Annotated in this window: 47 protein-coding genes and 1 tRNA gene (1 of these 48 running past the window's edge); 18 read left to right on the top strand and 30 right to left on the bottom strand. The window is 62.9% G+C overall.

Going from position 1 to position 57,671, the window contains the following annotated elements; all coding sequences use genetic code 11:
- A protein-coding gene (locus tag BSE24067_RS20350; RefSeq protein WP_151064097.1) for a LysR family transcriptional regulator crosses the window boundary here: on the bottom strand, nucleotides 1–12 show its 5' end (the start). Its footprint begins 1,038 nt before the window's first position; 12 of the gene's 1,050 nt are visible here — the first part of the coding sequence; it begins with the start codon at nucleotides 10–12; its stop codon lies off the left edge, out of view.
- Between the two features lie 425 nt (nucleotides 13–437).
- Between BSE24067_RS20350 and BSE24067_RS20345 the strand changes: the two genes are divergently transcribed.
- Nucleotides 438–1,451, top strand: a complete 1,014-nt coding sequence (locus tag BSE24067_RS20345) for a D-2-hydroxyacid dehydrogenase family protein (protein WP_151064098.1) — start codon at nucleotides 438–440, stop codon at nucleotides 1,449–1,451.
- A 60-nt stretch (nucleotides 1,452–1,511) separates the two neighbouring features.
- On the opposite strand, the gene BSE24067_RS20340 is transcribed toward BSE24067_RS20345, so the two are convergent.
- Nucleotides 1,512–2,378 carry a patatin-like phospholipase family protein gene (locus BSE24067_RS20340; RefSeq protein ID WP_151064100.1) on the bottom strand — a complete coding sequence of 289 codons (867 nt, stop codon included), beginning with the start codon at nucleotides 2,376–2,378 and terminating at the stop codon, nucleotides 1,512–1,514.
- 8 nt (nucleotides 2,379–2,386) lie between these two features.
- Nucleotides 2,387–2,791 (bottom strand): PaaI family thioesterase, encoded by a 405-nt coding sequence (locus BSE24067_RS20335; RefSeq protein WP_059534903.1) that lies wholly within the window; start codon nucleotides 2,789–2,791, stop codon nucleotides 2,387–2,389.
- Between the two features lie 200 nt (nucleotides 2,792–2,991).
- Between BSE24067_RS20335 and BSE24067_RS20330 the strand changes: the two genes are divergently transcribed.
- Nucleotides 2,992–3,067 (top strand) — tRNA-Lys (locus BSE24067_RS20330).
- Nucleotides 3,068–3,255: 188 nt separating this feature from the next.
- On the top strand, nucleotides 3,256–4,305 hold the full coding sequence (locus BSE24067_RS20325) for a DUF3592 domain-containing protein (RefSeq protein WP_151064101.1): 1,050 nt from the start codon (nucleotides 3,256–3,258) through the stop codon (nucleotides 4,303–4,305).
- A gap of 24 nt (nucleotides 4,306–4,329) precedes the next feature.
- On the opposite strand, the gene BSE24067_RS20320 is transcribed toward BSE24067_RS20325, so the two are convergent.
- Nucleotides 4,330–4,944: a CGNR zinc finger domain-containing protein gene (locus tag BSE24067_RS20320; protein WP_151064103.1), complete on the bottom strand. Its 615-nt coding sequence runs from the start codon at nucleotides 4,942–4,944 to the stop codon at nucleotides 4,330–4,332.
- An 81-nt stretch (nucleotides 4,945–5,025) separates the two neighbouring features.
- Between BSE24067_RS20320 and BSE24067_RS20315 the strand changes: the two genes are divergently transcribed.
- The gene (locus BSE24067_RS20315; RefSeq protein WP_151064105.1) at nucleotides 5,026–5,841 is read left to right on the top strand and encodes an alpha/beta fold hydrolase; all 816 of its coding nucleotides are present in this window, start codon (nucleotides 5,026–5,028) and stop codon (nucleotides 5,839–5,841) included.
- A 34-nt stretch (nucleotides 5,842–5,875) separates the two neighbouring features.
- On the opposite strand, the gene BSE24067_RS20310 is transcribed toward BSE24067_RS20315, so the two are convergent.
- The 5 genes from BSE24067_RS20310 to phnA all read right to left on the bottom strand — a co-directional run bounded on the left by BSE24067_RS20310 (nucleotide 5,876) and on the right by phnA (nucleotide 11,030).
- The gene (locus tag BSE24067_RS20310; protein ID WP_151064106.1) at nucleotides 5,876–6,634 is read right to left on the bottom strand and encodes an amino acid ABC transporter ATP-binding protein; all 759 of its coding nucleotides are present in this window, start codon (nucleotides 6,632–6,634) and stop codon (nucleotides 5,876–5,878) included.
- Nucleotides 6,631–7,311 carry an amino acid ABC transporter permease gene (locus BSE24067_RS20305; RefSeq protein WP_151064108.1) on the bottom strand — a complete coding sequence of 227 codons (681 nt, stop codon included), beginning with the start codon at nucleotides 7,309–7,311 and terminating at the stop codon, nucleotides 6,631–6,633. The genes BSE24067_RS20310 and BSE24067_RS20305 overlap by 4 nt, the downstream gene beginning before the upstream one ends.
- Before the next feature lie 14 nt (nucleotides 7,312–7,325).
- Complete coding sequence (locus tag BSE24067_RS20300) at nucleotides 7,326–8,108, bottom strand: amino acid ABC transporter substrate-binding protein (protein WP_151064110.1); 783 nt, start codon at nucleotides 8,106–8,108, stop codon at nucleotides 7,326–7,328.
- A 201-nt stretch (nucleotides 8,109–8,309) separates the two neighbouring features.
- Complete coding sequence (phnY, locus tag BSE24067_RS20295) at nucleotides 8,310–9,764, bottom strand: phosphonoacetaldehyde dehydrogenase (protein ID WP_151064112.1); 1,455 nt, start codon at nucleotides 9,762–9,764, stop codon at nucleotides 8,310–8,312.
- A 27-nt stretch (nucleotides 9,765–9,791) separates the two neighbouring features.
- Nucleotides 9,792–11,030 (bottom strand): phosphonoacetate hydrolase, encoded by a 1,239-nt coding sequence (phnA, locus tag BSE24067_RS20290; protein ID WP_151064114.1) that lies wholly within the window; start codon nucleotides 11,028–11,030, stop codon nucleotides 9,792–9,794.
- A 111-nt stretch (nucleotides 11,031–11,141) separates the two neighbouring features.
- Here phnA and BSE24067_RS20285 point away from each other — a divergent pair, with 111 nt between their 5' ends.
- On the top strand, nucleotides 11,142–11,417 hold the full coding sequence (locus BSE24067_RS20285; protein ID WP_244130576.1) for a hypothetical protein: 276 nt from the start codon (nucleotides 11,142–11,144) through the stop codon (nucleotides 11,415–11,417).
- Nucleotides 11,418–11,557: 140 nt separating this feature from the next.
- Nucleotides 11,558–12,946 carry an FAD-dependent oxidoreductase gene (locus BSE24067_RS20280; RefSeq protein ID WP_151064116.1) on the top strand — a complete coding sequence of 463 codons (1,389 nt, stop codon included), beginning with the start codon at nucleotides 11,558–11,560 and terminating at the stop codon, nucleotides 12,944–12,946.
- A gap of 432 nt (nucleotides 12,947–13,378) precedes the next feature.
- Here the strand turns inward: BSE24067_RS20280 and BSE24067_RS20275 are convergent, their stop codons facing one another.
- A complete protein-coding gene (locus BSE24067_RS20275) occupies nucleotides 13,379–14,104 on the bottom strand; it encodes a phosphonate utilization associated transcriptional regulator (RefSeq protein ID WP_151064117.1) in 726 nt (241 codons plus the stop codon).
- Between the two features lie 256 nt (nucleotides 14,105–14,360).
- The gene (locus BSE24067_RS20270; RefSeq protein WP_151064119.1) at nucleotides 14,361–16,001 is read right to left on the bottom strand and encodes an L-lactate permease; all 1,641 of its coding nucleotides are present in this window, start codon (nucleotides 15,999–16,001) and stop codon (nucleotides 14,361–14,363) included.
- Between the two features lie 378 nt (nucleotides 16,002–16,379).
- Here BSE24067_RS20270 and BSE24067_RS20265 point away from each other — a divergent pair, with 378 nt between their 5' ends.
- A complete protein-coding gene (locus BSE24067_RS20265) occupies nucleotides 16,380–16,691 on the top strand; it encodes a DUF4148 domain-containing protein (protein ID WP_151064121.1) in 312 nt (103 codons plus the stop codon).
- Nucleotides 16,692–16,751: 60 nt separating this feature from the next.
- Here the strand turns inward: BSE24067_RS20265 and gshA are convergent, their stop codons facing one another.
- The 3 genes from gshA to ada form a co-directional block, all read right to left on the bottom strand.
- Nucleotides 16,752–18,365, bottom strand: a complete 1,614-nt coding sequence (gshA, locus tag BSE24067_RS20260; RefSeq protein ID WP_170297447.1) for a glutamate--cysteine ligase — start codon at nucleotides 18,363–18,365, stop codon at nucleotides 16,752–16,754.
- A gap of 455 nt (nucleotides 18,366–18,820) precedes the next feature.
- Nucleotides 18,821–19,795: a DNA-3-methyladenine glycosylase family protein gene (locus tag BSE24067_RS20255; RefSeq protein WP_151064126.1), complete on the bottom strand. Its 975-nt coding sequence runs from the start codon at nucleotides 19,793–19,795 to the stop codon at nucleotides 18,821–18,823.
- On the bottom strand, nucleotides 19,792–20,883 hold the full coding sequence (gene ada, locus BSE24067_RS20250; protein ID WP_151064127.1) for a bifunctional DNA-binding transcriptional regulator/O6-methylguanine-DNA methyltransferase Ada: 1,092 nt from the start codon (nucleotides 20,881–20,883) through the stop codon (nucleotides 19,792–19,794). The genes BSE24067_RS20255 and ada overlap by 4 nt, the downstream gene beginning before the upstream one ends.
- Nucleotides 20,884–21,310: 427 nt before the next feature.
- Here ada and BSE24067_RS20245 point away from each other — a divergent pair, with 427 nt between their 5' ends.
- A complete protein-coding gene (locus tag BSE24067_RS20245; RefSeq protein WP_151064130.1) occupies nucleotides 21,311–21,724 on the top strand; it encodes a VOC family protein in 414 nt (137 codons plus the stop codon).
- 10 nt (nucleotides 21,725–21,734) lie between these two features.
- Here the strand turns inward: BSE24067_RS20245 and BSE24067_RS20240 are convergent, their stop codons facing one another.
- The 3 genes from BSE24067_RS20240 to speG form a co-directional block, all read right to left on the bottom strand.
- Nucleotides 21,735–22,289 carry a YaeQ family protein gene (locus BSE24067_RS20240; protein ID WP_040142584.1) on the bottom strand — a complete coding sequence of 185 codons (555 nt, stop codon included), beginning with the start codon at nucleotides 22,287–22,289 and terminating at the stop codon, nucleotides 21,735–21,737.
- A gap of 169 nt (nucleotides 22,290–22,458) precedes the next feature.
- The gene (sap1, locus tag BSE24067_RS20235) at nucleotides 22,459–22,806 is read right to left on the bottom strand and encodes a surface attachment protein Sap1 (protein WP_006489950.1); all 348 of its coding nucleotides are present in this window, start codon (nucleotides 22,804–22,806) and stop codon (nucleotides 22,459–22,461) included.
- A 500-nt stretch (nucleotides 22,807–23,306) separates the two neighbouring features.
- Nucleotides 23,307–23,849 carry a spermidine N1-acetyltransferase gene (gene speG, locus BSE24067_RS20230; RefSeq protein ID WP_151064132.1) on the bottom strand — a complete coding sequence of 181 codons (543 nt, stop codon included), beginning with the start codon at nucleotides 23,847–23,849 and terminating at the stop codon, nucleotides 23,307–23,309.
- Nucleotides 23,850–23,977: 128 nt separating this feature from the next.
- On the opposite strand from speG, the gene BSE24067_RS20225 reads away from it, so the two are divergent.
- The 4 genes from BSE24067_RS20225 (at nucleotide 23,978) to BSE24067_RS32820 (ending at nucleotide 26,257) form a co-directional block, all read left to right on the top strand.
- Complete coding sequence (locus BSE24067_RS20225; protein ID WP_006489933.1) at nucleotides 23,978–24,148, top strand: hypothetical protein; 171 nt, start codon at nucleotides 23,978–23,980, stop codon at nucleotides 24,146–24,148.
- Between the two features lie 116 nt (nucleotides 24,149–24,264).
- On the top strand, nucleotides 24,265–24,513 hold the full coding sequence (locus BSE24067_RS20220; RefSeq protein WP_151064134.1) for a DUF2795 domain-containing protein: 249 nt from the start codon (nucleotides 24,265–24,267) through the stop codon (nucleotides 24,511–24,513).
- A gap of 112 nt (nucleotides 24,514–24,625) precedes the next feature.
- Complete coding sequence (locus BSE24067_RS20215; protein ID WP_151064136.1) at nucleotides 24,626–25,984, top strand: GGDEF domain-containing protein; 1,359 nt, start codon at nucleotides 24,626–24,628, stop codon at nucleotides 25,982–25,984.
- Between the two features lie 150 nt (nucleotides 25,985–26,134).
- Nucleotides 26,135–26,257 carry a hypothetical protein gene (locus tag BSE24067_RS32820; RefSeq protein ID WP_279612193.1) on the top strand — a complete coding sequence of 41 codons (123 nt, stop codon included), beginning with the start codon at nucleotides 26,135–26,137 and terminating at the stop codon, nucleotides 26,255–26,257.
- Between the two features lie 55 nt (nucleotides 26,258–26,312).
- On the opposite strand, the gene BSE24067_RS20210 is transcribed toward BSE24067_RS32820, so the two are convergent.
- Together BSE24067_RS20210 and mnmE are read right to left on the bottom strand one after the other, a co-directional pair.
- Nucleotides 26,313–29,126: a DUF5010 domain-containing protein gene (locus BSE24067_RS20210; protein ID WP_151064138.1), complete on the bottom strand. Its 2,814-nt coding sequence runs from the start codon at nucleotides 29,124–29,126 to the stop codon at nucleotides 26,313–26,315.
- Between the two features lie 381 nt (nucleotides 29,127–29,507).
- Complete coding sequence (gene mnmE / locus BSE24067_RS20205; RefSeq protein ID WP_151064140.1) at nucleotides 29,508–30,902, bottom strand: tRNA uridine-5-carboxymethylaminomethyl(34) synthesis GTPase MnmE; 1,395 nt, start codon at nucleotides 30,900–30,902, stop codon at nucleotides 29,508–29,510.
- Nucleotides 30,903–31,239: 337 nt separating this feature from the next.
- Between mnmE and BSE24067_RS20200 the strand changes: the two genes are divergently transcribed.
- Nucleotides 31,240–31,677 (top strand): helix-turn-helix domain-containing protein, encoded by a 438-nt coding sequence (locus BSE24067_RS20200; protein ID WP_151064169.1) that lies wholly within the window; start codon nucleotides 31,240–31,242, stop codon nucleotides 31,675–31,677.
- 141 nt (nucleotides 31,678–31,818) lie between these two features.
- On the opposite strand, the gene yidC is transcribed toward BSE24067_RS20200, so the two are convergent.
- From yidC to rpmH, 4 genes are all read right to left on the bottom strand, one after another.
- On the bottom strand, nucleotides 31,819–33,477 hold the full coding sequence (gene yidC, locus BSE24067_RS20195; RefSeq protein WP_151064142.1) for a membrane protein insertase YidC: 1,659 nt from the start codon (nucleotides 33,475–33,477) through the stop codon (nucleotides 31,819–31,821).
- A gap of 8 nt (nucleotides 33,478–33,485) precedes the next feature.
- Nucleotides 33,486–33,752 (bottom strand): membrane protein insertion efficiency factor YidD, encoded by a 267-nt coding sequence (gene yidD / locus BSE24067_RS20190; protein ID WP_006489939.1) that lies wholly within the window; start codon nucleotides 33,750–33,752, stop codon nucleotides 33,486–33,488.
- Between the two features lie 75 nt (nucleotides 33,753–33,827).
- The gene (rnpA, locus tag BSE24067_RS20185; protein WP_034208729.1) at nucleotides 33,828–34,289 is read right to left on the bottom strand and encodes a ribonuclease P protein component; all 462 of its coding nucleotides are present in this window, start codon (nucleotides 34,287–34,289) and stop codon (nucleotides 33,828–33,830) included.
- Nucleotides 34,290–34,304: 15 nt separating this feature from the next.
- Nucleotides 34,305–34,439 carry a 50S ribosomal protein L34 gene (rpmH, locus tag BSE24067_RS20180; RefSeq protein WP_004198824.1) on the bottom strand — a complete coding sequence of 45 codons (135 nt, stop codon included), beginning with the start codon at nucleotides 34,437–34,439 and terminating at the stop codon, nucleotides 34,305–34,307.
- Between the two features lie 421 nt (nucleotides 34,440–34,860).
- Here rpmH and dnaA point away from each other — a divergent pair, with 421 nt between their 5' ends.
- From dnaA to gyrB, 3 genes are all read left to right on the top strand, one after another.
- The gene (gene dnaA, locus BSE24067_RS20175; protein ID WP_217460368.1) at nucleotides 34,861–36,438 is read left to right on the top strand and encodes a chromosomal replication initiator protein DnaA; all 1,578 of its coding nucleotides are present in this window, start codon (nucleotides 34,861–34,863) and stop codon (nucleotides 36,436–36,438) included.
- 169 nt (nucleotides 36,439–36,607) lie between these two features.
- Entirely contained in the window at nucleotides 36,608–37,714 is a 1,107-nt protein-coding gene (gene dnaN / locus BSE24067_RS20170) for a DNA polymerase III subunit beta (protein ID WP_040142608.1), read from the top strand.
- A 191-nt stretch (nucleotides 37,715–37,905) separates the two neighbouring features.
- A complete protein-coding gene (gyrB, locus tag BSE24067_RS20165) occupies nucleotides 37,906–40,380 on the top strand; it encodes a DNA topoisomerase (ATP-hydrolyzing) subunit B (RefSeq protein ID WP_151064148.1) in 2,475 nt (824 codons plus the stop codon).
- A 277-nt stretch (nucleotides 40,381–40,657) separates the two neighbouring features.
- On the opposite strand, the gene BSE24067_RS20160 is transcribed toward gyrB, so the two are convergent.
- The 6 genes from BSE24067_RS20160 to BSE24067_RS20135 form a co-directional block, all read right to left on the bottom strand.
- Nucleotides 40,658–42,640, bottom strand: coding sequence for a hypothetical protein (locus BSE24067_RS20160; protein ID WP_151064150.1), 1,983 nt, complete (start codon nucleotides 42,638–42,640; stop codon nucleotides 40,658–40,660).
- Nucleotides 42,627–45,011: a sensor histidine kinase gene (locus BSE24067_RS32815; protein WP_151064152.1), complete on the bottom strand. Its 2,385-nt coding sequence runs from the start codon at nucleotides 45,009–45,011 to the stop codon at nucleotides 42,627–42,629. The genes BSE24067_RS20160 and BSE24067_RS32815 overlap by 14 nt, the downstream gene beginning before the upstream one ends.
- A gap of 109 nt (nucleotides 45,012–45,120) precedes the next feature.
- Nucleotides 45,121–45,948 carry a phosphoadenosine phosphosulfate reductase family protein gene (locus BSE24067_RS20150; protein ID WP_151064154.1) on the bottom strand — a complete coding sequence of 276 codons (828 nt, stop codon included), beginning with the start codon at nucleotides 45,946–45,948 and terminating at the stop codon, nucleotides 45,121–45,123.
- Complete coding sequence (locus BSE24067_RS20145; RefSeq protein ID WP_151064156.1) at nucleotides 45,926–49,381, bottom strand: hypothetical protein; 3,456 nt, start codon at nucleotides 49,379–49,381, stop codon at nucleotides 45,926–45,928. The genes BSE24067_RS20150 and BSE24067_RS20145 overlap by 23 nt, the downstream gene beginning before the upstream one ends.
- Nucleotides 49,374–50,279 (bottom strand): DUF4007 family protein, encoded by a 906-nt coding sequence (locus BSE24067_RS20140; protein ID WP_151064158.1) that lies wholly within the window; start codon nucleotides 50,277–50,279, stop codon nucleotides 49,374–49,376. The genes BSE24067_RS20145 and BSE24067_RS20140 overlap by 8 nt, the downstream gene beginning before the upstream one ends.
- Nucleotides 50,276–50,494, bottom strand: coding sequence for a hypothetical protein (locus BSE24067_RS20135; protein ID WP_151064160.1), 219 nt, complete (start codon nucleotides 50,492–50,494; stop codon nucleotides 50,276–50,278). Before BSE24067_RS20135 ends, BSE24067_RS20140 begins: the two co-directional genes overlap by 4 nt.
- A 448-nt stretch (nucleotides 50,495–50,942) precedes the next feature.
- Here BSE24067_RS20135 and BSE24067_RS20130 point away from each other — a divergent pair, with 448 nt between their 5' ends.
- Both BSE24067_RS20130 and BSE24067_RS20125 read left to right on the top strand, forming a co-directional pair.
- Nucleotides 50,943–53,687 (top strand): MrcB family domain-containing protein, encoded by a 2,745-nt coding sequence (locus BSE24067_RS20130; RefSeq protein WP_151064162.1) that lies wholly within the window; start codon nucleotides 50,943–50,945, stop codon nucleotides 53,685–53,687.
- 183 nt (nucleotides 53,688–53,870) lie between these two features.
- A complete protein-coding gene (locus BSE24067_RS20125) occupies nucleotides 53,871–55,979 on the top strand; it encodes a DUF2357 domain-containing protein (protein WP_244130575.1) in 2,109 nt (702 codons plus the stop codon).
- A gap of 206 nt (nucleotides 55,980–56,185) precedes the next feature.
- Here the strand turns inward: BSE24067_RS20125 and BSE24067_RS20120 are convergent.
- Nucleotides 56,186–57,279, bottom strand: a protein-coding gene (locus tag BSE24067_RS20120; protein WP_151064166.1) for an IS3 family transposase whose coding sequence is annotated in 2 segments (ribosomal slippage) — nucleotides 56,186–57,027 and nucleotides 57,027–57,279 — 1,095 coding nt in all. Because the reading frame shifts where the segments join, the coding sequence is not laid out codon by codon here.
- Nucleotides 57,280–57,671 lie beyond the last annotated feature (392 nt).

Genomic DNA, 57,671 nt, shown 5'->3' with positions numbered 1-57,671 from the left:
CAAATGATCCATAAACGACTCCTGCCGCTGTTACAACTTCAAAAAGATGAAGCAAATGCGTAATTCTCCTACGACAGCGGAAATGATGCAGAGTTGCTCAACAACACACTGGTTCGCGATAAAAATAGTCAAAAATCCTCATCGATCGCGAATGGATGATCCAATTATTCTGATTGGAGCAACAATTGGGTGAACCTTGGTTGGCAAGCGACCGAATCAGAAAGGACGTGTTTGATGCGACACAGCAGCGCACCCGGCGTGGCGGCTCGGAGCGCCGCCGGGTCGGGCCGGCGCAGATTGCGGCGGAGCGTAACAAGCTGTTAAAAAGACACCAAGAAGGCCGCCGACGTAGCATCATGTCGGCCCCGGCCGGCCGGGACGGGCGCACAACGTGCGCCGCCGCCGGCACCGCTTTCAACGCGCGACTCCCGCTGACCATGAAAATTGCCATTCTCGACGACTACCAGGACGCCGTCCGCAAGCTGAACTGCTTCGAGATGCTCGCCGAGCACGACGTGAAGGTCTTCAACAACACGGTGCGCGGGCTGGGGCAACTCGCGAGCCGTCTGGCGGAAGTCGAAGCGCTCGTGCTGATCCGCGAGCGCACGCCGATTTCGTCGCAACTGCTCGCGAAGCTGCCGAATCTGCGCATGATCAGTCAGACCGGCCGCATCTCGAGCCACATCGACCTCGAGGCCTGTACCGACCGCGGCATCGCGGTGCTCGAAGGCACCGGTTCGCCGGTCGCGCCGGCCGAACTGACCTGGGCACTCGTGATGGCCGCCCAGCGCCGCATCCCGCAATACGTCGCGAACCTGAAGCAGGGCGCGTGGCAGCAGTCGGGCCTGAAGACGTCGGCGCTGCCGCCGAACTTCGGCCTCGGCCAGGTGCTGCGCGGCCAGACGCTCGGCATCTGGGGCTACGGCAAGATCGGGCGGCTGGTGGCCGGCTACGGCAAGGCGTTCGGGATGAACGTGCTGATCTGGGGCCGCGAGCATTCGCTCGAGGCCGCGCGCGCCGACGGCTACACGGCCGCCGAGAGCCGCGACGCGCTGTTCGAGCAGAGCGACGTGCTGTCGCTGCACCTGCGCCTGCACGACGACACGCGCGGGATCGTCAAGCAGGAAGACCTGATGCGGATGAAGCCGACGTCGCTGCTCGTCAACACGAGCCGCGCGGAGCTGCTCGAGGAAAACGCGCTCGTCAACGCGTTGTCGCACAACCGGCCGGGGATGGTAGCGATCGACGTGTTCGAGAGCGAGCCGATCCTGCAAGGCTACAGCCTGCTGCGGATGGAAAACGTGATCTGCACGCCGCACATCGGCTACGTCGAGCGCGAAAGCTACGAGCTCTATTTCAGCGCGGCGTTCAAGAACATCCTCGCGTTCGATCAGGGCGACCTGTCGAGCGTCGTCAATCCGGAAGCGCTGACGCCGCGCCGCGTGCGCTGACCGGCGCGCGTGCAGCCGCGCGCGCTGCGCGGCCGCGCTTCCGGCTTTCCGCTTCCCTGTTCAGGCGGCCACGCGGCCGCCCGTCATCGCGTCGACGCGCGTGAGGAAATGCTCGCCGTCGCGCCGTCCGAGGTCGTACGCATGCTGCATCTGCGACGGGCTCGTGTAATCCCAGCTCGAAATCGGCACCTTGCTCGACGGTTGTACATAGAGCCGCCGCTGGTCGCCGTGCGCGACCGTGAACATCTGCGGACGCGGATACAGCCGCGTGACGAGCACCAGCACGTCGCCCGGCGATGAATCGAGCGCGCCGACCGGCACGTTGTCGACCATCCCGCCGTCGAGCACCGGCCGGCCGCCGCGCCGCAGCACCGGCGTGAACGGCGGCGTGCACGACGACTGCAGGATCAGATCGGCGAGTTCGTCGACGTTCGCGCAGGCCTGCGCGCGCACGAACTCGGGCCGAAAGCCGAGCGTGCGCCCGAGCGTCGGGTGCAGCGTCTTGCGAAGGTACTTTTCGATGTTGTACGCGACGAGGCCCGCGGCGACCGCGCTACGCGCGCCGAGCCAGCGCGGCACGTGCGAGACGCCGATGCGGATTTCCGGCGCATCCGCAAGCCGCGCGAACGGCTCGCCGTAAATGTCGAGCAGCGCCTGGCGGTAGATCCGGTAATGCGGGAACACCGGCTCGCGCCCGAACAGGTTGCCCCAATACGCGTTCTTGCGGTTGTCGCGCAGCGCTTCGTCGTAATAGCGCATCACCCATGCGGCATCGCGCGTATACAGCATGCAGGCGGTCGCCGCGCCGGCCGAGATGCCGGTGATCACGCGCGGGCGCAGGCCGAGCGCCGGCTGCGCGACGTCCCAGAAGCCGGCCTGCCACCAGCAGCGATTGCCGCCGCCCGCGAACACGATCTGGTCGAACATCGCGCCGCTCAGCCGACGAGCGCGTACGTCGACGTCGCGTGCACGGCCATCTTGCCGTCCTCGTCGAACAGCTCGACCTCGCCGAACACCAGGTTGCGGCCCATCCGCAGCACGCGCGCGGTGACGAGCACGTCGCCCTTGCGCACCGGGCGCATGAAATTGGTGTTCAGCGACACGGTCGTCATCGGCCGGAATTCGCCGAGCGCAACCGAGATCGCGACGACCATCGCGGTGTCGGCGGCGGCCGTAAACACCTGGCCGCAGATGATGCCGCCCGAATGACGGAATTCGCCGGAGAACGGCAGGCGCATCGTGACGCTGTCGTCGCCGATCGATACGGGGACCAGACCCAGCGAGCGGACCCACGGGGCCAGCAGGCGATCCAGCAATTCGCGGACTGCGTTTTCGTCCATCTTCGAATGCCCTGAAAGCGTTGCGCGACCGCCGCGCAACAGGTGGACGTCATCATACCGGGAGCGGGCCAACTGCGATCGCTCGTTATCCCTCGGAAAGCTGCCGGCAGCCCCGGCTGGCCGCGACGAAATATTTTGACGAGATTTGCAGAAAGGGCTTGCCAAGGTCGAAATACCCGTGCATAATCTTTCTTCTGTTGGGGGCGTTAGCTCAGTTGGTAGAGCAGCGGACTCTTAATCCGTAGGTCGAGTGTTCGAGTCACTCACGCCCCACCAGGAATTTCAAAGGCCGGTCAGCGCAAGCTGACCGGCCTTTTCCATTTCCGGCGCCGCCCGGCCGCTCGCCGCATCATCGCAGGCCATCATATCGATGCCTTCCGCGCATACTTTCCGCTAGAATCGTCCGACAAATATCACACGACCGGCATCGCGATCGTCGTATCGCTGGCCGGCACTGAGAGAGCATGGGACGTCAGACATGGAATCATGTGAGCGAGACGCGACCATTCAGAGGGCATGGTCACGCCGACAGCGGCGCGCACGTCGCGTCGCGCCACCCACCCGATCGCATCCGGATCCATCGCACGACGCGCGCAACGGATCCGCTCATGCTGCGTAAGGACGCGCTCGTCGCCTTTGCGCTCGGCATTGCATTGCTCGTCGCCGCTGCGGGACTCGCCGTCACCGGGAGCGCCGCGGCCGGACACCTGGTCCGCGCACCGGGCACGGTCGTGCGCATCGTGCAGGACAGCGACGCGATGCGTGCGTACCGCCCGATCGTCGCGTATCTCGCGAACGACGGCCGCCGCCGCGAAGTCGCCGGCAATACCGCATCGATGGTCCCGGCCTACGACATCGGCGAAAGCGTCGACGTGCTGATCGATCCGGACCATCCGAACCGTCCCGCGCTGATCGACGATTTCGCGCAACGCTGGCTTCCCGTCGCCGTACCGGCGCTGCTCGCGGCCGCGTCGCTCGCGATCGGCAGCCTGCTGTACGTGAGCGAGCGACGCAGTCGCCACGCCAACGCACGTTCCGCCGCGGCTGCCGGCAACGCGGCACCGCGCCGCTGGAACATCGCCGTCGCGCTGGTTCCGATCGCGATCGGCACCGGCTTCCTCGCCGGCGCCGGCGCGGCCGGGCTGCGCGAATGGCAGATTGCCCGTCATTATGCGCACTCGACCGGTCATGTCGTCGAAGTCACGGAAACCGCACGCTCGCCCGGCGCCCGCACGTCGCTCTACTCGGCCATCATCGCGTTCACGACCGACAGCGGCCGCCCGATCCGATTCGCGCAAGGCTCGGCGTCGTCGCACCCGACGCTGTACGAAGGCGAGATCGTCAACGTGCTGTACGACCCCGTCACACCGGAGCGCGCGGTCATCGACCAGTTCTGGGACCGCTGGGGGCTCACCGCGATCCTGTTCGCGATCGGCGCGCCATTCCTCGTCGCCGGACTGGTCATCGCCGGCGCGCTGTGGCCCGAGCATCGCCCGCACGAAATCGCCGACTGACGCGCGCGGCGTGCCGCGCGCGCGTCATCGCTCCCTGAACGCCTCGACCTTCGCGCGATTCCCGCACGTGCGCATGTCGCACCAGCGCCGTCCGACGCCGCGGCCGCGATCGACGAAGAACCATGTGCACCGGCCGCACTGCCGCACGCGCGCGAAATCGTCGCTGCGCAGCAATTGCTCGAACCCGAGTGCGGCCGCATCGATCCAGCGCGACGCGGCGCGCGCATCGGGACGCCACGCAAACCGGCCATCGACAGCATCGAACGTGCTCCGTCCGATCGCATCGCGGATCGCCGTCGCAAGCCGGTCGGCCGCACGCGCGCCGGCGCTGCCGCCGCCACCGGCCGTCAGGTGCGCGAGCGCCGCGTACGCATCCTCGCGAAAACCCCGCAGCGCGGCCAGCTCGCCCGCACCGTCCTGCCGCGGATGACGCAGAAACCGCGTCAGATCCGCGTCCGCCAGCAATCCCGACTTCCGTGCCCAAGCATGCACGGCCCGCCAGTCGACGAGCTTGTCCTCGTCGCGCGTCTTGCCCGTGTCCGCAACCGTGTTCAGGAAGTCGAGCACCGGATGGCCGCCGATGAAATCCGCAGCGCCCCATGTATGCGCCTGCCGCGCAGCTTCGTATCGAGTAACCATTTATTTCCGCCTATAGGTTTCATATCCGGGCAAACCGGCGTAACCTGTTAACAGCAAAAACAGGTTATCACGGAGGCGCCGATGCTGGATCTTCCCAACCGCTTCATTTTCGAAGGCCACCGGGTCGCATGGGGCTCGCTCGGCGAAGGGCCGCCGCTCGTGCTCGTGCACGGCACGCCGTTTTCGTCGCAGGTGTGGCGGCGGATCGCGCCGTGGCTCGCACGGCGCCATCGCGTGTTCTTCTACGACCTGCTCGGCTACGGGCAGTCCGACATGCCCGACGCGGACGTGTCGCTCGGCCGGCAGAACGCGCTGTTCGGCGCGCTGCTCGACGAATGGAAGCTTTCGCGCCCGCGCGTGCTCGCCCACGACTACGGCGGCGCGACCGTGCTGCGTGCGCATTTCCTCGACGGGATCGCGTATTCCGATCTGACGCTCGTGAATCCGGTCGCGATCGCGCCGCAAGGCTCGCCGTTCGTGCGGCACGTCGCGCAGCACGAAGCCGCGTTCACCGGGTTGCCGGCGTATGCGCATCACGCGCTGGTGTCGGCCTATATCGGCAACGCAGTCGCCCGGCCGCTGAGCGACGACGTGCTGGCGATCTATCGTTCACCGTGGCTCACGCCGTCCGGCCAGCCGGCGTTCTATCGCCAGATCGCGCAGATGCGCCAGCGCTATATCGAGGAGGCCGAGGCCCGCTATGCGCGGCCGGACTTTCCGGTGCGCATCGTGTGGGGCGAGGACGACGCGTGGATTCCGCTCGAACAGGGGCAGGCGCTCGCCGATCGCATCGCCGACGGCAAGCTGATCCGCGTGCCGCGTGCGGGACACCTCGTTCAGGAAGATGCGCCGGAAGCGATCGTCGCCGCGATGCTCGACGCGCACGCGCCACGCTGAATCGCCGCCGGCACCGCGCGACGCGGCGGCGTCGTCAGAACGCGGGCACGCCGTGCGCGAGCGTCGCGACGAACTTCGCGGTGCGTGGATCGCTCGGCCGTCCGAACAGCTCGCGCGATGCGCCCGCCTCGACGACGCGGCCGTCCGCGAGAAACACCGCGTCGTGCGCCACCGACGCGGCGAGGCGCAGGTCGTGCGTGGCCATCAGCATCGTCGTGCCTTCCCGCGCGAGCTGGCGGAGCACGTCGACGACTTCGACGGACAGCTCGGGATCGAGCGCGGACGTCGGCTCGTCGCACAACAGCACCTGCGGCGACGGCGCGAGCGCACGCGCGATCGCGACGCGCTGCTGCTGGCCGCCCGACAGCGTCGCGGGCCATGCGTCGGCCTTGTCCGCGATGCCGACCTTGTCGAGCAACGCGAGCGCCCGCTGCCGCGCCTGCTCGCGCGGCCATCGCTGCACGGTCACGAGCCCTTCCATCACGTTCTGCACGACGGTGAGGTGCGGAAACAGCTGGAAGTTCTGGAACACCATGCCGGTCTGCCTGCGCACCGCGAACACCGCGTCGCGCGACGGCCGCTGCGCGGCCGCAAAGTCGATATGCGCGTCGCCAACGGTGAGCGTGCCCGTCTCCGGCACTTCGAGCAGGTTCACGCAGCGCAGCAGCGTGCTCTTGCCGCTCCCGGACGGCCCGATCAATGCGGTCACGCTGCCCGGCTGCAACGCGAGGTCGATGCCGTTGAGGACGCGCTGCGCGCCGAACGACTTGTCGATGCGTTCGAGCCGGATCATCGCAACTCCGCGTGGAACAGCGCGTGGCGGCCGAAGCGAAGCTCCAGCCGGCGTTGCAGCGACGACAGCACCGAGCTGAACAGCAGATAGATCAGCGCGGCTTCGGTATAGAGGATCAGCGGCTCGTAGGTTACGGCCGCGATGCGCTGCGCGGCCTGAAAGATCTCGGGCACGGTCAGCACGGCCGCGAGCGACGTGTCCTTCACGAGCGAGATGAACGAATTCGACAGCGCGGGCAGCGCGACGCGCGCGGCCTGCGGCAGGATCGCGCGGCGCAGCGCCTGCGCGCGCGTCATCGCCATCGAGTACGCGGCTTCCCACTGTCCCTTCGGGATCGACTCGATCACGCCGCGAATCACCTCGGCGTTGTACGCGCCGACGTTCAGCGAGAAGCCGATCACGGCGGCGGTCAATGGATCGAGCACGATGCCGACGTTCGGCAATCCGTAGAAGATCACGAACAGCTGCACGAGCAGCGGCGAACCGCGAAACAGCCAGATGTAGAAGCGAATGGCGGCCTGCGCCCAGCGCGGCCCGAACAGGCGCGTGAGCGCCGCGCCGAACGCGAGCGACAGGCCGATCGCGAACGACGCGAGCGTGAGCGGAACCGTAAATACGAGCCCCGCCACCAGCAGGGGCCGCAGCGAATCCGCCATCAGGTGCAGCCAGGACGGCATCGATCAGCCTCGCGTCACGGTTGCGACACGTCGCGGCCGAAGTACTTCTGCGAGATCTTCGCGTAGGTGCCGTCGGCCTTGATGTCCGCGAGCGCCTTGTCGATCGCGGCCACCAGCGCGGGGTTGCCCTTGCGCAGCAGCACGCCCGACGCATCGCCGGCGCCCGACGTGTCGGTCGCCGCGATCTTCAGCTTCGCATCGGGCTTGTGCTTGCGGAAATCGAGGTACGACAGCGAGTCGTTGATCGTCGCGTCGACGCGCCCGGAAACCAGCAGGTCGATCGATTCGTTGAAGCCCTGCACGGGCACCACGTCCGCGCCGTGCGCGGCCGCGAGCTTGCCGAAATTGCTCGTCAGCGTGTTCGCGGATTTCTTGCCCTTCAGGTCGTCGAACGAGCGGATCGACGTGTTGTCCGCACGCACGATCAGCACCGCGTGCGACGTGATGTACGGCGTCGAGAAATCGTATTTCGCCTTGCGCGCGTCGGTGATCGACACTTCGTTGACGACCGCGTCGTAGCGGTTCACGTCGAGGCCCGCGATCAGCCCGTCCCACTTGCCTTCGACGAACTCGGCGTTCACGCCGAGCCGCTGCGCGATCGCGGTCGCGATGTCGACGTCGAAGCCGGTCAGCCTGCCAGCCGCGTCGTGATACGTGAACGGCGCGTACGTGCCTTCGGTGCCGACCCGGAACACGCCGGCCGACTTGATCTGCGACAGGTCGTCGGCAGCGAGCGCGCTCGTGACGGCGACGGCCTGCAGCATCGCGACGACCAGGAGGGAGCGGATGATTTTCATGGTGCGGACCCCGAATGATTGAAGAGAATCATCCCGCGGGCACGCCCGTGCCCTGCGAGAGTCCGCGAATTCTACCGACGCGCCGATGCGCGGCAAAAACGCAAATCGGCTAACGATATGAGCCGATCGAATAACGCGCGCGCCGGCCGCGAAGCCGATGCGGGCCGATGCGGGCCCGGGCGCCGGCACTTTACGCACCGCTTACCACGGCAGCGAATAGGTCTTCGTATTCGTGAAGCTCTTCATCGCTTCCTGCACGCCTTCCTTGTAGCCTAGGCCCGAATCCTTCACGCCGCCGAACGGCGTCAGCTCGAGCCGGTAGCCCGGCACTTCGCGCACGTTCACGCTGCCGACTTCCAGCTCGGTGATGAAGCGCGTGATGTGATCGAAGCGGTTCGTGCAGACCGACGACGACAGCGCATAGTCGGTGCTGTTCGCCATCCGGATCGCTTCGTCGATGCCGCGAAAGCGCATGATCGGCGACACGGGCCCGAACGTCTCGTACTTCACGAGCGGCATGTCCGGCGTCACGCGATCGACGACCGTCGGCGCATACAGCGCGCCGTCGCGCACGTTGCCGGCCAGCAGCCGCGCACCGCGCGCGATCGCGTCGTTCACCCGCTGCTCGCAGAATTTCGCAGCCGCCTCGTCGATCACGGTGCCCATGTCGACCGACGGATCGGCCGGATTCCCGTATGTCCACGCGCGCGTCTTTTCGACGACCAGCTCGGTGAAGCGATCGGCCACCGCGTCGTGCACGAGCATCCGCTTGATCGCGGTGCAGCGCTGCCCCGAGTTCCTGTACGACCCCGACACCGCGAGCGTGCTCGCCTCGTCGAGATCGGCGTCTTCCATCACGATGATCGGATCGTTGCCGCCGAGCTCCAGCACCGCGCGCCGGTAGCCCATCCGCGACGCGATCGACTTGCCGATCGACACGCCGCCGGTGAACGTGATCAGGTCGATCGCCGGGTTCGTGATCAGCTCGTCGGCGATTTCGTCCGGGTCGCCGGTAATCACCTGCAGCATCTGCGGCGGCAGGCCGGCTTCGTACAGGATGTCCGCGAACCGGTAGCACGACAGCGGCACCTTCTCCGACGGCTTCACGACGATCCGGTTGTTGGTCGCGATCGACGGCACGACCTTGTGCGCGACCTGGTTCATCGGATGATTGAACGGCGTGATCGCGGAAATCACGCCGAGCAGCGGCTCGCGCTGCGTGTACACGCGGCGCTTCTTGCCGTGCGGCGTCAGATCGCACGAGAAGATCTGCCCGTCATCCTTCAGCACTTCGCCCGCGCCGAACGTCAGCACATCGGCGACGCGCCCCGCTTCGTACGTCGAATCCTTGATGCACAACCCGGCCTCGGCCGTGATCAGCGCCGCGATCTCGGCGGTGCGGGCGCGCACGATGTCGGCCGCGCGGCGCAGGATCGCCGCGCGCTCGTGGCGCGTGAGCGACGGCCGGTATGCACGGGCGACGGCGAACGCACGCCGCACGTCGTCGAGCGTCGCCTTCGGCACGGTGCCGACGAGTGAGCCGTCATACGGATTGCGCACGTCGATCACCGCGTCGCGATGGATCCGTTCACCGTCGATCCGCAGCGCTTCACGATGAAGCGCGCCGGCTTCCGGCGATGCTGCAATGGCGTTCATGGGTGTCTCCTCGCGGATGCGTCCGCGTCACTGCAGATGGTTGAGCGCGATGTCGATGACGTCGAAGTTGCGCAGCCGCGCACGGCCCGTGACGTCGTGCGCGACCGGCTTGCTGAAGATCAGCGGCACCGTCTGCTCGGAGATTCCGCCGTGCGAGCGCAGCGGCACGTCGAGGCCCGACAGGTCGTGCTTGATGCGGCGCGTGCCGAGCACGACGTCCTGCTTCGAGATCACGATCAGGTCGCCCATCCGGTCCGGCGGCAGCTCGAAGCGCGCGCAGCCTTCGGCGCCCGTCAGCGCGAGCTCGATGCCATCCACCGCGGCAAGCCGCGCGCGCAGCGCGTTCACGTCGGCGGAAGCCGGCACGTAGACGGTCGCGAACGAACCGAGCGCGCCGTGGTGCACGACGTACGGATCGGTGATCGGCAGGATCACGCGCGCCGCGTCGTGGCCGAGCCACGCGTCGAACAGCTCCTGCAGGTAGATCACGTTCGGCTCGCCGGTCTCGCCGTCGTGCTTCGCGTTCATCCCGTGGTCGGCCGTGATCGCGACGATCGCGCCGAGCTCGTCGAGCCGCTTCAGGTACGCATCCATCATCTGGTAGAACGCGTTCGCGCCGTCGGTGCCGGGCGCGCATTTGTGCTGCACGTAGTCGGTCGTCGACAGGTACATCAGGTCGATCGGACGCGTCTCGAGCAGGCGCACGCCGGCCGCGAGCACGAATTCCGACAGGTCCGCGCTGTACACGCTGGGCACCGGCTTGCCGACGAGTTCCAGCACGTTGTCGATGCCGTTTTCCTCGAGATTCGCGTCGGCGGCCTTCTCCGACGAGAAGCAGATGCCGTTGAGCCCCTTGCCGAGCAGGCGGCGCAGCTTGTCCTTCGCAGTGACGACCGCGACACGCGCGCCCCGTTCGGCGAAGGCCGCGAGCACGGTGGGCGCGACGAGGTACTTCGGATCGTTCATCAGCACCTCGGCGCCGGTTTCCCGATCGTAGAAATAGTTGCCGCTGATGCCGTGCACCGACGGCGGCACGCCCGTCACGATCGACAGGTTGTTCGGGTTCGTGAAGCTCGGCACCACGCATTCGCCCTTCAGCGCCGTACCCGGTTTCAGCAGCGTGCGCAGGAACGGCGCGACGCCGGCGTCGGCCGCCATCTCCAGATATTCGTACGCGCAGCCGTCGACGCAGACCACCACCACGGGGCGGCGCATCCAGTTGTAGCGGCGGCCGTTCACTTCCACGGATACAGGCGTTTCAGTCATGACGTTCAGTCCTTTCGATTCGAAGGGGGCCGAGCGGCGGCGCCCGAGCCGCGCCGAAGAGGCCTTTCCATACTTGACATTAAAATTGACGATTTGTAGATTGTCAACAACATGCAAAGAACAGAAAGCAAAATCCGGATGATCCCACAGCGTGCGCGCGCGTGTGTCGTTCATCCGCGTCGTGCGGCGGCGCGGTTTTATCAGGCGGTCAAAAAGCGCGGCTACATTGGGTATTTGGCCAGGCTGGCCCAGTTCGATGCGTGGTGCGTCGGGTGCATCGGCCACTTCCAATTCGGCGAAGCGGGTATTTCGGGCACACTCGCCGCCATCGCCGACATGCCGAAGCCGGTGGGCGTGCGTCGCGCGCCGGCGGCAGCGGCGGCCTGACGCGACGCACACGGGGCCGCACCGTGGCGCGCTGCCCCGCCATCGCGCATGGCGGTGCGGCGGTTTCTCCTTTCCATTGATTTTCGGTTTCGCGCCGTGTGCAGCACGGCCGCCTTCCATCCTTACCGGCACGACACGCGATGCGACCCTTCTGGATCGAACAGGCATTGTTCAACGGCGGCGATCTCGCCCCGGCTTTGCAACGCGCGACGCAGGCCGATGTCTGCATCGTCGGCGGCGGGTTCACGGGGCTCTGGACCGCGATCCAGGCGAAGCAGCAGAACCCGGCGCTCGACATCGCGATACTCGAAGCCGATCTGTGCGGCGCCGGCGCGAGCGGACGCAACGGCGGCTGCGTGCTCACGTGGTCCGCGAAATTTCTGACGCTGCGGCGGCTGTTCGGCGAAGCGGAGGCGATCCGGCTCGTGAAGGCATCGGAGGCGGCCGTCCAGCACATCGCCGACTTCTGCCGCGCGCATCGCGTCGATGCCGAGCTGCGGCTCGACGGCACGCTGTACACCGCGACGTCGCGCGCGCAGGTCGGCACGCTCGCGCCGGTGCTCGATGCGCTCGCCGCGTGCGGGATCCACAGCTACGAGCCGCTACCGGCCGCCGAAGTCGCGCGGCGCTCGGGCTCGGCACGCAATCTCGACGGCGTGTACTCGCCGATCGCCGCGACCGTGCATCCGGGCAAGCTGGTGCGCGGGCTGCGCCGCGTCGCGCTCGACATGGGGATCCGCATCTACGAGCGCACGCCGCTCGTCGACTTCACGCCGGGGCAGCCGGCGGTCGTGCGCACGCCGTCCGGCAGCGTGCGCGCGGGCAAGCTCGTGTTCGCGATCAACGCGTGGATGGCGAGCCGGTTTCCGCAGTTCGAACGGACGATCGCGGTCGTGTCGAGCGACATGGTCATCACCGAGAAATGTCCGGAGCTGCTGGAAAGGACCGGGCTCGTGGACGGCGTGTCCGTGCTCGATTCGCGGATCTTCGTGTACTACTACCGGACGACCGTCGACGGCCGGCTGATGCTCGGCAAGGGCGGCAACACGTTCTCGTGGCGCAGCCGCATCGCGCCGGTGTTCGATCGGCGCTCGCCGTACGAGGCGCAGCTCACGCACAGCCTGCGCGAATTCTTCCCGTCGCTTGCGGGCGTGCCGATCACCGCGAGCTGGAACGGGCCGTCGGATCGCTCGGTGACGGGCTTCCCGTTCTTCGGCCGCCTCGACGACGCGCCGAACGTGTTCTACGGCTTCGGCTATTCGGGCAATGGTGTCGGGCCGACCTACATGGGTGGGCAGATCCTGTCGTCGCTCGTGCTCGGTCTCGACAACGCGTGGACGCGCAGCCCGATCGTGCGCGGCCCGCTCGGTCATTTTCCGCCGGAGCCGATTCGTTATGTCGGCGCGCATGTCGTGCGCAACGCGATTCGCCGCAAGGAGCGCGCGGAGGACGAGAGCCGGCAGCCGTCGGCGGTTGATACGTGGCTCGCGAAGTTTGCGAGCGCGGCGGGGAAGGCCGATAAGGCGTGACTGGCGAGCGCAATGCGGCAGGAAGCAGGAAAGGCCTACACGCCTCCTGCTATTAGCCGCACTCGCCGTGATGATCAGCGGGTGCTCGAAATACAAAGATGAGGAATGGACGGCGCTTCAAGATATGCCTGCGTTTGCCGAACCGAACGACGACAGGACCCAGCCGATCTTTACGATCAGGAAAGGCGAGTCCTGTGTTCCACTGACGGATCGTGTTGCCAAAATCTACGCATACACGCAAGTGGACTGCAAATCCGGCACGGGCTGCGTGCTGGATGATGCCTTCGATAAACGACACCGCAAATAATCGCCTGCGGGCGATCGTTGCATTCGGCCGGAGCCACATCGATTTCGAGCGAAGCTACGCCCGCCCGGCATAACGAGCGGCCGGCCCGTGACCGAACGATACGCAACGACACGCACCGTGTCCCCTCACGCGCGCGCTTTCTCCCGCGCCGCCTTGCCCGTCCCGGGCAGCCCCTGCTCGTGCATGCGGCGCATCCGTGCGAGGCCATGCGCGACGTGCTCGCGCACGAGCGCGACGGCCTTCTCCTCGTCGCCGCTCGCGAGTGCCTGCACGATCTTGTCGTGCTCGGCCGCCGACACCGCGATCGCATCCTCCTCAGCCTCGATCGCCGCCTGGCGCAGCAGCCCGAGCTGGCGCACGAGCCGCCGATAGGTATCGGTGAGGTGCGTATTGCCGACGCCGACCACCATCGCGTCGTGGAACTGCACGTTCAGCTCGGTGTAGCGCGTGACGTCGTGCGTCTTCGCCGCATCCTTCATCGACTGGATGATGCCCTTCAGCACCTTCAGCGTGTCGGGAGAAATACGCTTCGCGAGCGCGCGCGCGACCGACTCGTCGAGCATCGCGCGCACTTCGTAGATTTCCTCGGCTTCGCGCAGCGGCACGACACGCACCGTCACGCCGCGGTTCTTTTCGTTGCGCAGCAGCCCCGCCTGTTCGAGCGCGCGGAATGCCTCGCGCACCGGGCCGCGCGACACGTTCAGCTTCGTCGCGATATCGACTTCGTTCAACTTCTCGCCCGGCGCATATTCGCCGGACACGATCGCGCGCTCGAGCATGTCCTGGACAAGCATCGCGAGCGACTGGCTCTGCAGGAGCTCGATGGCGTTGAGCGCGTTCGGGGAAGTCATGGTCGGGCAGGCAGCGAAGCCGCGGGTGTAAAACGAGGGCGCCATATCGGCGAATGAGCGTTGTATACCCTCGCCCCAACACATTGTCAACAGTTTTCAGTTTCCAAAGAGCCGTCCCATGCGCGGCGTCGCACCGCCGGCTCGAGCATGCCCGGCCGCACGACGAGCGGCGACCATCACGCCGTACACCTCCCAGGCGCCGTTCCAGGCCCTTCCTCGCTTTTCCCGTACCGTTCCCTGCTGCCGCGCGCCACGCCTACTTCGGCAGCGCTGGAATCATCCACGTCAACACGTGCTGCTGCAGGAACACGAGCACGCCGAGCAGCAGCGTGAGGATCACGCTGTGCCAGAACGTGCGCGCGAACACGACGCCTTCCTGCCCCTTCAGGTCGGTCGTCGACACGCCGGTCGCGATGTTCTGCGGCGAGATCATCTTGCCCATCACGCCGCCCGACGAGTTGGTCGCAGCCATCAGCACCGGATCGAGGCCGAGCTGCCGCGCGGCGACGACCTGCAGGTTGCCGAACAGCGCGTTGCCGGACGTGTCGCTGCCGGACAGGAACACCGCGATCCAGCCGAGCGACGCCGACACGAGCGGAAACAGCGCGCCGGTCGACGCGACGCCGGTGCCGAGCGTATAGCTGATCCCCGAGTAGTTCAGCAGATACGCGAGCCCGACGATCATCATCACCGTGACGATCGCGATCCACGTCTGCCGCCACGTCTTGACCACGCATTCGAAGAACGCGCCGACGCCGGTGCGCGTCAGCACGGCCGTGATGATCGCCGACACGAGGATCGCGGTGCCGGTGCCGAGCGGCTGGAAGTCCCAGATCGCCGCATACGGCTTGTGATACAGCGACACGAACACCGCGTTGTGCAGCCCCGGCCACTTGATCTTCACGTCGCCGATCGCCGCGACGTTCGCGTGCACCCAGACGATCACGATCACCGACACGACGAGCCACGGCAGCCAGCCGCCGAAGCCGGCGCGCGCGGCGCCGGCGGTCGCGGGCACGCTGCGCGCGAGCGCGTACTGCGGATCGGGCTGCGGCTTCCACACCTGCAGGAAGCCGATCGTGACGATCAGCGAACTGAGCGACGACAGCACGTCGGTGAGCTGGTAGCCGAGGAAGTTCGACGTGACGAACTGCGCGATCGCGAAGCTGCCGCCGGACACGAGCAGCGCGGGCCACAGCTTCGCGATCGAGCGCAGGCCGCCGTACGCGCCAACGACGTAGAACGGCAGCAGCAGCGCGAAGAACGGCAGCTGCCGGCCGACCATCGCGCCGAGCGTCGCGGCCGGCAGCGACGTGACCGCGCCGAGCACGGTGATCGGCACGCCGAGCGCGCCGAACGCGACCGGCGCGGTGTTGAACAGCAGCGTGTACGTGAGCGCTTCGAGCGCGGGGAAGCCGAGCGCGATCAGCAGCGCGCTGGTGATCGCGACCGGCGTGCCGAAGCCGGAGATCCCTTCGAGCAGACAGCCGAACGAGAACGCGACGACGAGCAGCACGAGGCGGCGGTCGTCCGGCAGATTGTCGAGCATCCAATGCCGGAACTGGTCGAAGCGGCCCGACTTCACCGCGATGTTGTACAGCAGCAAGGCGTTGAACACGATCCACATCACCGGCACGACCGCGAGCGCCATGCCGGCGCCGACCGCGTTGAACGCGAGGCCGGCCGGCATGCCCCACGCGCCGATCGCGACCGCAAGGCCGGCAACGAGCCCCGCGAGCGACGCCTGCCACGCCGGCCGGCGCAGCACGCCGAGCGCGATCAGCGCGACCGCGATCGGGATCACCGCGACGAGAAATGACAGGAACAGCGAGTTGGCGACGGGCGTCAACGGCTGCGCGAACAGGATGCCGGGCGGCAGGGCTGCGGTGGGATTCATCGTGTGCGGCGTCTCCGATCCAGGACCAAACGTGCGTTCCACGGCCGCGACGATCGCCCGACGCTTGCGCATGCAACCGTGCCGCAGCGCCGACCGATCGGTCGCTTAAACGAGGTTAGGAGGCGTGTCGCGCTTGTACAAGGAGGGCAAGCCCGATGCGTGCGGGGCCGATACACGGTGTCCGGCGCACGATGAACGGCGGCTGTCGCCCCGCTGGCGCGCGCGTCAGGAAAGGCGCCCGCGCAATGTTGCGCGGTGGGCAAAGGTGACTGACACGGCGCGGGGTGTTTCGTTTGGCGTCCGAAGCCTAGACTCGTTGCATCGATTCCGGCCGCGCCGACGCACTGGCGGCGCCGGAACCCTCACGGAGCCAACACGATGAAAACCATGAAACTTGCGGCGTGCGCGCTGCTGCTGATCGGCCCGGTCGTCGCCGTGCAAGCGCACGCCGCGTCGACGCTGACGCGTGCGGAAGTCCGTCAGGAACTCGTGGAATTGCAGGCCGCGGGCTACCGGGCGAACCTGGCCAGCAGCCCCGACTTTCCGCAGAACATGCAGCAGATCATTCAACGTGCCGCGCAGGCGCGCGGCGATGCAGCGGGCTATGGCCGCGACGGCCATGCGAACGTGGAATCCGGGAAGCCGGCGCTGCCGCACGCGACCGATCGCGACACGTACGCGCATCACTGACGCGCATCCCGCAGCCGGCAAGCGTGCCGCGCGGCGTGCGACACGCGGCGGCTGCGGCGATCAAACGCTGAAGCGGTTCAGCGTATACGCACGATAGGCCGCGACGAACGCGTCGAACGATCCGGCCTCCTTCGCCTCCAGCTCGGCCTGCTCGGCCAGCGACTTCGCCGCGAGTGCCTGCTCGGCGCGCATCGTGTCCGGCGACGGCGGGTTCGCACGGAAGTGCGCGGCATGCGCTTCGCTGTGCTCACGCGCGAACGCGAGAAACGACTGGCCGTTCTCGCGCATCGTGCGCAGCACGCGCGCCGACGGCGTGCGCTCCGGATCGGCGAGCTTCTCGTGCTGCGCGGCGATCGCGCGCGCATGCTCGTCGCCGCCGCGAATCTCGTCGAGACGGCGCCCGACGGTTTCGATATCGGTCATCAGGTCGTCGGCCCATGCCTGCAGCGTGACCGGCTGGCCGTCGCGCATCAGCGTGAGCCCCGGCTTGCGGCCCTCCATCGTCACGCTGCCGAAGTTCGCATTCGCTTCCTTGTACGCGTCGCAGTCGAGCGCGGGGCTTTCGTCGAGCGCGCACGCGAGCAGGAACGCATCGATGAAGCGCGCGGTCTCGAGCGCGATGCCGGTCGGCTCGAACGGATCGATGTCGAGACAGCGCACCTCGATGTACTGCACGCCGCGCGATGCGAGCGCATGCAGCGGACGCTCGCCCGAATACGTGACGCGCTTCGGCCGGATCGTCGAGTAGAACTCGTTCTCGATCTGCAGCACGTTCGTGTTGATCTGAATCCACTCGCCGTCGCGATGCGTGCCGATCGCCTCGTACGGCGGATACGGCTCGCTCACCGCCTTCGACAGCGCGTCGAGATAGCCGGGCAGCGTGTTGTAGTCGACGTGCAGCGCGGCCTGCGCGGTCGTGTTCGAGTAACCGAGGTCGCTCATCCGCAGGCTCGTCGCATACGGGCGGTACAGCGTGTCGGCGTCGAACGTGTCGAGCTTGTGCGGCTTGCCGCGCAGGAATTTCGTATCGAGCGCGGGCGATGCGCCGAACAGGTACATCAGCAGCCAGCTGCGGCGGCGGAAGTTGCGGATCTGCGCGAGATAGCGCTCCGACTGATAGTCGACGAGCGTGGCCGTCGAGCCCTCTTCCGCATGCAGGCGCCGCCACACTTCCTCGTGCAGCGAGTAGTTGTAGTGGATGCCCGCGATGCACTGCATCGTGCGGCCGTAGCGATACGCGAGGCCGCGCCGGTACACCGTCTTCAGCCGGCCGATGTTCGACGTGCCGTAGTTCGCGATCGGGATTTCATCGTCGGCAGGCAGCAGGCCCGGCATCGAGTCGTTCCACAGCATCTCGTCGCCGAGCGACGCGTATACGTAGCGGTGCAGATCGTCGAGGCGCTCGAGCGTGATCGACGCGTCGGTTTCCGCCGGCGTGATCAGTTCGATCAGCGCTTCGGAATAGTCGGTCGTCAACGACGGGTGCGTGAGCGCCGAACCGAGCGCGCGCGGGTGCGGCGTGAACGCGATCATCCCGTCGCGCGTCACGCGCAGGCTTTCCTTTTCGATGCCGCGCAGGCCGTCGGGCAGATGCTGCCGCGTCGGGCCCGAGCTCAGCGCTTCGAGACGATTCAGCAGCAGTTCGGACTGGCGGTGAGTCATGGTGTTCGACATGGAGACGCAAGTGCGTGACGGCCGCGCGCAGAACGCCGCGCGCGGCCGGCTGGATTGTTGGTCGCTTCGTTGGTAGCGGGCACTTTAACATCTCGCCGACACGCGCGCTTGAGGCGGCCGCGCGCGGTGCGCGGCGGCCGCAGCGGGCCGCCGGGCGGGCTGCCGGGCGGGGTGCCGAACGGACCGCCGGGGATGATCGCCGTGTGCGCGGCCGCGAGCGGTCCGCGCCGACGGATGCGGCGACCATGCGAATTCGTCGGACGGAATATGTGCGGCCGGTGCAACCCCTCGCCCCGTCACCCGCCACGCGGATTTGCTGCGCGGCAGGCATCGATTCGGGTGCCCGCCATCAGGCGTTGCAACCGTAACCGTGAGGATCACCGACCGATCGCCGTAGGGCCGGGCCGTCGACAGCGTGCATCGTGACCGCGCGGTTGCAGCGGTCGTCACCGGCGTCAGCCGCCGCGCGCACCGCCGGCCCGGTCCGCGACGTCGTTCCACAGATGCAGCGCCGCGTACGCGCGCCACGGCCGCCAGCCGTCGGTGCGGCGCTTCTGGCTCGCGAGCCGGTCGAGCGACGGATCGCGCGCGGCGATCGACTGCATCAGCACGAGGTCCGACGCCGGCCATGCGTCGGGGTCGCGCCAGGCGCGCATCGCGATGTATTCGACGGTCCACGGACCGATGCCGGGCAGGTCGAGCCACGCGCGGCGCAGCGTGTCGAGATCGGCATGCGCGGGGTCGAGCGGCACGTGGCCGTCCGCGACCGCGCGCGCCATGCCCGTCAGCGCCGCGGCCCGCTTGCCGGGCATCCCGATTTTGTCCAGATCGCACGCGGCAAGCGCGTGCGGCGTCGGGAAGCGCCATGCGGGCGCGCCGTCCGGCGGCGGCCCGCCGTCGTCGAGCACGACGCGCTCGCCGGCCCGCTGGACGAGTCGGCCAACGATCGTCGTCGCCGCCTTCACGCTCACCTGCTGGCCGACGATCGCGCGCACCGCGAGCTCGAATCCCGACCATGCGCCCGGCACGCGCAGCCCCGGCGCGGCCGCCACGAGCGGCGCGAACCACGGATCCCGCGCGAGCCCGCCGCCGATCGCGGCCGGGTCCGCGCCGAGGTCGAACATCGACGCGACGCGGCGCGCGAACGCGTCGTCGACATGGCGTGCAGCCGCCCCGTCGACCGTCGCGATCAGGCAATGCCGGCGCGGATGTTTCGTGACGGTGAGCCGGCCCGCGTCGCCGTGCAGGTCGACGGTCCGGCGATACACACCGCCGACGACCTGCTCGACGCCAGGAATCGCGCGCCCGCTGAAAAAGCGCAGAACCCGCGCCCAGTCGTACGGCGCCTTGAAGCGCAGCTCCATCTGCGCGGACGGCGGCACCTGGCCGCCGTCCGCGATCGACGTAATCGTGGTTGGTTCGATGCTCAAACTGCGTTGCCCTCCGCAACGGCTTCGGTTTCATCGTCGCGCAGATGACGCGCCTCGGCCGCGAGCAGCGTCGCCTTGCGCCGCACGCCCCAGCGGTAGCCGGCGAGCGCGCCGCCCTTCTGCACGACCCGGTGACACGGGATCGCGAGCGCGACCGGGTTCGACGCGCACGCCGCCGCGACGGCCCGCACCGCGCGCGGCGAGCCGAGCGCGTCGGCGATCTCCGAATAGCTGCGCGTTTCGCCGTACGGGATGCGCGTCAGCGCTTCCCACACGCGCTGCTGGAACGCGGTCGGCGCGATATCGAGCGGCAGGTCGAACGCGTGCCGCGTGCCGTCGAGATACGCGCGGATCTGCGCGATGAACGGCGCGAGCCGCGACGGCGATTCGACGCGTTCGGCACGCGCGAACGCGTCGTTCAGCTCGGAAATCAGCGCCGCCGGTTCGTCGCCGAACGCGATCCGGCAGATGCCCTGTTCGGTCGCGGCGACGAGCACCGTGCCGAGCGGTGTCGACGCGGTCGCATAGTCGATCCGCAGGCCCGCGCCCTGCCGGCGGAACGCCGACGGCGCCATCCCGAGCTCGCGCGGCACCGACGCATAGAGCCGCGACGGCGAGTTGAAGCCCGCGTCGACGGCTGCCCGCGTAACGGGCTGGCCGCTCTGCAGCGCGTCACGCAGCGCGGCGCCGCGCTGCGCGGCCTGATACTGCCGCGGCGACACGCCGACCACCCGCTTGAACAGCCGCTGCAGGTGGAACGGGCTCACGTGCACCGCGTCGCTCAGCTGCTGCAGCGTGATCCGCTCCGGATGCGCGTCGAGTACAGCACACGCGCGATTGACGATGTCGAGTTCGCGCGGCAACCCTTCCGGCTGGCAGCGCTTGCACGGGCGAAAGCCGGCCGCGCGTGCGTCGGCCGGACTGGAGAAGAACGACACGTGTTCGCGCCGCGGCAGCCGCGACGCGCAGCTCGGGCGGCAAAACACGCCGGTCGTGCGCACGGCATAGAAGAACGCGCCGTCCGCATGCGGATCGCGGGCGGTCACGGCGCCCCAGCGGGCATCGTCGGTCGGATAGGCGGTTTTCATGTAAACCTCGCGCTCTCTAGTGTAGACGGTGCCTACTCTAGACATCGGCCCGGGCCGTCGCGCCCTGAATCTTGCTCTGTGATTCGTGCCGGACAAAATCGCGCATACCGAAATCCCGCCAAGTGGACGAAAGGCCGCTCCGCCGCTGCTTCAGTGCAGTTTTCGTCATCATCCCGTCACAGTTTTGCTGCAGTGCGGCTGCGACAAATCGCCGTCCTGACGTTTTTTTACACTCGGAATATTGCAACGCACCATCGCCGTGTGTATAGTAGGAACTGTCTCCTCCATGTCTCCTCCTGATATGGATTAAGCCCGTTCCGCTCTGCGTGAACGGGCTTTTTTTCGTCCGTCGAACGCAGCGCGCCGGCGCGCGTCGCCGGTGCGGTCTACACTCGGTGCACGCCCACCGTGAACGGAGTGCCCGCTCATGAAACCGACCATCCGCGCGATCGATCACGTCGTGCTGCGCGTGACCGACATAGCCGCGATGACGCGCTTTTACTGCGACGCCGTCGGCTGCCACGTGGAGAAGGAACAGCCCGACCTCGGCCTCGTGCAGTTGCGCGCCGGCGACGCGCTGATCGACCTGCTGTCGGTCGGCGGCCCGATCGACCGCCCCGACAGCGGGCCGCCCGGCACCGGCCGCAATCTCGACCATCTGTGCCTGCGTGTCGAGCCGTTCGACCCCGATGCGCTGACCGAGCATTTCGCCGCGCATGGCGCGCGCCCCGGCGCGCCGGCCGAACGCTACGGCGCCGGCGGCTACGGCCCGTCGATCTATCTGTTCGATCCCGAAGGCAACATGCTGGAATTCAAGGGGCCGCCCGCGTCGATCGGCTGAGCGGCGGCCGTCACGCGTCGGCGCGCGGCTTCAGCACCGTCCATTCGACTGCGACCGGATCGTGGTCGGCGCTCGAGATCCACGCGGCGCCGTCCTGCACCGTGCACTGCAAGCGCATCGTGCGCTCGGCGAGACGCCCGAGTGCGGCCGCGACGCCGTCGGCGAGCGACAGCACCTGCACGTTGCGCAGCCGTTCGACCTTGCTGCGCACGCCCTGCCACCAGATATCCGACGTCTTGCCGCCGTACGCGATCACCGTGACCTGACCCGCGCGTCCGGCTGCCTTCGAAATACGCCGTTCGTCGGGCTGCCCGGCCTCGATCCACACGTCGATCGCGCCCGTCAGGTCCTTCTGCCACAGATCCGGTTCGTCCACGTCCGACAGCCCCTTGCAGAATTCGAGTCGCTCGTGCGCGAACAATGCGAACGCGACGATGCGCACCATCATCCGGTCGTCGGTTTCCGACGGATGACGGGCGACCGTCAACGCGTGATCGGCGTAATAGTGCCGATCCATGTCGGCGATTTGCAGTTCGGCTTTGTAGATCGTGGATTTCAGCGCCATGCGGATACGGCCCGGGCGGGCATTCGGTTCGGTCGGGCCGTGATGATACCGAATGCGCGCCGCCCGGCGCGTGACGGGCGCTCCACAGCGCGACGGCCCGGCGTCGGCCGGGCCGCGTTCAGGCCGCGCCGCCGGCGTGTCGGGCCGGCGTGCGGGTGCGAGACGCGCGTTATTGCTTGACGAAGCGCGAATCCGTCCAGAGACCCTGCTGGTCGCTGTTGTCGGCACTGACGAACTGGACGTCGCCCTGATCGACCGACACGACGCGGAAGCGTTGACCCTCCGGCACCGACAGGCAACGGAAGTCGTCGAAGTACTGCTGCTTCGCCTGCGACTTGCCGTCACGCTCGTGGCTCAGTACGGAGTCCAGATTGTCTTTCGACAGACAGCCCCATGCGTTCTTCGTCAGCTGGATTTCCTGCTTCGGCTTGACGGCCGAATCACCGCCTGCCTGAGCGATCGACACTGCGCAAAATGCGCCGACAAGGGCAAAAAGGACACCGGTTCGCTTCATCATGTTCTGTCTCCATGCTTGCGGGCACCAGGCTGGTTAGCTATGTGTTTAAAGGTGATCGTGAACCCGCGTTTTTCACTTTAGAAGACCGGCAAGCGATATCAAGCACATTCGTTGTGCGATCGCAATAGCGGCGAATTGTCGCACCCCGTGCGCGCCCGGTTTTTGTCGTCAGGCGCCGGCCGGACGGCCGCGGACATTCAGCGAAATGAATCGCGCCGCCACGCCCCGAGCATTGCGGGACAAGGCTTTCAGCGAAGTTACAGGGTGGCCGGTGAACGGTTTGGATAATTCACTTCAATATGGTAGCGGTTTTGATGCATTGCACATAAAGTCGTCCGAAACCCCATGAATTTACCGCGCCGCGGAATCGGATTCAGCTTATACAAGAAAAATGCCAGGTATAAGCGCGTGCGTATTTACCCGCATTTTTCGATGGCGCCGAAGGCCGCCGCGGCGGGGCTCTCCAGCGCGTTTACCCGGAGCTTTTTACCCGGCCGCATTCAATCCGATTTGGCGCGCTCGAAATAATCGCGCTGGAAGATGCACATGCGAAAAGCATTGTGATAAGCGCCGTTTCCGAAAAATTCTTCCTGCAATTCCGCCTCGTGCTGGAATCCGCACTTCCGGTACACGTGGATGGCAGCCGCATTCGACGTATCGACGATCAGGTACAGCTTGCGCAGATTGAGTACCTTGAACGCGTATTCGATCGCGAGGCGCGTCGCCTGGCCTGCGTAGCCGCGCCCCTGGCATTGCGGCGCGATGATGATCTGGAATTCGCCGCGGCGGTGGATGTAGTCGAGCTCGATCAGTTCGACGAGGCCGACGAGCTCGCCCTGCGCATCGACCGCGACGAAACGGCGCTCGCGTTGATCATGTACGTGGCGGTCATACAGCTGCGACAGCTCCGAGAAGGTTTCGTACGGCTCCTCGAACCAGTAGCGCATGATTTTTGCGTCGTTGTTCAGCTCATGGACGAAGCGCAGGTCCTGACGCTCCAGCGGCCGCAGGGCGAGCGTGTGCTTGTCGTTCTGGAGTTGCATGTTTGTCCTTTTTTCCGTGCTTTTCGATGCCCGCGCATGCGCCGGAAACGCGCCGAAGAAGTTGAACGCGGGCCAAGTTCAGAGCCTAGAATGGAAACAAGGGTTCCTGCCATCGCAAGGAGGCTATCGTGATCGAGCAAGTGATACTCGGCATCTTCCTCGTACTGCCACTCGTGATCGTGGCTGCGCTGTTCTCCGACGAACTGTGGCAGGAACATCGGCGGCAACATCCGCGCGACGAAAACGCCCCGCACATCGACTGGAAGCATCCGTGGCGCCGCGTGCGGCGCGGTCACTGAGTCGATCGCCGGCCCGCTGGGGGCCGCGCCGCGCGTGCAGCCGCGAACGCTGCAACTGCCTTCCGCTTCGAACAAATGCTTCGAACCGATTCCCGCTCAACCAGCGAGACGCCGACGTGAACGACAAACCTTCCCTTCCTGCCCACGATATCCCGAACGAAACGATCGACCTGCAGATCGCCGACGTATTGGCGGCCGTCAGCTACCCGGCGAACAAGGATGCGATCGTCGACGCCGCGCGCGACGCCGGCGCCAGCAACGAAGTGCTGTCGATGCTCGACGGCCTGCCCGAACAGGACTACGCGGACGTCGACGCCGTCACGCGCTGGGTCGCCGGCAACTTCGGCCCGGGCCTGAGCATTTGAGCGAAGGTCGACAACAGGATAGGATCGGGCCGCACCGGCCGCATGGCGGTCGGATGCATGCCGCCCGGCGCCAGGACCGGGCGTGGCCGCACGAGAGCGTCCGGGGGAATCGATGGAAGGCATCCTGATCCAGCACACGACGCGCCGTCAGCTATGGTTCGGCGCGCTGACGGCGCTCGTCATCGTGCTCGCACTCGGCATCGCCGTGCCGCACGCGAACGTTGCGTTGCCGGCCGTCGAACCGTTCATGCCGATGTGCGCGCTGACCGTGTTCACCACCGCGAGCCTCGCGGCGTTCTTCCTCGGCGCGCAGTTCACCGTCACGCGCCAGCCCGTGCTCGGTGCGCTCGGCGGCGCCTATGCGTTCACCGCGCTCGCCGTCGCGCTGCAGCTGCTCACGTTTCCCGGCGTATTCGCGCCGCACGGTTTGCTCGGCGCGCGTCCGCAGAGCGCCGCGTGGATGTGGGTGTTCTGGCATGCCGGCTTTCCTTGCTTCGTGATCGCCGCGCTGTTCGCGCGCGAACGGCTCACGCGGGCACCGGTCACTGCGGCACAGACGCGCTGGTGGGCGATCGCACTGGTCGGCGGTCCGGCCGCGGCGGCGGCGTTGCTGTGCGTGTTCGCGCTGAACGTCGCGCTGCCGCCCGCGTTCCATCCGCCGGCCGGCGCGGTCGCGTTGCCGGTGAACGCGATTGCGCTGGTCGTGTGGATCCTCAATGCGCTTGCGTTGATTGCGGTGGTCGCCACGGGCCGGTTGCGCACGACGCTCGACCTGTGGCTCGCGATCGCGGTGCTCGCGTGCCTCACCGACACGACGCTGAACCTGCTGACCACCAACCGGTTCACGGTCGGCTGGTATCTGGCGCGCGTGTTCAGCATGTTCACGCCCGGTGTGCTGGTGTGCGTGCTCGCGTGGGAAGTGACGAAGCTGTATCAGCAGTTGTTCGAGGCCCACGCGACGCTGATCCGATCCTCCGCGCGCGACGGGCTGACCGGCGCGTTCAACCGCAGCCACTTCAACGATCAGTTTCACACGCTGTTCCTGCAGGCGCGGCGTCAGGGCGAGCCGCTCTCGCTGCTGATGGTCGACGTCGACCATTTCAAGGCCTACAACGACGCATTCGGTCACGTAAAGGGCGATGCCTGCCTGATCGCGGTCGCCAATGCACTGGCCGGCGCGGTGCGACGGCCGACGGACATCGTCGCGCGCTATGGCGGCGAGGAGTTTGCGATCGTGCTGCCGAACACCGGCGCGCGCGGTGCACGGGTGGTGGCCGAAGAAGTGCGTGACGCGGTGCTGCGACTCGATCTTGCGATGCCTTCGTCGCCGGCGGGACGCGTGAGCGTCAGCGTCGGCTGCGCGACCGTGTCGGCCGATGATCTGTCGACGCCCGATGCGCTGATCGAAGCCGCCGATGCCGCGCTGTACCGTGCGAAGGATACGGGTCGCAACCGCGTGGTCGTGGCCTGAAAACGTCTGCGGATTGGCGACTTGTTACGGTCATTGTGACCGGAATAATCCGCCGTTACGGATTGCGTCGCAGGGAAACGATCGCTTACACCCCGTGTCGAGGGCGCTCGCTATGCTGGGTTCCATATTGAACCCAGGCAGGTGAACGCGATGAAGAAAACCCTTTTGCTAATTGCCGGCGTGGCCGTGTTGCTGAGCGGCTGTATCGTGGTGCCGGACGGGGGCGGGTATTACGGTGGCGGGTATTACCATCATCATCGGCATTGGGATTGATGGCGTCGTTCCCGCCTCCGCGCCCCGTCGCGCGATGACGATGTCGATAGCCTCTTCAAGCCGCCTTGTACCGTCTCGCATACTCCGCCGTGAGTTCGATGTATTGGCGGCCGTACTCCTTGCTGTCGCAGATCGCCGTGCCCTCGAAAAACTCGTTCCACGTCTCGATGTGCACCATTGTCGGCCGAGGGTCCATTGCGAGGATACGCTCCCAGTTCCGTCGGTAAAGCGCGCCTTTTTCGCGTGGTACTTCAATCGGATGGCGCGACGACAGATTCTTCTGGCTGTAGCCGGGCCCGATCGAAACGACGCCGCGGAACGTCGGACAGATCGCCGCGCTCCAGTAGAACGTGCTGTCGAACGGGCCGGGATAGAACCGGCCGAGATAGTAGAACAGCGCATATGACGCGAGCGCCTCCGCAGTCGGATACTCCTTCACGAACGCAAGCAACGCGTACCGCCGGTCCCGCTTCTTCAGGCGAACGCGCAGTTCGTCGCGCATCGCGCCGTCGGTCGACGTGGTCGAACAGGTTCGGCACTGTGGATTCGTGCAACGCCACAGCACGCGCTGCAATACCCCTTCGACCAGTGCATCGGTGCTCGAACCGCAGAATCGGTAGAACGCGTCGGACGCCAGCAGGTCGGCGAGCAGCGCATAGTAATCGCCGTCCTGCACGAAGCGGCGGACCGCCCCGCGCGACGCGAGTTGGGTCTGCAACGCGTCGAACGACTGTCCGATCGGCATCAGCCGCTCGTGAAGGGCAGCCGCGAGCGCCACGCGCGCAGATGCCGTGCCCAGCAGCGATTGCGCCGCTGCCACTCTTCCCTGCGCATTCGCGACCGGTTCGAGCGCCCGTAACTCGTTCTCCGTCGGCGCACGACGGTGAATCTTTTCGTAGAGGCGATTGACGAAACCGGCCGTCGACTGACCGGCGCGGCCATAGAACTCGTTGCCGCCCATCAGTTCGGCAAGCTGATCCAGATAGGACGCGTTCACGAAACGCTGCGCGATCGACTTGAGACCGCGCGGATCCGTGACGCGTGGCGCCTCCTCTTCGGCGGCCGAGACGATATAGGGATCCACGCCAAATTCGAGCTGGAATCGGTGGCGCACGAACGGATAGAGATCCTCGCCGACGCGCTTTGCGAAGCTGGGGTGATACACGTAGATGATCGGCCGCCCTTCGATACACGCCCAGTGCTCGGTCGGCACGATCGAGAAGAAGTTCCGAACCGTCTCGTAGAACCACTCCTTGCCCGCATACACTGCCGAATCGACGTGCCACGACTTCGCATTGTTGGATGTCAGCGTCGTGGTGTCGTAGAACATCCCGACCCGTGGCGCCATCTGTCCGCTCTGCTTGCGCCGGTTCAACGCGGCGACGATCTGTACCAGCCCTGGATCGCTGAAGCGGGATGGCCGGTTCGCACCGATTTCGGCTTTCGTCAGGTCATCTGCGCTGGCGAACGGTGAGCCGAAGTACACCGGGAGGATCACGTCGATGCCGGCGCTGACGATATCGCGCAATTGCTCGTCGTGCCAAGCCGGCAGCGTGTAGCTCAACCCCTTCAGGTCGCTCGGCGTGACCGCGAACGCATACTCGTCGCCGCTATTCTGTGCACCGTCCGGGTTCTTCAGATAATCCCCGCCGTTGATCACGTCGTACCAGTAGAAATATGTCGTACACACGATGCGCTCGTCGCTGCGATAGCTCGGCGGTGGCGCCTGCATGTCGACCGGCACGTTGAGTTCGCCCGGCGCGCGGCGCCAACCCGGCGGCGCTCGGCGCAGAACGGACGGATCCCATCCGAGGCACTCGGTCGATGCCAGATAGGCCGCCGCCTTCGCGCGAGAAGTGCGGCTGTCCGTCCCCGGCCCCGCACGCATTGCACGTGCGCCCTTGGGTGCCGGCAGCGAATGCGCGTTCGATGCATCGCGCCGACCGACGGATGCCACGCGCTCCGCCAGCTTCACACGCCGGGGCAACGATCGCGACGCCATCAGGCGCGTCGCCGTCAGCAACTCATACGCGACGACATTCAGTTCGATGTCGCCGCCGATGTATTGCTCAGCACGACGCTGCAGCCGCTCACGCACCGCCGGTTCGAGCGCATCGATGCCTGCGCCAGCCATCAGGCTGCCGACGATACGCGCACTGTCGTCGCCAGCGGCGAATGACGTGCGTACCGCTCGCTGATAGAACGCGTCGCTCGCCAGCACTGCGGCGATCACGCGTGCCGTGGAACCGTCACTGCCGAACTGAGCGACATCCGTGGCAACCGCGGCGCGAGACAGGTACGCGGCGACGGCGTGTGCGACCTTTGCCGAAACGGCGGCCGGGCTTCGCAGCAGTTGGCGAGCGATATCCGCACGGCTCGCCCCGCCATCTAGCTTGCCGACGATTGCGTCCATGTCGTCCACGCTCGTTCGATCGAGCAGATCGCACGCGAGTGCCGTCACATACATGCGATTGCTGCCGCCGGACCGGACCTGGTAATACTCTTCGGAGGACAGAATCGCGACGGTTGCATCATCAATGCCGCTCGTGCGTGCCACTTCGCTCAGCGACTCCCAGCCGCCTCGATCGGGTTCCCGCCCGAGCAAGCGCCGGTAGAGATTCGCGACCCAATACCGGCAACAATCCGGGTTGATCAGCACCGCGCGCAGCAGCGCCTCTTTCCCGCCAGTGTCCAGCGTGCGTTGCCATTCGTCCTTCTCGCCCGGAGTCGCCACGCGCCCCAGCGTCGCAAGGGCGACCGCGTTGAGGTACATCCCGTCCAGCCCGCCCGAACGGGCATCAGCCGGCAGTGAAACCAGAATCGAAGGAGCAAGGGCGAGCGTCCCGATAAATGCCCGTCGCGTAGTCAAAACTGTCTCCCGTTATTGGTATGTCCGTTTATTGACTGCTCTACCGGCACAGCATGAGTTCAGACCGCGCAACACATTCGCATCGCTTCAAAATGTGAAGCGACGAAATCGCGAAATAACCTCAGACAATTTGCCTCCGCGAGAACATTAAATGGAGGGAAATATTTTGACAACCCCGCGGCAACGGCCAGCCGTTTGATCGGTGGCCCGAGAAATCCGGACAGCAGAAGCCGAGCCTGACATTTGCGCGCCGGGCGACATGAGTGAATTGCAGATGCGCCGCTTGCGCGTAGCACAGTCGGGGAAAACCGGATCGCGGGTGGTATGGACTATCGCGGCAGCAATATCCGGGAAACGAGGTCGTGATGTCCGCGCCAAGCGTTATTTCCCGATACAAAACCTGCTGAAAATCACCCCCAGCAGATCGTCGGAAGTGAACTCCCCGGTAATCGCATTGAGCTGCTCCTGCGCGAGCCGCAGCTCCTCCGCAAACAGATCGAGCGACTGCGCGCGTTGCTCCGCATGATCGGCCGCCTGCGCCAGATGCGCCTGCGCCGCGCGCAATGCAATCAAATGCCGCTCGCGCGCGAGATAAACGCCCTCTGCCCCCGCCTGCCACCCCGCGATCCGCAGCAGTTCCGCGCGCAGCATGTCGATCCCGTCGCCGCGCTTCGCCGACAGATGCACTTCCGTCAGATCACCTTCGGCCGCCGGATGCTCGACGCAAGCCGGCACACCGGTCAGGTCCGTCTTGTTCAACACGCGCACCACCGGCACGCCGGCCGGAAACCGCGCCGCGATCGTCGTGTCGTCCGCCGTCATCCCCGTGCGCGAATCGAGCAGATGCAGCACGACGTCCGCACGCTCGATCTCGCTCCACGTACGTGCAATCCCGATCCGCTCGACTTCGTCGTCCGTCTCGCGCAGCCCGGCCGTGTCGATGATGTGCAGCGGAATCCCTTCGACCTGGATGGTCTGCGCGACCTTGTCGCGCGTCGTGCCTGCGATCGGCGTGACGATCGCCAGCTCCGCGCCGGCGAGCGCATTCAGCAGCGACGACTTGCCGACGTTCGGCTGTCCCGCGAGCACGACCGACAACCCTTCGCGCAGCAACGCGCCCTGCCGCGCGTCGCCGAGCACGTGCGCGAGCTGTTCGCGAATCCTCGCGAGCTTGCCGCGCGCGTCGGCCGCCTCCAGGAAGTCGATCTCCTCTTCGGGGAAATCGAGCGTCGCCTCGACCAGCATCCGCAGCGTGATCACGTCCTCGACGAGCGCGTGGATCTGCCGCGAGAACGCGCCGTCGAGCGAGCGCCCGGCCGAGCGCGCCGCCGCCTCGGTGCTCGCCTCGATCAGATCGGCCACCGCCTCGGCCTGCGCGAGGTCCAGCTTGTCGTTGAGGAACGCGCGCCGCGTGAACTCGCCGGGTTCCGCGAGCCGCAGCCCGAACGCGCGCCCCGCGTCCAGGCAGCGCTGCAGCAGCAGCTGCATCACGATCGGCCCGCCATGCCCCTGCAGCTCGAGCACGTGCTCGCCGGTGTACGAGTGCGGTGCGGGGAAATACAGCGCGATTCCGCGGTCGAGCGGCGCACCGTGCGCGTCGAGAAACGGCACATAGCTCGCATGGCGCGGCGCAAGCCGCTGCCCGCACAACGCGTCGATCAGCCGCAACGCGGCCGCCTCGCCGCCGCGCCCGAACGACACGCGGACGACGCCGATGCCGCCCCGGCCGGCAGCGGTGGCAATGGCGACGATCGGATCGGAATCGGTAGCGAGCATGGGAATCGGGTGAATCGGGTGGTCGGTCGATGAATGGCGCGCCCACACAACACCGCGGGCATCGGAACGCCGGCATTGTAGCGCGCCGGCCCGCACGCCACCGGGCGCCCCGTCGGTTTCGAACTCGCCCGAATTTATCCCGACGGAGCTAAGTCGAGTATTACCCTGGTGCGACCCATGCGTGCCTATTTCGGACGAGTATGCCTGTTGGAACGGGTTGACGCCGCGGCCCTCATTCCACCTTCTGCCCACGGCCAGGTTGGGATTCGTCCGAATACGCTATCTTTATCTTATTCGGTTGTCTGATACGCAGTTGTGGAATTGCACAATCACCCCCATGCCGACACCCGAAGAAAAAGCGGCGTTCTCCGAACGCCTGAAATTCGCCTTGCGGCGCAGCCCGGACAAGATCACCGGTGCGACGGAGCTCGCGAACCGGTTCAATCTGCGTCACCGCGGTGCGCAGCCGGTTTCGCCGCAAACCGCGCACAAATGGCTGACCGGCCGAACGATTCCGACGCCGGACAAACTCGAAACGCTCGCCAGCTGGTTGCGCGTCGAACTGCACTGGCTGCACTACGGCCCGTCGCCGAGCGTGATCGAACATCCGACGCCGCAGCCGCTTCCGCGCGACGAGCGCTATCCGCCGACACCGGAAACGATCGAACTTGCGTCGAAGATCGAGGCGCTGCCGCCGCATCAGCGTTACCTGGTGCAGGAGCTGATCGAGCAGTTCTACAACGTCGAACCGAAAATCGACGCGAAGAAGGCCTGAACGGCGGCGGTCGAACGAACGCACGCATGTACACCGTCGCCGCCGCGCCGGCCGCCAGAAACGAAAAAGCCGCATGGATCGCACCATGCGGCTTTTTTGCGTGCATCGCGGGCGGCTGGCCGCCCGCGGGCGCGGCCTGCGTCAGGCGGGCTTCTTCACGCCGCCGAGCTTGCGCGTGATGTAGTACTGCTGCGCGATCGACAGCACGTTGTTCACGACGTAGTACAGCACGAGACCGGCCGGGAAGAAGAAGAACATCACCGAGAACGCGATCGGCATGAACTTCATCATCTTCGCCTGGACCGGGTCCGGCGGCGTCGGGTTCAGGCTCGTCTGCACGAACATCGACACGGCCATCAGCACCGGCAGGATGAAGAACGGGTCGCGCTGCGACAGGTCGTGGATCCACAGAATCCACGGCGCACCGCGCATTTCGACCGACGCGAGCAGCACCCAGTACAGCGAGATGAACACCGGGATCTGGATCACGACCGGCAGGCAGCCGCCGAACGGATTGACCTTCTCGGTCTTGTACAGCTCCATCAGCGCGGCGTTCATCTTCTGCGGATCGCTCTTGAAGCGTTCGCGCAGCGCCTGCATGCGCGGCGTGATTTCCTTCATGCGCGCCATCGACTTGTAGCTTGCCGCCGACAGCGGGAAGAACACGGCCTTGATCAGCACCGTCAGCAGCACGATCGCCCAGCCCCAGTTGCCGACCACGCCGTGGATCTTCTCGAGCAGCCAGAACAGCGGCTTCGCGATGATCGTCACCCAGCCGTAGTCCTTCACGAGCTCGAGGCCCGGCGCGATGCCTTCGAGCATGCGCTCTTCTTCCGGACCGGCGAACAGGCGTGCCTGCACGTCGACCGACTGGCCCGGTGCGATCGCGGCGACCGGCTGCTTCACGCCGACGCGGTACAGCGCCGGATCGATCTTTTCAGCGTAGATGTCGCGCTTTGCGCCCTGCTGCGGAATCCATGCCGACGCGAAATAGTGCTGGACCATCGCGACCCAGCCGTTGTCGGCCGTCTTCTCGAAGTTCGCCTTGTTCTTGTCGAGGTCGCTGAAGTCGATCTTCTGGAAGTGCTTCGCGTCCGTATAGACCGCCGGCCCGAGGAACGTATGCGAGAACATCGGCGTTTCGACGGCCGTGTTGTCGCGCACCAGCTCCATGTAGACCGTCGGCGTGACCGGTGCGGCGCCGACGTTGTCGATCTTCGTGTCGACACCGATCACGTAGCTGCCGCGCGTGAACGTGTAGGTCTTGATCACCTTCACGCCGCCCTTCACCGGCGATTCGAACGACAGCTTCAGCGTGTTCTGGTCGCCCGTCAGCGACGTCGGGCCCGCATTGACCTGCGTGTAGACGTCGTTGTGGTTCGGGAAGTCGCCGCCGAGCAGGCCCGTGCGTGCGAGATACGTATGGCCGGCCGTGTGGTCGAACAGCGTGATGTAGAGATCGGGCTGCTTGCCGTCGCCCTGCTTCTTCAGCGTCAGCTTCGCGAGCGTGCCGCCGCGCGTGTCGATTTCGCCGTCGTACACGTCGGTCGAAAACTTCACGAGCTGCGCCTGCGCGGCTGGTGCCGTCGTCGACGGTGCGGCGCCTGCCGCGGCGGCCGGTGCGTCACCGGCGGTCGTCGTCGCGCCCGTGCCCGATGCGCCGCCGGCCGCGGCCGGAGCCGTGTGCGTGGCGCTCGGGAAGAACATCGACGGGCGTCCATGGTCGCGCTGCCAGTTGTCGTACAGCATGACAGCTGACATGAAGAAGATCACCCATAGGACGGTGCGTTTGATATCCATGCGTTGTCTCAGAGTCGATGGGACCGCGCGTCGGCTTCGCCGCGAGCGCGAGTGTCGGAGTTGGGCGGCGGGACGAGGTCGATGCCGCCCGCGGAAAACGGGTGGCATCGGCACACGCGCCTGACGGCGAGATACGTGCCGCGCGCGGCGCCATGATACTGGATTGCCTCGCGCGCGTAATCCGAACAGGAAGGATAAAAACGGCAACGGTTGCCGAGCATCGGGCTCACGGCAACCTTGTAGAAGCGCAGCAACGCGATCAATACCGTTTTCATACCTTGGGCGGCGCCGTTCGACGCCGCGTCAAAACCGGCCGGGCGGGCGCGCACGCCGCACCGGGCACGGATGCGTCACTCGGACGCGGGCTTCGACGCCCGGCGCGCGATTTCCCGGGCCGCCCTGTCGAGCAGCTCGCGGATTTCGGCCGCGCACATCGCCGCGAGCGGGGCGGAAGCCGCGCTCGGCAGCGCTTTCTTGTCGAAGCGCGTGTGCTGCCGCAGCAGCAGGTCGTAGCCGGCGAATTCGGCGCGGCGCAGGCGAAACGCATCGCGCGCCAGCCGCTTCACGAGGTTACGGGTGACTGCACGCGGCGCATACTTCTTGCCGATGACGAGCCCCAGACGGGCAGGCTGGCCGGTCGGCTTGCCGTAGATCACGAAGTGCGCGGAGCGCCGCCAGGGGCGCAAACGAAAAACGGATGAAAATTCATCCGTTTTCAGAAGTCGCGCAGCTTTCGGGAAGGCGGCTTTCGTCTGCGACGGATTCGCACCCGGCTCGACGGCACCTTCCGCAGGACTGCGGACGGCGGACACAGCGCGCAACCTGCCTTAGATAGCGAGGCGCTTGCGGCCCTTCGCGCGGCGAGCGTTGATGACCTTGCGGCCACCTGCCGTCTTCATGCGGACACGGAAGCCATGGGTGCGCTTGCGGCGCGTCACGGACGGTTGGTAAGTACGTTTCATGATGTTCTCACTTGTTCGAGAATGTCGAAATTCAGGGGACCGCGTGCCCTTAACCGGAGGCATTCGGGCGAACGCAATCGCCGGGAATACAGGATTGGTTTTCGCGGAACCCGCTATTTAAACCGTTTTTCTCTTGACGGTCAATACTTTACGAGTCGTCCGCCTGTGCCGGCCCGCTCCGATCCGGCCCCGCGACCCACCATCACAGCCTGTGGATAAGTCCCGCTGTGGCCGCGTTTGGCGTTAGAATCTCGCCTTATCTCCAAGAATCCCGCACGCCGCTTCGGCGCCCGCCTGCCTATGCAAGACTGTGACGCAGGCGTCCGAGGCACGCTCGCACGACCGCTTCGGGCCTTGTTGCGCAACCGCGACAAGGGCGCCGGCGAGCCGCGCTGTGCACGCAAAAAACGACAGCTACTTGATGAACGATTTCTGGCAACACTGTTCCGCACTGCTGGAGCGCGAGCTGACGCCCCAGCAGTACGTGACGTGGATCAAACCCTTGGCCCCGGTGGCCTTCGATGCGTCGGCGAACACGCTGTCCATCGCCGCGCCGAACCGCTTCAAGCTGGACTGGGTCAAGAGCCAGTTTTCGGGCCGCATCTCCGATCTGGCCCGGGAATTCTGGAACACGCCGATCGAAGTCCAGTTCGTCCTTGATCCGAAGGCCGGCATGCGCAGCGCGCCCGCAGGCGCCGCACCGGCCGCCGCGCGTGCGCCGCTGGCCCCGAGCGGCCCGGCCGCGACGGTCGCCGCGATCGCCGCCAACCTGACCGCGAATGCTTCCGCTGCGCCCGCCGCGCCGGCCGACGTGCCGATGACGCCGTCGGCCGCCGCCGCGCACCATTTGAACGCCGACGACGCCGACATCGACCTGCCGAGCCTGCCCGCGCACGAAGCGGCGGCCGGCCGCCGCACGTGGCGCCCGGGCCCCGGTGCGGCACCGGCGAACGGCGGCGAAGCCGATTCGATGTACGAACGTTCGAAGCTGAACCCGGTGCTCACGTTCGACAACTTCGTGACCGGTAAAGCGAACCAGCTCGCGCGCGCCGCCGCGATCCAGGTCGCGGACAATCCCGGCATCTCGTACAACCCGCTGTTCCTGTACGGCGGCGTCGGCCTCGGCAAGACCCACCTGATCCACGCGATCGGCAACCAGTTGCTGCTCGACAAGGCCGGCGCGCGGATCCGCTACATCCACGCCGAGCAATACGTGTCCGACGTGGTGAAGGCATACCAGCGCAAGGCGTTCGACGACTTCAAGCGCTACTACCATTCGCTCGACCTGCTGCTGATCGACGATATCCAGTTCTTCTCCGGCAAGTCGCGCACGCAAGAGGAATTCTTCTACGCGTTCGAGGCGCTGGTTGCGAACAAGGCGCAGGTGATCATCACCAGCGACACGTATCCGAAGGAGATCTCCGGCATCGACGATCGCCTGATCTCGCGCTTCGACTCGGGCCTGACCGTCGCGATCGAGCCGCCCGAGCTGGAAATGCGCGTCGCGATCCTGATGCGCAAGGCGCAGTCGGAGGGCGTGAACCTGTCGGAGGACGTCGCGTTCTTCGTCGCGAAGCACCTGCGCTCGAACGTGCGCGAGCTCGAAGGCGCGCTGCGCAAGATCCTCGCGTATTCGAAGTTCCACGGCCGCGAGATCTCGATCGAGCTGACCAAGGAAGCGCTGAAGGACCTGCTGACCGTGCAGAACCGGCAGATTTCGGTCGAGAACATCCAGAAGACCGTCGCCGACTTCTACAACATCAAGGTCGCGGACATGTACTCGAAGAAGCGTCCCGCGAACATCGCGCGGCCGCGGCAGATTGCGATGTATCTGGCGAAGGAACTCACGCAGAAGAGCCTGCCGGAAATCGGCGAGCTGTTCGGCGGGCGCGATCACACGACCGTGCTGCACGCGGTGCGCAAGATCGCCGACGAACGCAGCAAGGACGCGCAGCTCAACCACGAGCTGCACGTGCTGGAACAGACGCTGAAGGGCTGAGCGCGCGGGCGCGCTTGATAATTCGGCCTCCGCCCCAATTTAAGGGGGGCGGTTCGGTTTTGAGGCACAATACAGGTTTGACCGCCCCGGCGGCGGCCGGCTCGGAGCCCGGCCGGCGGGGCGCTGCGAGGCTGCTGCGCTGCAGGCCGTTACTCAACGAAGGAACTCTATGCAACTGGTCAAGACCGAACGAGACACACTCCTCAGGCCGCTGCAAACGGTCAGCGGCATCGTCGAACGCCGCCATACGTTGCCGATCCTCGCCAACCTGCTGATCACCAAGAACGGCCCGGACGTTTCTTTCCTGTCGACCGACCTGGAGCTGCAGATCACCACGCGCGCCGATTTCGGCGTCGGCGGCGACCAGGTGGCCACCACCGTCGCGGCCCGCAAGCTGCTCGACATCCTGCGCGCGATGCCTGACGGCCAGGTCACACTGTCGCTCGCCGACAAGCGCCTCACCGTGCAGTCCGGCAAGAGCCGCTTCGCACTGCAGACGCTCGCCGCGGACGAGTTCCCGACCGTCGCGCAGGCGAAGGATTTCGGCGCGAGCCTGACCGTCCCGCAGAAGTCGTTCCGCCAGCTGCTCGGCATGGTGCATTTCGCGATGGCGCAGCAGGACATCCGCTACTACCTGAACGGCATGCTGCTCGTCGTCGACGGCGACCAGCTGATGGCCGTGGCGACCGACGGCCACCGCCTCGCGTTCTCGTCGATGAAGCTCGAAGGCGGCACGTTCGGCCGCCAGGAAGTGATCGTGCCGCGCAAGACGATTCTCGAGCTGCAGCGCCTGCTCGAGGATATCGACGACACCGTCACCATCGACATCGCGCAGACGCAGGCCAAATTCACGTTCGGCGGCGTCGAGCTCGTGTCGAAGCTGGTCGAGGGCAAGTTCCCCGACTTCCAGCGCGTGATCCCGAAGGCGCACAAGAACACGTTCGAGATCGGCCGCGAAGAGCTGCAGCGTTCGCTGCAACGCGCGGCGATTTTGACGTCCGACAAGTTCAAGGGCGTGCGCTGCATCGTCGCGCCGGGCCAGCTGAAGATCATGTCGACCAACGCCGATCAGGAAGAGGCGCAGGAAGAACTCGAAATCGCGTACCAGGGCGATACCGTCGACATCGGCTTCAACGTCACGTATCTGCTCGACGTGCTCGCGAACCTGAAGGTCGACACCGTGCAGGTGAGCCTTGGCGACGCCAGCTCGAGCGCGCTGATCACCGTGCCCGAGAACGACGAATTCAAGTATGTCGTGATGCCGATGCGCATCTGACGCGCTCGACATCGCGACACACACCAGGGGGCGGCAAGCCCCTTTGGCGTTTTTATGGCGAACTGACAACCCGCCTTTTTAGTGCCTTTTCGGCACCTGGGGCGGGCCAGGAAACTGGAGCGGCCCGGCGATTTCTCGCTGAAACGCACCGCGCCGCCACGAGAGTGGCCTCGCAGAACCGGAAGATATCCATGAGTGAACAGCACAATTCGCAACCCGATAACAGCAGCTACGGCGCTTCGTCGATCCAGATCCTCGAAGGTCTGGAAGCGGTGCGCAAGCGCCCCGGGATGTACATCGGCGACACGTCGGACGGCACCGGTCTGCACCACCTCGTGTTCGAGGTGCTCGACAACTCGATCGACGAAGCGTTGGCCGGGTACTGCAACGACATCCACGTGACGATTCACGCCGACAACTCGATCTCCGTGACCGACAACGGCCGCGGGATTCCGACCGACGTGAAGATGAACGACAAGCACGAGCCGAAGCGCAGCGCCGCCGAGATCGTGATGACCGAGCTGCACGCCGGCGGCAAGTTCGACCAGAACAGCTACAAGGTGTCGGGCGGCCTGCACGGCGTGGGCGTGTCGTGCGTGAACGCGCTGTCGAGCTGGCTGCGCCTCACCGTGCGCCGCAACGGCAAGAAGCATTTCATGGAGTTCCATCGCGGCATCGCGCAGGATCGCGTGATCGAGCAGGTGGATGGTGTCGAAGTGTCGCCGATGCTGATCACCGGCGATACCGAGAACCGCGGCACCGAAGTGCACTTCATGGCCGATCCGACCATTTTCGGGACCGTCGAGTATCACTACGACATTCTGGCCAAGCGGATGCGCGAGCTCTCGTTCCTGAACAACGGCGTGCGGATCCGTCTGACCGACCTGCGCTCGGGCAAGGAAGACGATTTCGCGTTCGCCGGCGGCGTGAAGGGCTTCGTCGAATTCATCAACAAGACCAAGACCAACCTGCACCCGACCATCTTCCACGTGAATGGGGAGAAGGATGGCGTGGGCGTCGAAGTCGCGATGCAGTGGAACGACAGCTACAACGAAAACGTGCTGTGCTTCACGAACAACATTCCGCAGCGGGATGGTGGGACGCACCTGACCGGCCTGCGGGCGGCGATGACGCGCGTGATCAACAAGTACATCTCCGACAACGAAATCGCGAAGAAGGCGAAGGTCGAAACGACCGGCGACGACATGCGCGAAGGTTTGTCGTGCGTGCTCTCCGTGAAGGTGCCGGAGCCGAAGTTCAGCTCGCAGACCAAGGACAAGCTCGTTTCGTCGGAAGTGCGTGCGCCGGTTGAAGAAGTCGTCGCGAAGGCGCTCGAAGAGTTCCTGCTCGAAACGCCGAACGACGCGAAGATCATCTGCGGGAAGATCGTTGAAGCTGCTCGCGCGCGAGATGCTGCGCGGAAGGCGCGCGAGATGACGCGACGCAAGGGCGTGCTCGACGGCGTCGGCCTGCCGGGCAAGCTCGCGGACTGCCAGGAGAAGGATCCGGCGAAGTGCGAAATCTACATCGTCGAGGGTGACTCGGCAGGTGGTTCGGCCAAGCAAGGCCGCGATCGCAAGTTCCAGGCAATCCTGCCGCTGCGCGGCAAGGTGCTGAACGTCGAGAAGGCCCGCTACGACAAGCTGCTCTCGTCGGAACAGATCGTCACGCTCGTGACCGCGCTCGGCTGCGGGATCGGCAAGGACGATTACAACCTCGACAAGCTCCGCTATCACCGCATCATCATCATGACCGACGCGGACGTCGACGGTGCGCACATCCGGACGCTGCTGCTCACGTTCTTCTATCGCCAAATGCCGGAGATGGTCGAGCGCGGGTACGTGTATATCGCGCAGCCGCCGCTTTACAAGATCAAAGCCGGCAAGGACGAGCGGTATCTGAAGGACGATACGGAGCTCAACGCGCATATGCTGCGATTGGCGTTGCAAGGGTCGGAGCTGGTGCCTAGCGAGAATGCAGCGGCGATTTCGGGCGATGCGCTTGGGGAACTGGCACGGTCGTATCTGCTGTCGCAGAGCGTCATCGACCGGTTGAGCCGGTTGTATGACCCGGCAGCGCTAGAGGCGATCATGGACGGGGTTGCGATCGATCTTTCTAGCGAGGAATCGACGGAGGCTTCGGCCAAGGCTCTGCATGCCGCGCTGCATGATGACACGCTGAAGAACGAAGTGCGGGTTGTGCCTTCGTATGATCCGGTGCGTGAGCTGCGGTCGCTGCGGGTTGAGCGGGCGCATCATGGCAACGTGCGGGTTTCGGTTATCGATGAGGAGTTCCAGCACACGGCGGATTATCAGCAGCTCGTGACCACCGCCAAGACGTTCGAAGGGCTCATTCAGGCTGGGGCGGTGATCAAGCGCGGTGAGCGCAGCATGGCTGTGAATGACTTCAAGAGTGCGATGAAGTGGCTGCTTGCCGATGCCGAGCGCAACGTGTCGAAGCAACGCTATAAGGGCCTCGGCGAGATGAACCCCGAGCAGCTCTGGGAAACGACCATGGATCCGACCGTGCGGCGCCTGCTGCGCGTGCAGATCGAAGACGCGATTGCCGCGGACGGGATCTTTACTACCCTCATGGGGGATGAGGTCGAGCCGCGGCGGGCGTTTATCGAGTCGAATGCGTTGCGGGCGGGGAATATTGACGTTTGAGGCAAACGCATGTGTAGGGCGCCAGCGTACGCACGACTGGCGCCACAATTGCGATACAGTTGGTAAGAGTAACCGACCTGCCTAGTGTCATGTCCCATCTCTGGAACGGACCCGCCTTAGAATCAAAATCTGCAGGGTCCGAGTCCCTGATTCGTGATCAAATAAAATAAAGGGTTACAGCGCGGCTTGGCTGTAACCCTTTGTCATTTTCGGTGCCGTGTTGGCACATCTAGGTCTGCGTGGTTGAGTGGTGGTGCTGGGCGTACCCCGTTGACACTCAAGAGTGTTGTTCGTAGGAGGTTAAGAGCAATATGATCATGGCATCTGTCAGGTCCGCCGGTATGGTCTTGTCAAAGACGCAATGGATGGCAATTGACGGATTCTTGAGGCTCGCCTTTCTGTACCGCTGTCCAAGACTCTCGCGCGCCTGCTGACCGACTGCAGCAAAATTCACGCGCTGGACCGTTCCCGCATCCAAGTGCTGCTTTAACAACTTGGCTTGGCTTGATGCTTGGGCGTCTGACACCTGCGCCTGACCAAGTTTGCCGGAAAGCCACTCATTAAAGTCCGACGTCAAGCTCAAGGTAGTCGTTGTCTGAGGTTTTTTCTTTGCTGCCGCCGCCCCATCGACAGAGTCAGACCTTGGCATATGGCGCCCTTGCACGATGACCACTGAAGCCCAAGCCTTCTTGGTTGCATCGAACTCCTTTTGAAAGCCATCTTTGCCGATCAGCACTAGTTTTGCGCGATACGCTGACACCGACGGTGGCGCAACGGGCTGACCGATGCGTCCCACACGCTGGGTTAGGTCCTCTTGGCGTGCCAGCGCAGCGATAGGCTTCAATCGCGCCAATCGCTTGATGCCGGCGTCGCGCTGGGTCAGCTCTGTCAGTTCCGGTGTAGTAGGGTTCACCAAATCCCAACTCGCCAAGTAATACCTCTGCGCCTCATTAATGATCATGCTGACCAAATCCATCGATCCATGTGCTGCTCCATGCGCGGATCGATAAAAAGCAAGTGCCACATCGCTGATCTCTTGGGGAACGCAACGCAGGCACAGCACGGTAGTCTTTTGGCTTGAAGTAGGCCTTGCAAGGTCACAGCTTTGATCAACCACAAGGAGAAATTCACGTGGCGTTCCGTCGCCATTCAATCTCGCAAAGAGATCACCCAATTGGACCGGGGACCCTTTCGCCTCAGGGATATCATCAGTAATGTCCAACCGCATAACTGAACGCACATGCATTTCCGCTAGCCTGCTGCCCGGAGGAACGGCACCAGGTAAAGCGTGGTGCCCAATCAAATCCGGAAGTCTCGCAGCCAATGCTCGAACGCCCGAATCCTCCAGAAGGCTGCTCGCAAGCGACTCTGATACAAGCCATGACAGGTAATCAGGCAATCTAGCCTCTTCGACTGCGAGCTCTGCCTCGTGAAGGAGCGCGATCTCGGACGGCTCGATCTTCGATAGGTTCTGGCGCAATACTGTCGCAGCGCGAATGGCACCTAGCCAAAACTCGTCGAGCATGTGGGCCCAGGATTGCTTGCCGTCATAGCCTTCGAGCATCCGACTGAGCTTCGGTGCAATCTGTGCCGCGATCTGGTCCTTTTCGACGAAGCAGAAGAAATCCGCTCGGAGCCCCGTGCGCTCCTTAAACTCACCCTGCTTATCCGCCGCCCCCGGTCTCGACGACATCAACACTACAAGCGGGTACTGGAGCAATGTGCCGGCCTGCCTCGCTTGAATGATTAAGTGAGCAAGCTTCGCCGCCCGCTCAAGAGAGGATTCTGAGCTGAGTTCGCCTTTGAGGTAAAAATCCAAGAAAATGACCTGACATCCCGTAACATCGAGCGTCGTAGGGTCAAATTTTGCAACGCGGGTAACGCGCCACTTCTGTGCACCTAAGAAGCCCTCAAGCCCTTCGAGAGCCTGCCGCTTCTCGCCAACGTCTGCGACATACTGCCGAAAAAGGGTATCGTCCAACCAGGACCAAGCTTGCCTCTTGCACAGAGACCACAGCTTGTCCACGATCGCCGCGTCTTGAAGAAGGTCGTCAAGGTGCTTTGGAATTGAAGGGTCAAGCTCCGAGAGGCGAAACTCCCTCTTCACCTGCGTCACCCGTTTCGGGACATCAATTAAAGCATCACGAAATCGGGATACCGCTTCCCCATCAATGTCGGTAGGATCAGCCGGCGCATACGCGTCGTCGATCACAACCACCCTCTTCAACGGCTTAATCAGCGCCGCTTCAAGAGTCTCCATCCCCTTCCCCTCCGTAGGTCACGACGAATCCGTGGTGGATCCGATCTTCATCTGCTTCAGCAAGTGCAATTTCCATCGAATTGCCTTCTGCAAGCTTTTTTGCAATATACAAGCCCATCCCTCGCCCCTCGCCAGAGGGTTTGGTCGTGAAGAACGCGTTGAAAACTTCATCCCCTCGATCTTCCGGGATCCCCGGGCCGTTATCCAAGACCGCAAACGTCTTAGCCTCCCGATCAATACTGAAGCTAATGCACGGCTCAAACCTCTTCATTGTTGCCTGCAACTTTAACCAATAAACCGAGTTAGCGACAAAATTCTCCACAATCTGCAGAAGCTGCCCACGGACGGCCTTGACCAACACCGGAGAATTACCAAGACCGGAAAGGTCGACCTTGATTCCGTGGCGCCCAAACTGCGGCTCATGCATCTCCCCAACATCTCGTAACATTTGAACCAAATCAAATGATTCCGTTCGTTGGCGTCCCGGGGTAGACAATGGATCAAGGACTCGAATCCGCCTTTCTAGTGTGCTCAACTGATCTCGCAGATTCCGAAGCTGGCGGTTCTCAGTAGAATTGCTCGGCTTGTATGTCTGCAGAACTTTCAAGGTATTTGCGGACAGTCGCGCCAATTCATGAAAGATGAACTCCGTCATCAATCCGACGCCAGCGAGATGGACATACTTGTCAATGTCCTCTTCATAGGCACGCACAGTCATCTTCGAACGCTCCCATGCTTCGGACATGTCCGTCATGCGAGCAAGCAAAGTGTTAATCGCAGCTACGTCCTCCGGAGCCGTCACCTTAGTCCTCAGATGCTGCACCTGCTTCAGCGCCTGCTTCTGAGCTTCCTCCAAGCGCTTCTCCAGCTTCGGAAACTCCTTGGCCGCGGATTCGTCCTGTGCGCCCTCAACAGCGTTGAGATAACTCTTGAACTCAATCACCAAGATATGGCGCAATAGTGCAATCAGCGCCGACTTCTCCTCCGTGTCACGCAAGCCCTCTCGATTCGTCTGATCCTGCAGATGTGGATTACCACGGCTGGAGATGCGAACGGCACCAACCAGTTGTTTCCGATTCATCTTGTAACCCTGCGCGGCCAATGCACTCCCGTCCAGATCGAGCCAATCGTCGCGTGCCTCGGCATATGGATACACACGGTAGTGGTCACGATATAGTAACAATCCCCCACCCCAGTGCGTCAGCCACTGCAAAGCAACCTCATAGCCATCCGGTTTATCAAGCCGAAGCTTTTGCCGGTTAAACCAGTGCGCCTCCATCTCAAAGGGACCAAGTGTCGCAAGCCCCTGCATAAGCGTGCCCGGAGGCCGTGGGGTCTCACCGGCCTTTGGCCGTTTACCCTTCAAGGTCAATGCGCTGAGAAGATGCACCCCCTCTAAGCGGAAGGGCTTGCTCTGCCCGTACGATTTATACACCACCTCGCCCGATAGAACAGGTTGGCCATTATCGTCCAGCGCGAAGCTGGCAGAACATCGAGCATGCGCGTACGTAAGTTGTCGCGTCTGAAACGATGGGATGTCGACTGGTTGACCGTTAAAGGACAACCGTATATTTGGGCGACTGAACGTATTGAGGAACGGGTCCACCAGCTTTGCGAAGTCAGTCTTCGCAAGGGACTCCATTTTTTCAATGGACCATTCGCTCGTCAGATTGGACATGCGAATGACCGTACCATGGTCAGATGCCTTACTCTTTTTCGGCCCGACATGAGGTGCGGCCGGAAACTCATCAAGATTAAGATGTGGATTTCGCTTGATCGTAGACCAGTCGATCTTGAGTTCATGAAGCGATTTATCACCCTTCTTGGACGTCAAGACGTGAAGTTGATCGCCCAAACGTACAGCGGAGAGGCGGCCGATACCTTTTTCCCCAAGTACCGTATGGTCGCCTCCTCGTAGTCGATCATCCAACCGGTGGGTGGTGCCAATAGTCAGGTAGACGCCACTCAGATCGTCAAACGACATCCCACTGCCATCATCCATAATCTCCACCCAATTGAATTGAGTGTAGGCAGCGTCCAACGCTTGGATGTAGTCATCATTTGAGGGAGACAACACGATCTCAAAAAAGGCATCGCGATCCTCTTGATCTACCGTGAGCTCCATGCCTGCATCGAGCATCTTCCGAACCGCGTCGCGAGAGAGTCTCTCCTTCTTCTCGACCGACTGCTCGAGCTTTTGGCGAATGCTAAGGTACTCGCTGCGCGGCAATGCGACGCGAACACGCACTTCAATACGCGTCGCGCGCGCATCTAATGAGTTTTTCACCAGCTCGTAGATCGCGATCTGATCCGAACTAATCAACTCTGCACCGAGTTCAAGCAGAACGCGAGCTTTGACTGTTATAGCCACAGGCAATTACCTATTTTCGCAAAATTATCATCGAAATTATAAGGCCGCACCAGACGCCGGATATGAAATCGGAAGTTTCACCGCAAAATTACTCACTGTCCACCAGAGTTCATAGCTGACATACGAGACAGCCTTGGTCATCATCGTCCTCCGGCGCCTCGGCGGAGTCCGCTTGAGCGAATACCTCCATTAGCGTTACATTTTCGCGACGCTGCGCCTTACGCTCGACACGAATCACGTGCTCACGCTTGATCTGCTCCATACGGTGCGGCTGTTCGAGCTCCGCCAAGCTTTCACCTTGGCTCCACGTAAAAAAATTACCGGTCTTCTCATAAGGCTTTTCATATGCCTTCGCTTTATCGAACAGATCTGGATGTGTCTCCTTCAATCGCACCCACTCGATCTTTTGCTGATAGAAACAGAAGTAGCACCCCGAACGCGTGCGCCCCCATCGCGTATAGGGCGGCATACCTACACCAGAGTTTCGGAGGATCTCCTCGATGTCGCGCAGCACCAACCCATCTTCGCGAAACGGATAGACTGCTCTGATATTTGGCTTATGGCTAATATAACCGCTTCGATCCTCTTCAGCACGCAAACCGACGTAGTTAACCACTTCATCGTCTCCGCAGTACTGTTCGAACGGTTTGAGCTTTAATGCCCGCGTGCACCACCGCCGGTGGTTGGATGGGATCATGCCACCGTACATCTCGTACCAGTGGTCAAAACCAACGTCGGCGTTAAGGTGAGTCACCTCCTTGCCTAGATAGTCGGAAATGCGCTGAAGGTACGCGTACGTCTCTGGTAGCTCCTTGCCCGTGTCGCTAAAAATGTACTCCATCTCCGGAATACGATCGCGAAGATAGATGGCCAGCGCGGCGCTGTCCTTCCCGCCGGACAAGCTCAGAATATGCCTAACCCGCTTCTCGCTCGTCATGACCTTTCTCCTTCGTCGAATTCAACTGTATCTGCATTACATTGAGCCCTTGCAGCGCCTCAGCTAAAGCTGCGGCGGCCGTATGAGGTTCTGTCGCAGTCTGCTTCTCGAGAAGATCCAGAATACTGCGAGCCAGCCTCGCGGAATGTTCGGATTTCGCGACAAATAGAGCGGATTCTTGTCCTGTTGCACCAGTCAACGTTACGCTAACAAAACGTTCCGCTGCTCGTGGTGCCCCCTTCCGTTGCATGACAAGGCGCAGCCAGCGACGATAGTGCCCGCCTATCTCTGTGGCCGCCTGCGCGAAGTTCTCGATCGTTTCATCGCCCCACGTGTCCAGTGGTCGCTGTACCAGCAGGCTCGCTACGGAATCCAGCCATTTCTCGTCCGTCAATGTCACGTCCGTGCAACGCAAAATGAAACTCTTGAGCCGAGCATCCGCCAGCCCAGTCGCTGCGCCAGAACACTCGGCCTGCAGTTGGCTGCGAATCCTGCCCAACTGCCCGGCAATTCCAAAAACACGCCCGAGCTCGACGGCCACGGTCTCTTGCAGTTTGCGCTGACTCATACCCAAGTCTGTCAGGGCCAAAGACAACCATTCTACAAATGAGCTACTCGCCTTGCTCTGCTGGTGCGCCTGCGGAAGAGTTGTGGTCAACAGTTCAATGGGGTCCTGAGCCTTGCCCAAGCGTGTGCGAACCAGCACTGCATCCTTGCTGATCCGCCCGGTCTGTTTCGCGAAATCGGAAAGTTGACCGAACCACCGATATAGCGAACGTGCCAGCGCCAGATACGTGACTTCTCCAGTAGGCGCAGCCCCAAGAGAACTCAGCACCGAACCATAGTCGCGGAGTAAATCAACGCTATCCTGCCCCTGCGGCAGCTCCCTCAACTGGAAGGTGTGAGGATTCTTGTACATGCGCTGGATGTACTCGCTCGTGAGCTCCAACACCAGCGTACCGCGTTCAAATATGGCGCAGTGGTTACGGTGAATCAACAGATACAACGTAACCCATACGCTGGCCGGCCCGTTGCGGACCCCGAACGGGGGCGCAGCAAGGGCACGTAGAACTTGCTCAAACGTTGGTGCTTCTTCACACGTCATGACGCGTGAAATTTCGGCCCAGACCACACTAATATCAACGGTAGCGCCTTTTCGTGGAGGGACCAGTTTCCAGTTATTACCCTCTATCTCCCAGATACCTGTATCGCGTACCAATGTCGCGTGGATTAAGCGTTCCGGCGGAAACTCCTTATCACCGAAGACTGATTTACCTGTTGGGCCGGCCAGCAGCAAGTCCACCAGTCTCTGGCGAGCCAGCACAACGGCAGACGCAGGCCGGTCTTTATTGATTAGTTCGTTGACGATTCGTGGTGCGCCCTTAAAAACCGTTTCAAAGAGCCAGGACGCCACCTGGTTTACGTTCATCGATTCGCAATGCGGGATGACCTTGCCTTGGTACCAATATACTGGCCCCGCAATACCTGGCCCAGCAGCGAGTGCGGAGAACACAACAGCGTCAACGTCCTCCTTCGCCTGGTGAAGCCGGCTATCAACATACTGGCTCGTCCACGGATCCAGCCGCTTGCTTGTGACATCTTGCTGTACCGTCAGCCATATCGCCAGCTCCGCGAGCGCAGCACGTCCCTGCGACGACAACGCAAGACAGCAGTAAACGCTCAGTGGGTCGTCCATACCGCGAATGCGGTCCAATGCCTCACGTTGCTCTTTCGAACCGGCGGTCACCAAAAGGAGACGAAGCCATCCGTCGGGTTGCCCTTCACTGTCTTTCTTCCGCGAAGCTACAGGCCATGCCGATACAGTTCCGACGTCAATTGCCAAAGTGCGGATGGTGCCCCGGCGGTCGTAGTGCCTGTTGGCGATAACGAATCGACTGCCTAGCACATGTGTAGCGCCGCGAACCACCAGTTCACCTTCAGTGATCTGCGCAGCGTCGTCGTACAGCGCTTCAATGTTGACAGCCTCGGAAACTGCGAAGCCGTATTCCGATCGGTTGTGGCGGCGGATCAGCAGACCTTGCGACACCAAGCAATCGAGCCGCTCTTTCGTCTCTGCCACGTCCCGTTGACCGAGTGCATAGGCAACCAGTTCCGGAGTGATGCGCAGTCTCAAGGAAGCCTGGACTAATTCCAGCACAGCAATAGTCTTGAGCGCAGCCGGCGCATCGGCGTCATTCCCCTGGCGGTCGATAGCGGTTACCGCAAATGCCCAACGTCGTTCCGCAGCCAGATCGCGAAAGCGCAGTCCATGACCGGATGCCAGATAATCAAATACTTCCGTGAGGCGGTACCAAGGGTGACCATCAACAGGCGCTACTTGCGCGAAGTCACGCAAGCCAGCCGGTTCATTACTGTTAAGGAAAGCATGAAACGAGCGCTCGCTCTGCCCATAACGCTTCGAAATAATCGCCAGCGCGGCAAGGGTCAGTGGATGAAGCGGGTAGAGCTTCTCTGGGTGCTGAAACAGACGTTTGTCGGCAGAGGTCGGCGCCCTTAGGATGTCCTGCTCCAACGCGATGTCAAAGACGGCTCGCGCCGACTGCGCGAGCGTGGAGTCGCGATACAAAGCAGGCTTAACCCCAAGCGCATGAGCAGCAAAATGCGCATAGCGCTCAACCGGCTCGTCGAAGGGGATTTCCTCAAACCGCGACGCAACCTTGTGCCACTCGTCGTCCAATGCACGCCCGATACCGGCCGCGTAGCTAGCAAAATGCTGGTGTTGCATCACTACCAACGCCAACGAATCGTCATTCGGTCTGCACGCCTCTTCAGCTAACTGTTGCAGCGCGATCAAGTCTCCTGCGTCAGGATGCATCGCGGCATGTTCAACGAACTTCCCCACTTCGTCGATCAACAACACCGTTCCATCGAATCCCTGCGCAGAAACGACCGAACAGAAATCCCGCATTAGTTCGCCGGCCACAGCATTAATCGGGCGACCTTTGTAATACCCAGGCTCGCTGAGTTGCTTCTTAAGACCGCTCACACCCTTTCCATTGGGCCAACGAGCGAGCGAGCGATGAATTTCGGTGCCAAGTGCCAGTCCGATAGACAAACGTGCGCCCACTACAGCCATCGGAAACCGATTGGACGACGCGAATAAGTTGGCAACTGACGCGGAAGCACTACCCAACATCTCGTGGACTGCCGGACATGCGCTTGGGCCTTGAAGCAACTGCGCGAGGACAATACCTAGCGCGGACTTACCACTCCCGTATGGACCAACGACCTTCCATGCGCGTTGGGCACTATCATTCGCTAGCGCCGAACCGATCTGCTTAAGCGCCTGGACGGCATTAGGCGTTGGCAAATAACTGGCAATCGCCGCCTCGTCGTGAAGATCCCGGCTGAGTGAGATAGACCGCGTATGTTGCGCACGAAGTTCGAGGCCATCGATGATTCGATCAAGCATGGGCGGAAGCCTCCTTGTCTGCCTTCAGCAGGTAGTGCTGGTCGATGCGAGCTCGATCGAGCACGATGCTTTGCGTATCGGACGTGTCGACGAACCGCAGGGCTCCGTTCAAAACACCATCCGCGAGGTTCTCAATGAACGCACGAAGTTGATGTTCGTCCAGGCGGAAAACCACCCCTGGGCTATTCGGGCCTTTGAGCAAATGAAGGAACTCAACAGAAGACGAACCATTGCTATTGGATGTCACGTATTCAACTAGGGCGACGGCAAAAACTCGCAAGCTTAGGCCAACAGGAGCGCGCAGATCGGTATTGAAGACTACGCGACCATCCTCCTCTTTCGCTGCGCGTACCAGTAGCAGATCTTGCAGCGGACACCAGGACGTATCGTCGCCACTGCGTTCCGCCTGGTAGTAGCTTTGCAGAAAAATCGAGGCGTGCTGCTCCAGAGTGCTGGGGGCAAGTGGTCGTGCCGCGCCCGCAGCCCGCTCGGCCAGAGCAGCAATCAGCCGTTGCCGATCGAAGCGCACCAGTCGAGCCCCCCCGAACACCACTGACCAGGCGGCGAGCGCCGCACCAGTGCACAATCGCCAATGAAGCAACCATAGCGACTCCAACGACTCCAAATGAGGATCCCAGCCATGGTCAGGATCAAGCAATTTGCGTCCGATCGGACCCGGAACATGGCCTTGCCCCGAGACAAACGTCAATATACCCATTGCCTCGCACCAGAACTGGAGCGACTTCACCATGTTGCGACCGATACCTAGCTGATGCATCGCTCGCTCCTCGTCTCGAAGGAGATCGGGCTCCGCGGACACCGCTTGGTAAGCTTTGGGTAGCCAGCCATATCGGCAAACGAAGGACTCATGTCCGGAAAAGCGGTCTGTAATCGTCATGATGTTTGGGATTTGCTTGCAACACGCGCAATCCTTGGGGCAGCCTCCGGCTCTCCAGCGATTGGCGTACGTTCAATAATGATGGCCTTGGTCGTCGCGTCGAAGTACAGATCGACAGAGTCGCCTTCCTGGATCCCGGCGTTCCGCAGCAAAGCGTCCGTAAGGGCGACTCTGCCCATTTTTTGTACTTTTTTCGTACCGAAATGAACCTTCATAAAGTACCCACTTAGGCAAAATCAAGGCTGAAATATGGGGGCATTCTAACTTAAAACAGTCTGAATCTGATATGTTTGTCTCGCAAACGGTGGTTGCGCCCCTTTCAAACCATTCCGATCGATGACTTGCAGCAGAATGATCTGACCAATCACACCGCGAGCCTCGTATCGAAGCTATCGGAATCCAACCGGACTGGACGGGCCATGGCGGTAGATTGATGGCTATGTGCGCTATGGGGCAGGCACTTGTTGTAGAACGGTCGCTAGCGCACGATGAACGCCTTGCACGACCGCAGAGCCGTTCCTGCCTCGACAATTCGGCACGCAGCTTGCCGTTAAAGCTCACCTGGAAGAACAGAATCCGTCACCGCTCGCAGCACACCAATCAATTCATCTATCGATACAATCCTCACAACAACATCGCGTCTAGAATTTCACGGGGTAAGGTATGAGCAGGTATTGCGGGGACGACGATCCAAAATCTATCTTAGAAGCTGCCGCCCACTGGCGCGATTCAGCCCTACTGGGTCACGGCTCAGTCTTAACAATCCAGCCCATTTGGACGTTTTCCGCACTAAATTCGCTACACGAGCAATTTACCCGAAGTTCCGATAGCGGAAATGGAACGTTTCTTGAAAAACTCGAGAATCAGCTCGTATCAGTTGATAGCTCAGCAAAGCAGCTAGTAGCAGAAATGATGTGGCTGCTATACCTCTGCCCAAGCAGCCTAACAGCGGCTCACAAACGCAGAACCATCCAAACGATTTGGGCTTGGTCGGATGCACCCGCTCCCACGGACTCACGCTGGCTGGATGATGACGTCCTTGCTGGCGTGGGCAGCGCCGGCCCAGGCTTCAACCAGAATCAACGGCGCGAGCTCGTCTTCCTGATCAACTTCGTCCGCCGCTTTCGGGAAACAAGTGACGACGTTCAAAAAACGCTATTGGAAGACGGTTGGGCACTCGACGAGTGGCTTCGCGAGGTACCCGATTGGGAAGCAAGGCAATTTCGGCATATGTTGCTCTTCTTGCTGTTCCCTGATGACTTCGAGCGTATCTTTGGTCAGAACGATCGGAAGGCCGTTGCTCGGCATTACTCACAACGCGAACGACGCGCCGTGAATCGTATGGATCCGATTCAACTGGATCGAGAACTGCAAGCAATTCGAAAACGTCTCGAAACAGAGCGGGGCACAACGCAGTTGGACTACTACGTACCTCCACTGAAAGGGGAATGGCGTAGCGAAACGTTCGCCGCAGCTACTGAGAGCGTAACAGCAGAGCACATTCGACTAGCTTTGCGCGAAATCGATCAAAATGGCGTGCCTGAGGATGCTGAATCAACAGGCTACGATTTGCTCTACGAAGGCAAACGTTACCCCCCCAAGTTGGTCCTATCGTTGGCGGTTAAGCACGCAACTGGAGAGCCGCTAGATCGGGCCGTCTTCTCTGGCGGCGAGTCTTCGTCCGCTTTCCGCTTGTTGCGACGTCTTGATTTCGAAGTCGAACCCAAGGAGGAATCGCCGGACGGCATCCCTGAGCTCCTCGAGCGTTTTCTCATACAGGCAAACAATGGACGGGAACTCGGAACGAAAGGCTACCTTAGCAAGTACCGAGATCTCAAAGTTCGAGTGAGTTTTGGTAAAGGTAATTTTGCTCGGATCCCCTGGATCGCGTTTCTTGGAGATGGGCAATCGGTCAACCAAGGCATCTACCCTGTTCTACTTCTTTATGCAGAGCAACAGCAATTGCTGCTGTGCTATGGAGTAAGCGAAGAGGAAACCTCCCAACTGAACTGGGGCGAACTAGCCGGAGCGCAAACGGTACGGGAATGGTTCAAAGGACGATACGCTCGGGTCCCGGATCGCTACGGTACGTCCATTGTTCGCGCCACATACGACCTGAAGCAACCTCTGCCCATGGCGGAGCTGCAGCAGGATTTGGACGATGTAATAGACATCTATAGCCAAGTGCTGGCCCTAAACGATGCGGAAGAGCTTCCAGAGGTTGTCGAACCGGAGCAATCTGACGATCCACTCCCTGTCAGGGCGGACCTTCGCGAAGCCATCAACACATTCGGCAACGCATTACGCGCAAGTGGCGTAGTGTTTGGTAGCCATCACGACGGACTCATCGCGTCCTTCATTTCGAGCTTAATCACCAAACCTCTTGTCATTTTGACCGGACTCTCGGGCTCGGGTAAAACGCAAATAGCAATTCGTTTCGGCGAGTGGCTAGGTAAAGATCGGCTGCACGTCGCCGCCGTGCGTCCCGACTGGACGGGCGCAGAAGCGTTGTTCGGATACGAAGACGCGCTTAAGCGCGAAGTCGACGGACGCCGCGCCTGGTCTGTTCCAGCCCCATTGGAGTTCATCCTGAGGGCGGCAGCTGACCCCCAGCATCCGTACTTGCTGCTTCTGGATGAGATGAACCTGGCACACGTCGAGCGCTACTTCGCCGATGTGCTGTCTGGCATGGAGTCCGGACAACCGTGTATTCCAAACCTCCAGAAGGGAACGGACGAATGCTGGCGACTGAAGATCAACGCCGAAAAGCACCTGCCCCTTCCGAGAAATCTGTGGATCGTCGGTACCGTCAACATCGACGAAACAACGTACATGTTCTCGCCAAAGGTACTCGATCGCGCTAACACCTTCGAATTTCGCGTTCACTCAAGCGATCTTTCGATTGAAGCAATCAAACCGCAACCATGCGTTATCGGAGATCAGGAGTTGGTGAGAGGCTTGCTAAGCATCGCGCAGGACGACAGTTGGCATCAAAATCGTCATAGCAACGTGACGAATGAGCTAAATCATCGCTTGCGACAACTGCATGAGGTCCTGAGCCGATACAACCTCGAGTTCGGCCATCGTGTGTTTTATGAAGCGATGCGATTCGCCGCCCTGGCACAAGAGGCAGGGATCAACGGCCTAGCGCCGATCGTGGACCGGATCGTCATGCAAAAGATACTCCCGAGACTGCACGGATCACGTAGACGCCTCGAATTGCCACTCCTCGCCTTGGCGCAGTTCTGCCGCGACCTGCCAGATTCAGTTGTAGCCGATGACAAGCTTCAAGCATTGCTGATCGAAGAAGTACCTGTGCAAGGTGCTGCACTTCCCATCGCGTATGCCAAAGCGATTCGCATGCTTCGCAGCCTGCGCGCCAATCAATTTGCTAGCTTCACGGAATAGGTCGTGCACGCTGTTTCAGAAGCTGTCGCTCTTCTTCGCGATCCGACGGGGAACGTCACCGCAAAGCTACACATTGCGGTGTTACCCCGTCGTTCCTCCACTCCCTCCGCGACGCTTTGGTCCGTCGACAGCAGCGGCACAACGACAAATGATTCCGTGGGAACTGTCGAACTCTTGGAGGGGATGGAATATCGATACACTTGGGAGAGCCTCGGCCAAAGCGGCTGTCCGCTGACCGCGGATCCTGAAGAGGTCTTTCAGCCGGACACGACGGACGGAATATCTGGTCGCCTACGGCCCGGACTCGCGACCGGCACCGTACGTGTGGTGCTTCGCACGGACATCGGCACGCTCGGGCAAATGGAGCTCGAAGTCCGGTCCCGCAAACTCTCCTACCTCTCAGAGTATCGCTGGATGCTGCGCGACATCGCCGAGCGAATGACTGAGCTTGTGATGGACCGCTTTGCCGTGAGCGATGCAAGTTTCGAACTTGATGAGACTCGCGACGCAGTTACCCTCTATCAGCGCTTCACGTTTTTGCGCGCGCTATTCGAAAGCGAAAATTTCCAGCGTGCACTTCACGAAATCATCCGGCGTCCGCACATCGCGTGGGACACGACAAGCGAGTCGGTGCGGGCTGGCGCCGGGATACGAGCAGACTCACATATCCTTCGGCAATTCACCAAGGGTGGATCTCGGTCAGCGTGGCCCGACGGATCTCTCAAGTCGGTCCCATCCCACTTTAATCGAGCTCAAACCGAAGCAACGCACGACACGACGCCCAATCGCTTTGTGAAGTTCGCTCTAGAGCATTGGGTTCGGATACTCGGCGACATCGATCGAGGTCTTTCCAAGCCTCAGGCCACACCCGCGACGACACGTGGACGACGGGAAATTTCGGCCGTGAAATCACAGCTGGAAGAGGTGCTCCATTGCGACATGTTTATCGACGTTGGACGGCTCACAAGGTTTCCTGCTGATGACCAGGTGCTTCACAAGAGGGAAGGCTATAGAGATCTTTTCAAAGCTTACGTGGAGACAGAGTTTGCGGCGCGTCTCTCGTGGCAATCGTCACCTGACGTCTACGGAGCAGGCCAGCGCGACGTCGCGACGCTCTATGAATACTGGGCGTTTATTCAACTTTCTCAGGTAGTAGCTGAGGCTGTTGGTCATACGTTCGACCTGAGTCCATTGGTGCATACACGGCCAGACGGTTTGACGGTTGGTATCCGTACGGGCATAGAGACTGTTCTAACGGGTGAGGTCAACCGTCTTGATCGACGTATGCGAGTAGACCTCTGCTTCAATCGGACCTACCGGCGGAGCGCGGCAAGTGTCTCGTCTTGGACCAGACCAATGCGCCCGGATTATTCGTTGCTGATCAGCCCGGCCAGCGGCGAACCATCACCTTTTGAACCGATCGCGCTCCACTTCGACGCAAAGTATCGGGTCGATTTCGTGCGCGAGATTTTTGGTGTCGATAACGAAGGCGAAAACGCCGCCACCTCGGAATCGTCGACACGGCTAGAACGCGGCGGTGCTCTTCGCGATGACCTACTGAAGATGCACGCGTACCGCGACGCTATACATCGAACTGCTGGGGCATATGTTCTGTATCCGGGCGGTGACGACGAAGGAGAAAGGCGGCAATATTCGGAGTATCACGAACTGTTACCCGGTCTCGGTGCATTCGTGTTGCGACCTACCGACACGGGCATTGCAACGGGTACGTCTGCACTGCGGCTTTTTATCAGCGACGTACTCGATCACGTGGCGATGCGCCTCACTAAACATGAGCGCAGCCGGTACTGGCTGACAGAGACGTACGACCGATCAACGCTTTGGCGATCGCCCCAAACACGCACCTTGCCGACGCTCGACGCAAGCGTGCTACTAGGTTTTGTAAAGGACCACGACCATTGGAATTGGATTCGAGAACGTAAGTCCTACAACGTTCGAGCTGGCGCCCGACGTGGTGGTGTTTCGCCCGGTGCAGCTCTACTGAGTAGTCAGCTTCTACTTTTATACTGTCCCTCGACACAAGAGATCGCATTCGCTCGTATCGTTTCTGACGCTGAGGAAATTACTGAAGTCGGAATGGCCGCGGCTGGTTACCCGGCTCCTCGCGGAAACTATTGGTGCATCCAGATCCAATGGCTTACGCACGAGCACTGGCTCCATGGGCTGACATCCCAGGCTATCGACACATATGTTCGAAATCGTGGGGCGATGTATGGCGAACCCATCCGCGTCTTATGGAGTGACGTCATGTCTCTATCCGAAAGCGCGTAGCAACTTATGACCGTAGCAGTGATCGGCTGCGATACCTAGCTGGCGGCATCATCGCCGCCAGTCCTCAGGATCTGACTTCTCAGTCTCTCCCAATAATGAGTGCGCCGCGTTCGAACCCCATCGAACCATTCATTCCGCACTTCGCTGCTCAAGTAGGCGTCGGTCTACGATCGTCGCCTTGACCTGCGGTGAGATCTTGTAGCCAGTTAAGCAGTGAGTCGCCAGTCGATATTCTTCTCGGAATCCAGCCAGGCTCGACGGACCGTGGCAGGAGGTTGGTAACGATGAGCGCTATGCGGCCGACGCTCGTTGTAGAACTGTCGCCAGCGCTCGATGAGCACCTTGGCCTCGGCGCGGCTGCGGAACCATTCCCGATTCAGCAGCTCGTCGCGCAGCTTGCCGTTGAAGCTTTCGACGAAGCCGTTTTGCCACGGGCTACCGGGCGTAATGAAGGCTGGCCCGATTGCCGCGTCACGCAGCCAGCGCATAACCTTGGTCGCCGTAAATTCCGCGCCGTTGTCGGACCGAATGAACGTCAGCTTGCCGTACAGGCGCATCAATCGCGACAGGACCAGGATCACGTCTTGCGAACGCAAGCTGGCCCCGACCTCGATTGCTAGGCATTCGCGGGTGTATTCGTCGAGCATCTTCAAGACTCGACCGTCGACCAACTGGTCGTGGACGAAGTCGTAGCTCCAGACCGAATTGGGTTTCGTCGCACCCGGCAGGCGAATATCGCTGCCGCAACGCCGTCGGCGCGGCCGGCGCTTCGGGATGTTCAGCTTCAGCGCACGCCACATCCGGCGCACACGCGATTCGCCCAACGACAGCCAGGCCGAGATCCGACGATAACCAAAGCGTGGCACCTCTTGGGAAGCCGCGATCAACCGCTCGCCCAAGCTCCGGTCTTTCTCCGGTTGCTTGAGCGTGTAGATCGCCACCCGGCGGCTCAGCCCCAGGTAACGACATGCCTTGCGTTGCGATAATCCCCGCCGAGTCAGGACTTCCAGCGCTTCGCGCCGGCCCGTCGGGGAACTCATTTTTTTCGGCTGAACTCCTTCAGGCCGTCGATCACCAGCAATTGCTCGGCCACCAGCCGCTTGAGCTTCTCGTTCTCCGATTCCAGTTCCTTGAGCCGACGTGCTTCGGCCACGTCCATGCCACCGAACTTGGTGCGCCACCGGTAGAACGTCTGCTCCGAGATGTTGTGCCGCTTGCACAGATCCTCGACCGGTACCTCCTGGCTCTCGGCTTCCCGCAGGATGCGGATGATCTGTTCGTCGGTATGTCGCTTCTTCATCGAGTTCTCCTTGCCTCTAGGATAAGAGAACTCACTTGCCGTTTGGCTACACGATCCGTCTCAGGTCAACGCGGTAAATTTCGCTGCGCGGGGCCAATGCTACCGGACCGGATATGGATTGGGGCGGGCCGTGTTGCCGCCTTCGGCTGAAACGACTTGGCGTTGATCCGGCTATTCCCCGTGCAGCGCAGACGCCCTGACGCGACTATGGGGACGGCAGTATAAGGACGCGGCTCGGGCAGCCGCTTGGCCTGCCGCGCCGGCGTCGTGGCAATGCGCTGCCGCACAACTGCACGCGTCATTTCCGGCGGCGCCAATGCAAAAACCCCCGCCTTGTCGGGCGGGGGTTTCTGGCTTGAGGGGAGCCTGACGATTACCTACTTTCACACGGG

Source organism: Burkholderia latens (assembly GCF_902499045.1).
GTDB classification, from domain to species: domain Bacteria; phylum Pseudomonadota; class Gammaproteobacteria; order Burkholderiales; family Burkholderiaceae; genus Burkholderia; species Burkholderia latens.
This window is presented reverse-complemented; position numbering and strand designations above follow the sequence as displayed.

Excerpts from the sequence above, each read along its gene's own strand:
- BSE24067_RS20280 (WP_151064116.1), top strand. The coding sequence starts at position 11,558 with ATGCGACCCTTCTGGATCGAACAGGCATTGTTCAACGGCGGCGATCTC.
- BSE24067_RS20340 (WP_151064100.1), bottom strand. The coding sequence starts at position 2,378 with ATGTTCGACCAGATCGTGTTCGCGGGCGGCGGCAATCGCTGCTGGTGG.
- yidC (WP_151064142.1), bottom strand. The coding sequence starts at position 33,477 with ATGGATATCAAACGCACCGTCCTATGGGTGATCTTCTTCATGTCAGCT.
- BSE24067_RS20145 (WP_151064156.1), bottom strand. The coding sequence starts at position 49,381 with ATGCTTGATCGAATCATCGATGGCCTCGAACTTCGTGCGCAACATACG.
- BSE24067_RS20305 (WP_151064108.1), bottom strand. The coding sequence starts at position 7,311 with ATGCCGTCCTGGCTGCACCTGATGGCGGATTCGCTGCGGCCCCTGCTG.
- BSE24067_RS20160 (WP_151064150.1), bottom strand. The coding sequence starts at position 42,640 with ATGGAGACTCTTGAAGCGGCGCTGATTAAGCCGTTGAAGAGGGTGGTT.
- gyrB (WP_151064148.1), top strand. The coding sequence starts at position 37,906 with ATGAGTGAACAGCACAATTCGCAACCCGATAACAGCAGCTACGGCGCT.
- speG (WP_151064132.1), bottom strand. The coding sequence starts at position 23,849 with ATGCAACTCCAGAACGACAAGCACACGCTCGCCCTGCGGCCGCTGGAG.
- yidD (WP_006489939.1), bottom strand. The coding sequence starts at position 33,752 with ATGAAAACGGTATTGATCGCGTTGCTGCGCTTCTACAAGGTTGCCGTG.
- phnA (WP_151064114.1), bottom strand. The coding sequence starts at position 11,030 with ATGACTGAAACGCCTGTATCCGTGGAAGTGAACGGCCGCCGCTACAAC.
- BSE24067_RS20275 (WP_151064117.1), bottom strand. The coding sequence starts at position 14,104 with ATGACTTCCCCGAACGCGCTCAACGCCATCGAGCTCCTGCAGAGCCAG.
- BSE24067_RS20300 (WP_151064110.1), bottom strand. The coding sequence starts at position 8,108 with ATGAAAATCATCCGCTCCCTCCTGGTCGTCGCGATGCTGCAGGCCGTC.
- gshA (WP_170297447.1), bottom strand. The coding sequence starts at position 18,365 with ATGTCGAACACCATGACTCACCGCCAGTCCGAACTGCTGCTGAATCGT.
- BSE24067_RS20140 (WP_151064158.1), bottom strand. The coding sequence starts at position 50,279 with ATGACGATTACAGACCGCTTTTCCGGACATGAGTCCTTCGTTTGCCGA.
- ada (WP_151064127.1), bottom strand. The coding sequence starts at position 20,883 with ATGAAAACCGCCTATCCGACCGACGATGCCCGCTGGGGCGCCGTGACC.
- BSE24067_RS20325 (WP_151064101.1), top strand. The coding sequence starts at position 3,256 with ATGGGACGTCAGACATGGAATCATGTGAGCGAGACGCGACCATTCAGA.
- BSE24067_RS20215 (WP_151064136.1), top strand. The coding sequence starts at position 24,626 with ATGGAAGGCATCCTGATCCAGCACACGACGCGCCGTCAGCTATGGTTC.
- BSE24067_RS20310 (WP_151064106.1), bottom strand. The coding sequence starts at position 6,634 with ATGATCCGGCTCGAACGCATCGACAAGTCGTTCGGCGCGCAGCGCGTC.
- mnmE (WP_151064140.1), bottom strand. The coding sequence starts at position 30,902 with ATGCTCGCTACCGATTCCGATCCGATCGTCGCCATTGCCACCGCTGCC.
- BSE24067_RS20200 (WP_151064169.1), top strand. The coding sequence starts at position 31,240 with ATGCCGACACCCGAAGAAAAAGCGGCGTTCTCCGAACGCCTGAAATTC.
- BSE24067_RS20240 (WP_040142584.1), bottom strand. The coding sequence starts at position 22,289 with ATGGCGCTGAAATCCACGATCTACAAAGCCGAACTGCAAATCGCCGAC.
- BSE24067_RS20130 (WP_151064162.1), top strand. The coding sequence starts at position 50,943 with ATGAGCAGGTATTGCGGGGACGACGATCCAAAATCTATCTTAGAAGCT.
- BSE24067_RS20150 (WP_151064154.1), bottom strand. The coding sequence starts at position 45,948 with ATGACGAGCGAGAAGCGGGTTAGGCATATTCTGAGCTTGTCCGGCGGG.
- BSE24067_RS20135 (WP_151064160.1), bottom strand. The coding sequence starts at position 50,494 with ATGAAGGTTCATTTCGGTACGAAAAAAGTACAAAAAATGGGCAGAGTC.
- dnaN (WP_040142608.1), top strand. The coding sequence starts at position 36,608 with ATGCAACTGGTCAAGACCGAACGAGACACACTCCTCAGGCCGCTGCAA.
- BSE24067_RS20320 (WP_151064103.1), bottom strand. The coding sequence starts at position 4,944 with ATGGTTACTCGATACGAAGCTGCGCGGCAGGCGCATACATGGGGCGCT.
- phnY (WP_151064112.1), bottom strand. The coding sequence starts at position 9,764 with ATGAACGCCATTGCAGCATCGCCGGAAGCCGGCGCGCTTCATCGTGAA.
- BSE24067_RS20270 (WP_151064119.1), bottom strand. The coding sequence starts at position 16,001 with ATGAATCCCACCGCAGCCCTGCCGCCCGGCATCCTGTTCGCGCAGCCG.
- BSE24067_RS20335 (WP_059534903.1), bottom strand. The coding sequence starts at position 2,791 with ATGGACGAAAACGCAGTCCGCGAATTGCTGGATCGCCTGCTGGCCCCG.
- BSE24067_RS20245 (WP_151064130.1), top strand. The coding sequence starts at position 21,311 with ATGAAACCGACCATCCGCGCGATCGATCACGTCGTGCTGCGCGTGACC.
- BSE24067_RS20345 (WP_151064098.1), top strand. The coding sequence starts at position 438 with ATGAAAATTGCCATTCTCGACGACTACCAGGACGCCGTCCGCAAGCTG.
- BSE24067_RS20315 (WP_151064105.1), top strand. The coding sequence starts at position 5,026 with ATGCTGGATCTTCCCAACCGCTTCATTTTCGAAGGCCACCGGGTCGCA.
- BSE24067_RS32820 (WP_279612193.1), top strand. The coding sequence starts at position 26,135 with ATGAAGAAAACCCTTTTGCTAATTGCCGGCGTGGCCGTGTTGCTGAGC.
- BSE24067_RS20265 (WP_151064121.1), top strand. The coding sequence starts at position 16,380 with ATGAAAACCATGAAACTTGCGGCGTGCGCGCTGCTGCTGATCGGCCCG.
- BSE24067_RS20285 (WP_244130576.1), top strand. The coding sequence starts at position 11,142 with ATGCAAAGAACAGAAAGCAAAATCCGGATGATCCCACAGCGTGCGCGC.
- sap1 (WP_006489950.1), bottom strand. The coding sequence starts at position 22,806 with ATGATGAAGCGAACCGGTGTCCTTTTTGCCCTTGTCGGCGCATTTTGC.
- dnaA (WP_217460368.1), top strand. The coding sequence starts at position 34,861 with ATGAACGATTTCTGGCAACACTGTTCCGCACTGCTGGAGCGCGAGCTG.
- BSE24067_RS20125 (WP_244130575.1), top strand. The coding sequence starts at position 53,871 with ATGGAATATCGATACACTTGGGAGAGCCTCGGCCAAAGCGGCTGTCCG.
- rpmH (WP_004198824.1), bottom strand. The coding sequence starts at position 34,439 with ATGAAACGTACTTACCAACCGTCCGTGACGCGCCGCAAGCGCACCCAT.